Source organism: Streptomyces sp. NPDC001156, from assembly GCF_053598275.1.
Genome location: NZ_JBSFJX010000025.1, coordinates 1 through 56,013, shown reverse-complemented (window position 1 = coordinate 56,013; position 56,013 = coordinate 1). Strand labels below are relative to the sequence as shown.

The 56,013-nt window shown below is 70.0% G+C and carries 54 protein-coding genes (1 of these 54 only partly in view); 22 read left to right on the top strand and 32 right to left on the bottom strand.

Annotated elements, in window-relative coordinates; genetic code table 11:
* Together ACWDA7_RS15630 and ACWDA7_RS15625 are read right to left on the bottom strand one after the other, a co-directional pair.
* Positions 1-770, bottom strand: partial view of a low temperature requirement protein A gene (locus ACWDA7_RS15630; RefSeq protein ID WP_450604740.1) — the 5' portion only. It extends 460 nt beyond the left edge of the window; the window shows 770 of its 1,230 coding nt (coding positions 1-770); its start codon is at positions 768-770; its stop codon lies beyond the left edge, outside the window.
* Between the two features lie 210 nt (positions 771-980).
* Positions 981-1,838: an aldo/keto reductase gene (locus tag ACWDA7_RS15625; protein WP_450604741.1), complete on the bottom strand. Its 858-nt coding sequence runs from the start codon at positions 1,836-1,838 to the stop codon at positions 981-983.
* 464 nt (positions 1,839-2,302) lie between these two features.
* Here ACWDA7_RS15625 and tgmA (ACWDA7_RS15620) point away from each other — a divergent pair, with 464 nt between their 5' ends.
* Entirely contained in the window at positions 2,303-2,494 is a 192-nt protein-coding gene (tgmA, locus tag ACWDA7_RS15620) for a putative ATP-grasp-modified RiPP (protein ID WP_450604742.1), read from the top strand.
* Between the two features lie 16 nt (positions 2,495-2,510).
* Positions 2,511-3,488, top strand: coding sequence for an ATP-grasp ribosomal peptide maturase (gene tgmB, locus ACWDA7_RS15615; protein ID WP_450604743.1), 978 nt, complete (start codon positions 2,511-2,513; stop codon positions 3,486-3,488).
* A gap of 102 nt (positions 3,489-3,590) precedes the next feature.
* Here the strand turns inward: tgmB (ACWDA7_RS15615) and ACWDA7_RS15610 are convergent, their stop codons facing one another.
* Positions 3,591-3,740 carry an SAM-dependent methyltransferase gene (locus tag ACWDA7_RS15610; RefSeq protein ID WP_450604745.1) on the bottom strand — a complete coding sequence of 50 codons (150 nt, stop codon included), beginning with the start codon at positions 3,738-3,740 and terminating at the stop codon, positions 3,591-3,593.
* An 88-nt stretch (positions 3,741-3,828) separates the two neighbouring features.
* Between ACWDA7_RS15610 and ACWDA7_RS15605 the strand changes: the two genes are divergently transcribed.
* The gene (locus ACWDA7_RS15605; RefSeq protein WP_450604746.1) at positions 3,829-4,650 is read left to right on the top strand and encodes a Cof-type HAD-IIB family hydrolase; all 822 of its coding nucleotides are present in this window, start codon (positions 3,829-3,831) and stop codon (positions 4,648-4,650) included.
* A gap of 676 nt (positions 4,651-5,326) precedes the next feature.
* Here ACWDA7_RS15605 and ACWDA7_RS15600 read toward each other — a convergent pair.
* A complete protein-coding gene (locus ACWDA7_RS15600) occupies positions 5,327-6,316 on the bottom strand; it encodes an aldo/keto reductase (protein WP_450604747.1) in 990 nt (329 codons plus the stop codon).
* Positions 6,317-6,845: 529 nt separating this feature from the next.
* Here ACWDA7_RS15600 and ACWDA7_RS15595 point away from each other — a divergent pair.
* Positions 6,846-7,577 (top strand): hypothetical protein, encoded by a 732-nt coding sequence (locus ACWDA7_RS15595; RefSeq protein WP_450604748.1) that lies wholly within the window; start codon positions 6,846-6,848, stop codon positions 7,575-7,577.
* Between the two features lie 131 nt (positions 7,578-7,708).
* Here the strand turns inward: ACWDA7_RS15595 and ACWDA7_RS15590 are convergent, their stop codons facing one another.
* The 3 genes from ACWDA7_RS15590 to ACWDA7_RS15580 form a co-directional block, all read right to left on the bottom strand.
* Entirely contained in the window at positions 7,709-8,398 is a 690-nt protein-coding gene (locus tag ACWDA7_RS15590) for a GAF and ANTAR domain-containing protein (protein WP_450604749.1), read from the bottom strand.
* 224 nt (positions 8,399-8,622) lie between these two features.
* Positions 8,623-9,072, bottom strand: a complete 450-nt coding sequence (locus tag ACWDA7_RS15585) for a DUF3618 domain-containing protein (protein WP_450604750.1) — start codon at positions 9,070-9,072, stop codon at positions 8,623-8,625.
* Positions 9,069-9,440 (bottom strand): phage holin family protein, encoded by a 372-nt coding sequence (locus ACWDA7_RS15580; protein WP_450604753.1) that lies wholly within the window; start codon positions 9,438-9,440, stop codon positions 9,069-9,071. The genes ACWDA7_RS15585 and ACWDA7_RS15580 overlap by 4 nt, the downstream gene beginning before the upstream one ends.
* Positions 9,441-10,044: 604 nt before the next feature.
* On the opposite strand from ACWDA7_RS15580, the gene ACWDA7_RS15575 reads away from it, so the two are divergent.
* The 3 genes from ACWDA7_RS15575 (at position 10,045) to ACWDA7_RS15565 (ending at position 11,665) form a co-directional block, all read left to right on the top strand.
* Positions 10,045-10,512: a hypothetical protein gene (locus ACWDA7_RS15575; protein WP_450604751.1), complete on the top strand. Its 468-nt coding sequence runs from the start codon at positions 10,045-10,047 to the stop codon at positions 10,510-10,512.
* Positions 10,513-10,566: 54 nt separating this feature from the next.
* The gene (locus tag ACWDA7_RS15570; RefSeq protein WP_450604752.1) at positions 10,567-11,391 is read left to right on the top strand and encodes an LLM class F420-dependent oxidoreductase; all 825 of its coding nucleotides are present in this window, start codon (positions 10,567-10,569) and stop codon (positions 11,389-11,391) included.
* Between the two features lie 100 nt (positions 11,392-11,491).
* Positions 11,492-11,665, top strand: a complete 174-nt coding sequence (locus ACWDA7_RS15565) for a CsbD family protein (RefSeq protein ID WP_359401620.1) — start codon at positions 11,492-11,494, stop codon at positions 11,663-11,665.
* A gap of 68 nt (positions 11,666-11,733) precedes the next feature.
* Here the strand turns inward: ACWDA7_RS15565 and ACWDA7_RS15560 are convergent, their stop codons facing one another.
* The 3 genes from ACWDA7_RS15560 to ACWDA7_RS15550 all read right to left on the bottom strand — a co-directional run bounded on the left by ACWDA7_RS15560 (position 11,734) and on the right by ACWDA7_RS15550 (position 13,354).
* Complete coding sequence (locus ACWDA7_RS15560; RefSeq protein ID WP_359401620.1) at positions 11,734-11,907, bottom strand: CsbD family protein; 174 nt, start codon at positions 11,905-11,907, stop codon at positions 11,734-11,736.
* A 100-nt stretch (positions 11,908-12,007) separates the two neighbouring features.
* Positions 12,008-12,832, bottom strand: a complete 825-nt coding sequence (locus ACWDA7_RS15555; protein ID WP_450604752.1) for an LLM class F420-dependent oxidoreductase — start codon at positions 12,830-12,832, stop codon at positions 12,008-12,010.
* 54 nt (positions 12,833-12,886) lie between these two features.
* On the bottom strand, positions 12,887-13,354 hold the full coding sequence (locus ACWDA7_RS15550; RefSeq protein ID WP_450604751.1) for a hypothetical protein: 468 nt from the start codon (positions 13,352-13,354) through the stop codon (positions 12,887-12,889).
* A gap of 604 nt (positions 13,355-13,958) precedes the next feature.
* Here ACWDA7_RS15550 and ACWDA7_RS15545 point away from each other — a divergent pair.
* The 3 genes from ACWDA7_RS15545 to ACWDA7_RS15535 all read left to right on the top strand — a co-directional run bounded on the left by ACWDA7_RS15545 (position 13,959) and on the right by ACWDA7_RS15535 (position 15,690).
* Positions 13,959-14,330 (top strand): phage holin family protein, encoded by a 372-nt coding sequence (locus ACWDA7_RS15545; RefSeq protein ID WP_450604753.1) that lies wholly within the window; start codon positions 13,959-13,961, stop codon positions 14,328-14,330.
* Positions 14,327-14,776 carry a DUF3618 domain-containing protein gene (locus tag ACWDA7_RS15540; RefSeq protein ID WP_450604750.1) on the top strand — a complete coding sequence of 150 codons (450 nt, stop codon included), beginning with the start codon at positions 14,327-14,329 and terminating at the stop codon, positions 14,774-14,776. Before ACWDA7_RS15545 ends, ACWDA7_RS15540 begins: the two co-directional genes overlap by 4 nt.
* Before the next feature lie 224 nt (positions 14,777-15,000).
* Positions 15,001-15,690, top strand: a complete 690-nt coding sequence (locus ACWDA7_RS15535; protein ID WP_450604749.1) for a GAF and ANTAR domain-containing protein — start codon at positions 15,001-15,003, stop codon at positions 15,688-15,690.
* A 131-nt stretch (positions 15,691-15,821) separates the two neighbouring features.
* Here ACWDA7_RS15535 and ACWDA7_RS15530 read toward each other — a convergent pair whose 3' ends face one another.
* Positions 15,822-16,553, bottom strand: coding sequence for a hypothetical protein (locus tag ACWDA7_RS15530; RefSeq protein ID WP_450604748.1), 732 nt, complete (start codon positions 16,551-16,553; stop codon positions 15,822-15,824).
* 529 nt (positions 16,554-17,082) lie between these two features.
* Here ACWDA7_RS15530 and ACWDA7_RS15525 point away from each other — a divergent pair.
* Positions 17,083-18,072 carry an aldo/keto reductase gene (locus tag ACWDA7_RS15525; RefSeq protein WP_450604747.1) on the top strand — a complete coding sequence of 330 codons (990 nt, stop codon included), beginning with the start codon at positions 17,083-17,085 and terminating at the stop codon, positions 18,070-18,072.
* Between the two features lie 676 nt (positions 18,073-18,748).
* Here ACWDA7_RS15525 and ACWDA7_RS15520 read toward each other — a convergent pair.
* Complete coding sequence (locus ACWDA7_RS15520) at positions 18,749-19,570, bottom strand: Cof-type HAD-IIB family hydrolase (RefSeq protein ID WP_450604746.1); 822 nt, start codon at positions 19,568-19,570, stop codon at positions 18,749-18,751.
* A gap of 88 nt (positions 19,571-19,658) precedes the next feature.
* Between ACWDA7_RS15520 and ACWDA7_RS15515 the strand changes: the two genes are divergently transcribed.
* The gene (locus tag ACWDA7_RS15515) at positions 19,659-19,808 is read left to right on the top strand and encodes an SAM-dependent methyltransferase (RefSeq protein WP_450604745.1); all 150 of its coding nucleotides are present in this window, start codon (positions 19,659-19,661) and stop codon (positions 19,806-19,808) included.
* 102 nt (positions 19,809-19,910) lie between these two features.
* On the opposite strand, the gene tgmB (ACWDA7_RS15510) is transcribed toward ACWDA7_RS15515, so the two are convergent.
* Positions 19,911-20,888 (bottom strand): ATP-grasp ribosomal peptide maturase, encoded by a 978-nt coding sequence (gene tgmB, locus ACWDA7_RS15510; protein ID WP_450604743.1) that lies wholly within the window; start codon positions 20,886-20,888, stop codon positions 19,911-19,913.
* A gap of 16 nt (positions 20,889-20,904) precedes the next feature.
* Entirely contained in the window at positions 20,905-21,096 is a 192-nt protein-coding gene (tgmA, locus tag ACWDA7_RS15505) for a putative ATP-grasp-modified RiPP (RefSeq protein ID WP_450604742.1), read from the bottom strand.
* Between the two features lie 464 nt (positions 21,097-21,560).
* Between tgmA (ACWDA7_RS15505) and ACWDA7_RS15500 the strand changes: the two genes are divergently transcribed.
* Positions 21,561-22,418, top strand: coding sequence for an aldo/keto reductase (locus ACWDA7_RS15500; protein WP_450604741.1), 858 nt, complete (start codon positions 21,561-21,563; stop codon positions 22,416-22,418).
* A gap of 210 nt (positions 22,419-22,628) precedes the next feature.
* The gene (locus ACWDA7_RS15495; protein WP_450604740.1) at positions 22,629-23,858 is read left to right on the top strand and encodes a low temperature requirement protein A; all 1,230 of its coding nucleotides are present in this window, start codon (positions 22,629-22,631) and stop codon (positions 23,856-23,858) included.
* 232 nt (positions 23,859-24,090) lie between these two features.
* On the opposite strand, the gene ACWDA7_RS15490 is transcribed toward ACWDA7_RS15495, so the two are convergent.
* The 10 genes from ACWDA7_RS15490 to ACWDA7_RS15445 form a co-directional block, all read right to left on the bottom strand.
* Complete coding sequence (locus ACWDA7_RS15490; protein WP_450604738.1) at positions 24,091-24,924, bottom strand: ribonuclease BN; 834 nt, start codon at positions 24,922-24,924, stop codon at positions 24,091-24,093.
* A gap of 95 nt (positions 24,925-25,019) precedes the next feature.
* A complete protein-coding gene (locus ACWDA7_RS15485; RefSeq protein WP_450604736.1) occupies positions 25,020-25,622 on the bottom strand; it encodes a sarcosine oxidase subunit gamma in 603 nt (200 codons plus the stop codon).
* On the bottom strand, positions 25,615-28,881 hold the full coding sequence (locus ACWDA7_RS15480; RefSeq protein ID WP_450604734.1) for a sarcosine oxidase subunit delta family protein: 3,267 nt from the start codon (positions 28,879-28,881) through the stop codon (positions 25,615-25,617). Before ACWDA7_RS15480 ends, ACWDA7_RS15485 begins: the two co-directional genes overlap by 8 nt.
* An 11-nt stretch (positions 28,882-28,892) precedes the next feature.
* Positions 28,893-30,125 carry a sarcosine oxidase subunit beta family protein gene (locus ACWDA7_RS15475; RefSeq protein WP_450604732.1) on the bottom strand — a complete coding sequence of 411 codons (1,233 nt, stop codon included), beginning with the start codon at positions 30,123-30,125 and terminating at the stop codon, positions 28,893-28,895.
* Positions 30,122-31,405 (bottom strand): serine hydroxymethyltransferase, encoded by a 1,284-nt coding sequence (glyA, locus tag ACWDA7_RS15470; protein ID WP_450604731.1) that lies wholly within the window; start codon positions 31,403-31,405, stop codon positions 30,122-30,124. Before glyA ends, ACWDA7_RS15475 begins: the two co-directional genes overlap by 4 nt.
* 61 nt (positions 31,406-31,466) lie before the next feature.
* Positions 31,467-33,905, bottom strand: a complete 2,439-nt coding sequence (locus ACWDA7_RS15465) for a GcvT family protein (RefSeq protein WP_450604730.1) — start codon at positions 33,903-33,905, stop codon at positions 31,467-31,469.
* A gap of 305 nt (positions 33,906-34,210) precedes the next feature.
* Positions 34,211-35,173, bottom strand: a complete 963-nt coding sequence (locus ACWDA7_RS15460; protein ID WP_450604728.1) for an ABC transporter substrate-binding protein — start codon at positions 35,171-35,173, stop codon at positions 34,211-34,213.
* A gap of 14 nt (positions 35,174-35,187) precedes the next feature.
* Positions 35,188-37,164, bottom strand: a complete 1,977-nt coding sequence (locus ACWDA7_RS15455) for an ABC transporter permease (protein ID WP_450604727.1) — start codon at positions 37,162-37,164, stop codon at positions 35,188-35,190.
* Positions 37,164-38,252 (bottom strand): betaine/proline/choline family ABC transporter ATP-binding protein, encoded by a 1,089-nt coding sequence (locus ACWDA7_RS15450; protein WP_432936287.1) that lies wholly within the window; start codon positions 38,250-38,252, stop codon positions 37,164-37,166. The genes ACWDA7_RS15455 and ACWDA7_RS15450 overlap by 1 nt, the downstream gene beginning before the upstream one ends.
* Positions 38,253-38,272: 20 nt before the next feature.
* The gene (locus ACWDA7_RS15445; protein WP_450604725.1) at positions 38,273-39,742 is read right to left on the bottom strand and encodes an aldehyde dehydrogenase family protein; all 1,470 of its coding nucleotides are present in this window, start codon (positions 39,740-39,742) and stop codon (positions 38,273-38,275) included.
* Positions 39,743-39,964: 222 nt separating this feature from the next.
* Between ACWDA7_RS15445 and purU the strand changes: the two genes are divergently transcribed.
* Positions 39,965-40,837, top strand: a complete 873-nt coding sequence (gene purU, locus ACWDA7_RS15440; RefSeq protein ID WP_450604723.1) for a formyltetrahydrofolate deformylase — start codon at positions 39,965-39,967, stop codon at positions 40,835-40,837.
* 28 nt (positions 40,838-40,865) lie between these two features.
* Here the strand turns inward: purU and ACWDA7_RS15435 are convergent, their stop codons facing one another.
* Both ACWDA7_RS15435 and betA read right to left on the bottom strand, forming a co-directional pair.
* The gene (locus tag ACWDA7_RS15435) at positions 40,866-41,702 is read right to left on the bottom strand and encodes a 5,10-methylenetetrahydrofolate reductase (protein WP_450604722.1); all 837 of its coding nucleotides are present in this window, start codon (positions 41,700-41,702) and stop codon (positions 40,866-40,868) included.
* Between the two features lie 3 nt (positions 41,703-41,705).
* Entirely contained in the window at positions 41,706-43,376 is a 1,671-nt protein-coding gene (gene betA, locus ACWDA7_RS15430) for a choline dehydrogenase (protein WP_450604720.1), read from the bottom strand.
* 153 nt (positions 43,377-43,529) lie between these two features.
* Between betA and ACWDA7_RS15425 the strand changes: the two genes are divergently transcribed.
* Positions 43,530-44,327, top strand: coding sequence for an IclR family transcriptional regulator (locus tag ACWDA7_RS15425; protein ID WP_450604719.1), 798 nt, complete (start codon positions 43,530-43,532; stop codon positions 44,325-44,327).
* 60 nt (positions 44,328-44,387) lie between these two features.
* On the opposite strand, the gene ACWDA7_RS15420 is transcribed toward ACWDA7_RS15425, so the two are convergent.
* The 4 genes from ACWDA7_RS15420 to ACWDA7_RS15405 all read right to left on the bottom strand — a co-directional run bounded on the left by ACWDA7_RS15420 (position 44,388) and on the right by ACWDA7_RS15405 (position 49,144).
* Positions 44,388-45,521 carry an aromatic ring-hydroxylating oxygenase subunit alpha gene (locus ACWDA7_RS15420; protein ID WP_450604718.1) on the bottom strand — a complete coding sequence of 378 codons (1,134 nt, stop codon included), beginning with the start codon at positions 45,519-45,521 and terminating at the stop codon, positions 44,388-44,390.
* Between the two features lie 129 nt (positions 45,522-45,650).
* On the bottom strand, positions 45,651-46,811 hold the full coding sequence (locus ACWDA7_RS15415; RefSeq protein ID WP_450604717.1) for an NAD(P)/FAD-dependent oxidoreductase: 1,161 nt from the start codon (positions 46,809-46,811) through the stop codon (positions 45,651-45,653).
* Entirely contained in the window at positions 46,808-47,170 is a 363-nt protein-coding gene (locus ACWDA7_RS15410; RefSeq protein ID WP_450604716.1) for a bifunctional 3-phenylpropionate/cinnamic acid dioxygenase ferredoxin subunit, read from the bottom strand. Before ACWDA7_RS15410 ends, ACWDA7_RS15415 begins: the two co-directional genes overlap by 4 nt.
* 885 nt (positions 47,171-48,055) lie before the next feature.
* Positions 48,056-49,144 (bottom strand): S-(hydroxymethyl)mycothiol dehydrogenase, encoded by a 1,089-nt coding sequence (locus ACWDA7_RS15405; protein ID WP_450604715.1) that lies wholly within the window; start codon positions 49,142-49,144, stop codon positions 48,056-48,058.
* Positions 49,145-49,228: 84 nt separating this feature from the next.
* Between ACWDA7_RS15405 and ACWDA7_RS15400 the strand changes: the two genes are divergently transcribed.
* Both ACWDA7_RS15400 and ACWDA7_RS15395 read left to right on the top strand, forming a co-directional pair.
* Positions 49,229-49,435, top strand: a complete 207-nt coding sequence (locus ACWDA7_RS15400; protein WP_450604754.1) for a hypothetical protein — start codon at positions 49,229-49,231, stop codon at positions 49,433-49,435.
* 200 nt (positions 49,436-49,635) lie between these two features.
* Positions 49,636-50,010: an ArsR/SmtB family transcription factor gene (locus tag ACWDA7_RS15395; protein WP_450604714.1), complete on the top strand. Its 375-nt coding sequence runs from the start codon at positions 49,636-49,638 to the stop codon at positions 50,008-50,010.
* A gap of 265 nt (positions 50,011-50,275) precedes the next feature.
* On the opposite strand, the gene ACWDA7_RS15390 is transcribed toward ACWDA7_RS15395, so the two are convergent.
* Positions 50,276-51,085 (bottom strand): SGNH/GDSL hydrolase family protein, encoded by an 810-nt coding sequence (locus ACWDA7_RS15390; RefSeq protein ID WP_450604713.1) that lies wholly within the window; start codon positions 51,083-51,085, stop codon positions 50,276-50,278.
* A gap of 319 nt (positions 51,086-51,404) precedes the next feature.
* Here ACWDA7_RS15390 and ACWDA7_RS15385 point away from each other — a divergent pair, with 319 nt between their 5' ends.
* The 4 genes from ACWDA7_RS15385 (at position 51,405) to ACWDA7_RS15370 (ending at position 54,583) form a co-directional block, all read left to right on the top strand.
* A complete protein-coding gene (locus tag ACWDA7_RS15385; RefSeq protein ID WP_450604712.1) occupies positions 51,405-51,905 on the top strand; it encodes a winged helix-turn-helix transcriptional regulator in 501 nt (166 codons plus the stop codon).
* An 88-nt stretch (positions 51,906-51,993) separates the two neighbouring features.
* The gene (locus ACWDA7_RS15380; protein ID WP_450604711.1) at positions 51,994-52,500 is read left to right on the top strand and encodes an SRPBCC family protein; all 507 of its coding nucleotides are present in this window, start codon (positions 51,994-51,996) and stop codon (positions 52,498-52,500) included.
* Positions 52,500-53,558 carry an LLM class flavin-dependent oxidoreductase gene (locus ACWDA7_RS15375; RefSeq protein ID WP_450604710.1) on the top strand — a complete coding sequence of 353 codons (1,059 nt, stop codon included), beginning with the start codon at positions 52,500-52,502 and terminating at the stop codon, positions 53,556-53,558. Before ACWDA7_RS15380 ends, ACWDA7_RS15375 begins: the two co-directional genes overlap by 1 nt.
* Positions 53,559-53,860: 302 nt before the next feature.
* A complete protein-coding gene (locus ACWDA7_RS15370) occupies positions 53,861-54,583 on the top strand; it encodes a hypothetical protein (protein ID WP_450604709.1) in 723 nt (240 codons plus the stop codon).
* A gap of 102 nt (positions 54,584-54,685) precedes the next feature.
* On the opposite strand, the gene ACWDA7_RS15365 is transcribed toward ACWDA7_RS15370, so the two are convergent.
* Complete coding sequence (locus ACWDA7_RS15365; protein WP_450604708.1) at positions 54,686-55,438, bottom strand: SDR family NAD(P)-dependent oxidoreductase; 753 nt, start codon at positions 55,436-55,438, stop codon at positions 54,686-54,688.
* Between the last annotated feature and the right edge of the window lie 575 nt (positions 55,439-56,013).

Sequence of the window (56,013 nt, the reverse complement as noted above, 5' to 3'; positions counted from 1 at the left end):
GGCACCAGTTCCGTCGACCCGCCTCTGTCCAGAGCGCTCTGCACGGCGACGGTCGCGGCGGCGACCGTCTCGCCGAGGACGATCAGGGTGAACAGTCCGTAGCGTTCGGCGATGTGGTGGGGGTGCCAGGGGGTGGGGTAGGGGCGCTCGGCCAGCACGGGCACGGCGAGTTCCGCGGCCGCGAGCAGGACGAACACCCATGGCTTCGTCGCGCTGTACGGGAGGAAGCCGAACGCCACCCAGCCGATCTGTACGAGGACGACACCGACGGCGTACCGCAGGGCCGTGGCCTGCGCCGCGTCCTGCTCGCTGCGCGCCGCCCTGAGCCATTGGGTGGTCAGGCCCAGCCGCATCACCACGTAACCGACCATGACGATGGAGTAATCCGTGTGGTCGAAGGCGCGAGGCACCCCCGCCGCCAGGATGAGGACACCCGTGATCTGTACCAGCGTGGTGAGCCGGTACGGGACGTCGTCCGTGTCGTACGCGGAGGCGAACCAGGTGAAGTTCATCCAGGCCCACCAGATGGCGAAGAAGATCATGGCGTAGCCCGCGACGCCCTGACCGGTGTGCCCGGCCTCCACGGCATGCGCCAGCCTGCTGCCGGCCTGCGCGACGGCCACCACGAAACACAAGTCGAACAGCAGCTCGAGCGGTGTGGCGACGCGGTGCGCTTCCCCTGGATCGCGCCTGACCATGGTCCGCAGCAATGACCCCGCCGGGACCGTGCCGCCCGCCGGGCCTTCGGCGCGTCCGCTCACGGTCTCCACTCCTTCCCGGCACCCGCCGCTGGTCGAGTGATGTGCGATGTGCCTTGAGTCGATCACATCATCCATGACGAGCAGCCCGTTCGTCAGGCCGGGGCCAGCGGCTCCGGGACCGGTTCGGCGGCACGCTGCCGGTATCGGCCGCCGGGACAGCAGCCGGGGTGGGTGCGGGCGGTGGCCCGGACACAGGATCCGGGCCACCGCCCAAGGGGATCAGACGGCGTCCAGCTCGGCGAACTCCTCGGCCGTGAGCTCCAGTCCCGCGGCCGCCACCGAGTCGCGGATGGTCTCCGGGCGGCTGGATCCGGGGATGGGGACGACCACCGGCGACTTGGCCAGCATCCAGGCCAGGCACACCTGCTGGGGGCTCACCCCGTGGGCCTCGGCGACACGGGCGAACGGCGCGTAGGCCGATCCCAGTTCACTCGCCCGGGAGATGCCGCCCAGCGGGCTCCACGGCAGGAAGGCGATACCGAGTTCGTCGCACAGCCGGAGCTCCGCTTCGCTGGAGCGGAACGCGGGCGAGAACTGGTTCTGGACGGAGACCAGACGGCCGCCGAGGATCTCACCGGCCTGGCGGATCTGGTCCGGGTCGGCGTTGGAGACGCCCGCCATGCGGATCTTGCCCTCGTCGAGGAGGTCCCGCACGGCACCGACGGACTCCGCGTAGGGGACCTTGGGGTCGGGACGGTGGAACTGGTAGAGGCCGATGGCCTCCACGCCCAACCGGCGCAGCGAGGCTTCGCAGGCCTCCTTGATGTGCCGGGGCGACCCGTCCAGGGTCCAGCTGCCGTCGCCGGGACGCAGATGGCCTCCCTTGGTGGCGACGAGGACGTCCGCGCCACGGTCGTGGGAGGCGAGGGCCTTGGCGATCAGGGTCTCGTTGTGACCGACCTCGTTGGCGTCGAGGTGATACGCGTCCGCGGTGTCGATGAACGTGACGCCCGCGTCGAGCGCCGCGTGGATGGTGGCGAGGGAACGCGCCTCGTCCGGCCTCCCCTCGATCGACATGGGCATACCGCCCAGACCGATCGCACTGACCTCGACGTCACCGATGCGGCGGGTGTGCATGAGCTCGTGCCTCTCTCAACTCTCGCTCGGAACCGTGCTCGGCCGGCCTCCGTGGGGGAGACCCCGTCGGTGCCGGCACGTACACCAGCCTGGCCGCCCTGCGCTCAGAGGTCCAATAGAGGAATGCGAACGCATTCAGCAGTACTTCAGCTGAATACTCCCCGGTCGAGCGGGCTTGGCGGCCCCGCAGCCCCGCAGCCCCGACCGACGGACGTCCTGAGCGGTGACCGGATCCACAAGGCGTCGAAGCACGTCCCACGCAACGGCGGGCAGATGAACGGAGGTCACACCGGCGATGCTCTGGCGGCAAGGTAAGAAAGCCGACCCTCGGTTACGCACCGTGAGGCAACCATTCACTCGTTCGATTCGTATAACTCCGTGGAAGTACAGCGAGCCGGCAGGCGGAAGCAACGCCGGAGCGTGACCATCCGCTTGCCCGGGGAAGCACCGAACAAGGAGAGACGATGCGGCCGTTCGCACTCAACTACGCCCGCCACGCCGAGGATGCGGAGGTCAGCACTCCGTACAGGTATGACTCCAGACTGCAGTTGAACGTGCTTCCCGACGGACGTATCGCCGCCCACGAATACGCAGTGTTGCGAGAGTGGGGGGCGACGACTTCCACCGCGGGCTCGAAAACGCACTTCGACGACTGATCACGGGCCGTCGACGATGACCGTGCTGATCCTTACCTGTGAACAGGATGTGACGGCGGACATGGTGGTGGCCGAGTTGAACGGAGCCGGTGTTCCGGTGGTCCGGCTCGACCCCGCGGACCTCCCCGGTGATGTGGCGCTGTCCGGTGAGTACGCACACGGCTCCTTCCACGGACATCTGTCCGTCGGTGAGCGTGTGGTGAGCACGAGCGGACTGCGCTCCATATGGGTGCGCAGGCCCGGAGTTCCGGCCGCACACTCCCCCGAACGGTCCGCCTGGCTGACCGAGGAGTCCGCACAGGCTCTGTACGGGATGCTGCACGCCACCGGTGCGCGCTGGATGAACCGCCCCGACGCGGCCCGCCGGGCCCGCCAGAAGCCCTGGCAACTCCATCTCGCCCAGCGCGTGGGACTCCCGGTACCGGCCACGCTGATCACGACCTTTCCGCAGGCCGCCCGGGACTTCGCCGAGCGCTTCCCCGATCTGGTGGTCAAGCCCGTCTCCGGCACGCACCCGGAGGACCCGCCGCGGGCCGTCCCCACCAGCCGTATCGCTCCGGACGCCGACTTCACCGCCGTCGCCTTCGGCCCGACCCTGCTGCAACGCCGGGTCGCCAAGTACGCCGACATCCGCCTCACCGCCGTCGGCGACCGCCTCCTGGCCGCCCGTAAGACGGCCGATCCGGACGCCGACGACATCGATGTCCGCTTCGCCCCGTCCGACGACCCCTGGCAACCGGTGGACGTCCCGCCGCGCATCGCCACAGCCGTGCACGACTATCTGCGCCAGGCCGAACTGGCCTACGGCGCCTTCGACTTCGTGGAGGACGCCGACGGCATCTGGTGGTTCCTCGAGTGCAACCAGTCGGGCCAGTTCGGCTTCGTCGAGTTGGACACGGGCCAGCCGATCGCCCGCACGCTGGCCGAATGGCTGGCGCGTCATGAGCCGGAACCGAAGGCGAGCTTCAACAGTTCTGTCCCTGCGGACCCTTGAGCGGACGCGGGGCGCGGGCGCGCAATCAGAGGCCCGAAAGTCCTTGTACCGACCACCGCTGCGGACGCGGTACCACATCGTGGAAGTGCGCCCGCCGTACGGTCACTGGCCTTTGCGGCCGACGCCCGCGTACATCCAGTACTCCGACGGGTTGTCCGGGATCTCGTCGTCCGGGTCGGGGCGCCACAGCGGTACGTGGACCAGGCCGGGCCTCGCCAGGCCGAAGCCGTCGAAGAAGGTCGCCCCGCACACCTGGGAGGCAACTCGCCGAACTCACGCCCGGGAAGTGCTGATTCACGCGGTCGGGCAGACCGGGCACCGACGCCGCTACGATGCGGCGGTGGTTGCCCGCCTGCCCAAACTGATCGCGACCGACCTGGACGGCACCCTGCTGCGCCGTGACGGCACCGTCTCCGCACGCACCCTGCGCGCCTTGCGCACCGTCGTCGAGGCGGGTGCCGACATCGTCGTGGTGACGGCCCGCCCACCCCGGTACGTGGACGCCCTGGCCACGGCGACGGGGCTGGGCGGCACGGCGATCTGCAGCAACGGCGCCCTCGTCTACGACCTGGCCTCCCGTACCGTGATCCACTCCCGTCCGCTCGCGGTCTCCGCCGCCCGCACGGTCGCCACCGTGCTGGGCCAGGCCGTCCCGGGCATCGGCTTCGCCGTGGAGGCGGGTCTGAGGGTCCACTACGAACCCGCCTACACGATGCGGCACTCGAGCGACCGCGAGGCCGAGTTCGCTGTGCCTTCCGTTGCCCACCTGTGGACGGTGGAGTCCCCCATCGTGAAGCTCCTCGCCCACTCCGCCGAGTACGAGGCCGACTTCCTCCTGGCCGTCGCCGAGCGCCATGCCGCCGGCCACGCCCACTTCACCCACTCCGGCGGCCGGGGTCTGCTCGAGATCAGCGCCCCCGGCGTCACGAAGGCGGACACACTCTCCGCCCTGTGCGCGACCCGCGGCATCGGCGCCGACGACGTGGTCGCCTTCGGTGACATGCCGAACGACCTGGCCATCCTGAAGTGGGCAGGTTCCGGCTACGCCATGGCGAACGCCCATCCGTCAGTCCGCGCAGCGGTGCCACAGCACACCGTCTCGAACGACGAGGACGGGGTGGCGCTGGTGCTGGAGGGCCTCTTCAACGCTCCAGGAGCGTGAGGTGCCGACCGGCCGGTATGCGATCACCGTGCCGAGCGGCACCGCGATACGCCTGCGAAGGCTCAGTAGCGGGCAGTCAGCGCCCCGTCGACGGCGACAGCCGCGCCGTTGATGAACGGACTCTCGGCACCGGGCGCGCCGCGTGAGCCGGAAGCTGCCGCTCGGTGAGGGCGAAACCTCCCGCACCGCCTGCGCTCGCGCCCTGCTCCGCGGCGGGCTGGAAGAGAAGAGCGGTGAACTCCTGTCCTCTGGGGTGCTTGCGGAGCGTGTGGGCTGGTGCGTCGACCTGGTGTCCGCCATGGTGACGGATCTGCTGTGCGGGCGCTTCAACAGCCGTGATGTGAATGTGCTTGCCTCCGGCGTGGACGCTGGGGGGGCGGAAGCTGCCGTCGAACGCCTGGATGGCGCTACGCCGTCTGGGCTGGAATGCCGCCCCGCCCCAGGGCGCGCGGGTCAACGACCGGATCGTGCGCATGGCCCAAGAGCAGGCCGGACGCACCCTGCGCTCGGCGAAGTGGCGCGCCGACCTGACCGCGGGGGTGCTGGCGACGTGTCCGGTCGATCCACGTAAGCGCACAGCCGCCGAGTGGGAGCAGGTGCGTGCGGCCGTGCCAGGCCAAACGGTGCGACACCCGAACAGGAACGGGTCGACCGGCATCCCATCACGGGATGACTCTTAGCGGTTCACGGACGACATGCCGGCCTCGTCGTAGCGCTGTCCGGCAGCCTGCGGGAGTTCGGCGTCGATACGCGCGAGATCGTCCTTCGTCAGCTCCACATCCACCGCGCCGACGTTCTGCTCGAGGTAGGAGCGGCGCTTGGTGCCCGGGATCGGGACCAGGCCCTCGCCCTGCGCCAGCACCCAGGCGATCGCGAGCTGCGCCGGCGTGACGTCCTTCTCGGCGGCGATCTCCCTCACCTTCTCGGCGAGCCTGAGGTTCGCGTTGAGGTTGTCGCCGGTGAAACGGGGCCCGCTGCGCCGGAAGTCGCCCTCGTCCAGTTCCTCCGGGGAGGAGAACCGGCCCGCGAGGAAGCCGCGTCCCAGCGGCGAGTAGGGCACGAACCCGATCCCAAGCTCACGGCATGCGGGCAGCACCTCGGCCTCCGGGTCGCGGCTCCACAGCGAGTATTCGGTCTGCACCGCGGTGATCGGATGGACGGCGTGGGCACGGCGGATCGTCTCCGCCCCCGCCTCGCTCAGGCCGATATGGCGTACCTTGCCCTCCGCGACCAGTTCCGCCAGCGCCCCGACGGTCTCCTCGATCGGCACATCGGGGTCGACACGGTGCTGGTAGTAGAGGTCCACGTAGTCGGTCCCGAGCCGTTTGAGCGAGCCGTGGATCGAACTGCGTACGTGTTCCGCCGAACCGTCCTGCTTCCCGATGGTGCTCATGTCACCCGGGACGGCGTTGTCCATCCGGTAGTTGAACTTCGTAGCGATCACATACTCGTCACGGTGGCCTTTGATCGCGCGTCCGACCAGCGACTCGTTCGTGAGCGGTCCGTACAGCTGGGCGGTGTCGAGGAAATTGACACCCAGTTCGAGGGCGCGCTGGATGGTCTTGATGCCCTCTTCCTCGTCGGTCGTGCCGTAGAAGGCGGACATCCCCATGCAGCCGAGGCCGATGGCCGAGACCTCCAGGTCCCCAAGCATGCGCTGCTTCATGTTCTCCGCAGCCTTTCGTCGCGATTGTCGTTGTGCTGTTCGGCGGGCTCGGACCTCGCCCGGCCCCTTCCGCCCCGGCGAGCCGGGCCCGTCGCCTCCCGGCCGCCGCACCGGGGCTCGCGAGGCGCATCACCTCCATGGAGCAACCGGTCTCGTGAATCGGCATCTCGGCGGCTCGATGCCGACGCTGTGAAGGCTAGGACTTCGCGTGCACTCGAAGTCAAGGGCCACTTGGCCAAGGGGCCCCTTCGGGCGACGACCATCTGCTGGTCCGGGCTTCCCCTGTCCTGCCGGGCGGAGGCCGCAACCCGGACGGGCTATCGCAGGACCGTGGGTCGCGTACCCGTCCGCCGCACGGATATCGCTGCCCAGGGCGTCCGTGGGCCCGGCCCGGGGCCACAACCCGCCGGGCGATCTTCAGGCCGTTCCTACACCCTGGTCGCGAGGCCCGCCCGAGCCGGGCAGCCGCTCCGCGGGACATCACCCCCTCCCGCCGCGCCCCCCAGACGCCACACAAGGAAGTACGGCAATGAAATTGACGACGTACGCGCTCATCCCGGCGTTGCAAGACGCCCGCGACGCCCACGCCGCGGTCATCGACAGATTCCGGACGGACATGCCGGTCACCCCCGTCGGTCCGCACCGCCAGGCCATGGAACACCACCTCGCCGACGCTCAGGTGTACTTGGGCCGTATCGACGACCACGTACGTGCCATCCGCCCCCGGCACCTGCTGTTCGACACCACCGCGGTGGTCCGCACCCTCATTGCGGGCGCCGTCCGCGCGGCGCGTGTGCCCCTGGAGGTCGGCGCTGTGATCGCCGACGGGGTGCTGTACGCGGGACGTCCGGCGACCGGGCACCGGCTGGTGAGGACCGTCGAGGGCGAATACGCGGTCGCCGCCCGGGCGCTCGCGGCCTGCCGGGTCGGCGAGAGCATCGCCGCCCTCACCGACGACGAGCGGGCCATGGACCTGCTCGGCGGGCTGCGCCACCTGGACGAGCGGATCCTGGAGACGCTGGAGAACAGCCTCGAGCAGCTGGCTCAGACCTTGGTCATGGCGGCCGCCGACGACAGCCTGTCGCTCCGGGCCGGCGGTATGAGCACCAAGGGGGCGCAGCTGTCCGGAGTACGCAGCGGTCAGCTGTGGCAGGACAACCGGACGGGCAGCAGGGCCGGCACCGGTCCGCAAGCGGTGGCCCCGGCCCCCTGGGCGGGATCGATGGACGACGTCAAGCACCGCATGGGGACGACCGGCTGACCGGAGGCCGCGTCCACGCGTGCGGCTCCGGCACGAGCGGGCATCCGCCGTCCTCCGGGACCGGCGGACGACCGGGCACCTCCGGTGCGGAGGGGCCGGCGGCGTCTGCCGGCCCTCCCGGCCACGTCGCATCAGGTGAGGCTGCCCCGTTCGCAGATCCGGCGGGCGACCTCGCGGAGTTTGACGTTGTGCTCCTGTGAGTACCGTCGGAGGACGTCAAAGGCATCTTCCTCCGTGAGGTGGTGGCTGCCCATGAGGATGCCCATCGCCTCACCGATGGTGTGGCGGGTGGCGAGGGCGGACTGGAGCTGTGCGTGCGTGCGGGCGCTGGAGAAGGCGACCGCCGCATGCGAGGCCAGCAACCAGCCCGCGGTCTCGCTGGCCTTGGTGAAGGCACCGGGCCGGCGGGAGTAGAGATTCAGCGCGCCCAGGTCCTCGTCCTCGGTGAACAGCAGGAAGCCCATCATGCTGCCCAGCCCCAACTCGCGGGCTCGTGGCCCGTATTGGGACCAGCGTGGCTGCTCGTCGGTGAAGTCGGCGATCCTGAACACCCGCTCCCCCGCAGCGGTCCGGGCGGCATCGAAACAAGGGCCTTCCCGCAGGCGCTCCTGCAGCCGGTCGCTCTCGCTGACGAGTCGGTGGGTCGGAGCCAGCGACTCCACCACGTCTCCGTGCAGGATGAGGATGCCCGCCGCATCACAGCCCTCCACCAGCTCGGTCGCCGAGCCGGTGATCCTCGCCAGCGTGGCGTCGACCGTTTCCTGCGCCAGCAGCTCGCGCGCCATGGATGCCAGCTGCTCCGCGAAATCTCGCCAGTCCATACCTTCCTCCGTCTGGCCCCGGACCGGCAGGGCTCCCCTATCACCCTGACACGGGCAGGCCCGCCGTGTGACGCAAGACGGCACGACGGGCAGACGGGGACGCTCCGGGGCCTGGCGGACGGGCGGGTGGGACGACCACGAGGGCGGAGTGTGGCCCGAGCGGGCCCTGCGCCTGGTCGACGAGGGCCGCGCCGCGCCCGGCCGGGGGACAGGAGAGCCGCCGCTCAGCTCTTCCTGCGGCGGTACGCCCACCACACGACCGCGGCACCCGCGGCGGCCGACAGCACCACGGTACGGTTGCCGCGCACCGCCTCCGCGCCTTCCGCCGCTTTCCGGCGTACCGGTTCGGGCGTCCGCTGCTCCAGGATGTGCCCGGCCTGACCGGCCTTGGCCCGGGCCTGGCCGGCGGCCTCGGACGCCTTGTCCTTCACCGTCGCGGGCACCTTCTCCTGCACCCGGTGGGCCGCCTCGGCGGCCTTGGTCCTCACTTCCTCGGCCTTGAGGCCCGCCTGCTCCCTGACCTCGGCCGCCTTCGCCCGGGCGCGTGCCTTCACGTCGGTCTTGCCGACCAGCGCCGCGACCGTCCGGCCGAGTTCCTCCCGGGTACGCTCGACCTGTTTCGCCAACTCGTCGGGGCTGGTGGCGGATTGCTCCTCGCGGGACGTCTTGCTCATCGGTGTGCACTCTCCTTGATCTCAGCCACGTCGGCCTTGACGCTGTCGATGGTCTGTTCAGGGGCAGGGGGTGCGGCCCCGGTGAACTGCTTCCTGCCGGTCAGCGCCATGACCGTGGTGATCGCGCCCAACAACGCCGTCATGACCAGAGCGGCGGCCCACACGGGCAGCACCAGCGCCAACGCCGCGATCGCGGTGGCGACGAGGGCCTGCAGCGTGAGCATGCCGACCACGCCCGCGCCCCCGAAGAGCCCACCACCCCTGGCGTAGCGTCCGCCCTTCTCCTTCATCTCCGCCTGCGCCAGCTTCAGTTCGCCGCGCACAAGAGCCGTCAGCTGCTGCGAAGCCTGCTGCACCAGCTCGCTCACCGGCTCCGCGTCCGAGCCTCGAGCACCGTGGCCCGGCGGGGCGGAGTACGACTTCGCGTCCGACACGAACGATCACCTCTCGTCTCGGTCTTGGCACAGGTGCCTCGCACCCGGCCGTCCGGTGAGGGCGCGGGTACCCCGATCGGGCCCGTTCAGCATCAGGCGTCGCTGACCGCGTTCCCTTGCGAACTCGTCCGCCGATCACCGCACTTGACGGCTGGGTCTCAGCGGATCCGGACCATGGACCGCGGCTGTGGGAGCCGGGCCGGTTCAGCAGGCCGCGCAGGCATCTCGCACATGCCCGCCCGCTTCCGCACCGGCGGCCACACGAGCGACCGGGCGGTCGTCGACACCGCCATCGAACCGGACGGTCCCGGCAGCGGGCACCACGATGCACATACGGCCGGCCGGGGCGGAGCGCCGCCTGTGCTCCGGGTCCGATGTCCACACCGGCCGCCCAGAGACACCCGGGTCAGCGGTTTTGCGACGGGAAGAGGGTGTTGCACCGTACAAGTGGTGTATCCCCTGACACAGTCGTAGCGTCGGGACAGAAAACAGCCCGGCGACGGCATATGGGTCCGAAGACAGGCGGCCTGGAGCGGACATGCGCAGACACTCAGTCAGTACGACGGTCACCCTGTGTGCCGTCGCATCGCTCGCGGCGGCCATGGGACCAGCGTCCGCCGCCCCCGTGGCGGCACCACCGAGCGTGCACACCGAGGCCCGGCAGCCGGGACAACCCGTACTGGTCGACTGTCTGTGGCAGCCGCAGGTACACCCCGGCGACTTCATGATCGCCTGCGGCGACGGCAACAGCCGCCTCTCCTCGCTCCGCTGGTCGCAGTGGGGCCCGGACGCGGCTCTGGCCACGGGCATCAATCTGGTGAACGACTGCAAGCCGTACTGCGCGGCGGGCAAGTTCCACTCGTACCCGGTGGTCGTGCGGCTCGACCGCCCGGAGCCCTGGAAGAAGCACCCGCAGACGCAGCAGTTCACCCGGATGAGTCTCGTCTACACCGACGACAGGCCGGAGGGATTCGAACAAGCAGTGACGTATCCCCTGTGGAGCTGACCTGGCACTGGCCTTCCGGGCGACCGCCCCATTCCGACCCCCGACGGAGTTGCCGTGAAATTCGGAATCGCGACCTTCATCACCGATCAGGGCATCCGCCCCGCCCCGCTCGGCAGGGCGCTGGAGGAGCGGCTGTTCGACTCACTGTTCATCGCCGAGCACTCCCACATCCCGGTGGACCGCCAGTCGCCCTACCCGGGCGGCGGTGAGCTGCCGCAGATCTACTACCGCACCCTCGACCCCTTCGTCGCCCTGAGCACGATCGCCGCGGTGACCGAGCGGCTGCTGCTGGCGACCGGTATCGCACTGATCCCGCAGCGCGACCCGATCATGACGGCCAAGGAGGTGGCCTCGCTCGATCTGGTCTCGGACGGCCGTGCCGTGTTCGGCGTGGGCGTCGGGTGGAACCGTGAGGAGATGAGGAACCACGGTGCCGACCCCACGACCCGCGGCCGGCTCACCGACGAGCGACTGCGGGCCATCCGGGAGCTGTGGACTACGGACAAGGCGGAGTTCCACGGCGAGTTCGTGAACTTCGACCCCGTCTTCTCCTGGCCCAAACCCGTGCAGCAACCGCACCCTCCGATCTACGTCGGTGGCGGCGAGGGCGCCTTCCCACGGGTGGTGCAGCTGGGTGACGCATGGCTGGCCAACAGTGTCCCGCCGGACAAGCTCGGCCCCCAGATCGAGCGGCTGCGTTCGCTTGCCGGCCGCGACGTGCCGGTGACGGTGTACGCGATTCCCGACGACCCCGAGCTGATCGAGGGCTACATCGCTCTGGGGGTCGAGCGGCTGCTGTTCTATCTGCCGACGACGCCCGAGCGCGAGACGCTGGAGAAGCTCGATCAGCTCGCCGAGGTCGCGGCCCGCTACTCCTGAGGCCCTGTTTCTCTTCTGGCCGAAACCCACGTTTATCCACCGCGCCAGGGATCACTCGGAGCGGTGACACCGAAGTCAGACACGACTGGAGTGAGCAACGGTGGCTGGAGACCAGAAGGCCAAGGGCAAGATGGAGCAGGCCAAGGGCAAGACCAAGCAGACGGTCGGCCGTACCGTCGGCAACGAGAAGATGGCGGCCGAAGGCCGGGCCGAGAAGGCGAAGGGCGCCGCGCGTCAGGCGAAGGAGAAGACCAAGGACGTCTTCAAGGACTGACGAGCGCGACACCCGCGGCGGGGCCACCGTTCGGCCGAACGGTGGCCCCGCCGCGGGTGTCGCGCTCGTCAGTCCTTGAAGACGTCCTTGGTCTTCTCCTTCGCCTGACGCGCGGCGCCCTTCGCCTTCTCGGCCCGGCCTTCGGCCGCCATCTTCTCGTTGCCGACGGTACGGCCGACCGTCTGCTTGGTCTTGCCCTTGGCCTGCTCCATCTTGCCCTTGGCCTTCTGGTCTCCAGCCACCGTTGCTCACTCCAGTCGTGTCTGACTTCGGTGTCACCGCTCCGAGTGATCCCTGGCGCGGTGGATAAACGTGGGTTTCGGCCAGAAGAGAAACAGGGCCTCAGGAGTAGCGGGCCGCGACCTCGGCGAGCTGATCGAGCTTCTCCAGCGTCTCGCGCTCGGGCGTCGTCGGCAGATAGAACAGCAGCCGCTCGACCCCCAGAGCGATGTAGCCCTCGATCAGCTCGGGGTCGTCGGGAATCGCGTACACCGTCACCGGCACGTCGCGGCCGGCAAGCGAACGCAGCCGCTCGATCTGGGGGCCGAGCTTGTCCGGCGGGACACTGTTGGCCAGCCATGCGTCACCCAGCTGCACCACCCGTGGGAAGGCGCCCTCGCCGCCACCGACGTAGATCGGAGGGTGCGGTTGCTGCACGGGTTTGGGCCAGGAGAAGACGGGGTCGAAGTTCACGAACTCGCCGTGGAACTCCGCCTTGTCCGTAGTCCACAGCTCCCGGATGGCCCGCAGTCGCTCGTCGGTGAGCCGGCCGCGGGTCGTGGGGTCGGCACCGTGGTTCCTCATCTCCTCACGGTTCCACCCGACGCCCACGCCGAACACGGCACGGCCGTCCGAGACCAGATCGAGCGAGGCCACCTCCTTGGCCGTCATGATCGGGTCGCGCTGCGGGATCAGTGCGATACCGGTCGCCAGCAGCAGCCGCTCGGTCACCGCGGCGATCGTGCTCAGGGCGACGAAGGGGTCGAGGGTGCGGTAGTAGATCTGCGGCAGCTCACCGCCGCCCGGGTAGGGCGACTGGCGGTCCACCGGGATGTGGGAGTGCTCGGCGATGAACAGTGAGTCGAACAGCCGCTCCTCCAGCGCCCTGCCGAGCGGGGCGGGGCGGATGCCCTGATCGGTGATGAAGGTCGCGATTCCGAATTTCACGGCAACTCCGTCGGGGGTCGGAATGGGGCGGTCGCCCGGAAGGCCAGTGCCAGGTCAGCTCCACAGGGGATACGTCACTGCTTGTTCGAATCCCTCCGGCCTGTCGTCGGTGTAGACGAGACTCATCCGGGTGAACTGCTGCGTCTGCGGGTGCTTCTTCCAGGGCTCCGGGCGGTCGAGCCGCACGACCACCGGGTACGAGTGGAACTTGCCCGCCGCGCAGTACGGCTTGCAGTCGTTCACCAGATTGATGCCCGTGGCCAGAGCCGCGTCCGGGCCCCACTGCGACCAGCGGAGCGAGGAGAGGCGGCTGTTGCCGTCGCCGCAGGCGATCATGAAGTCGCCGGGGTGTACCTGCGGCTGCCACAGACAGTCGACCAGTACGGGTTGTCCCGGCTGCCGGGCCTCGGTGTGCACGCTCGGTGGTGCCGCCACGGGGGCGGCGGACGCTGGTCCCATGGCCGCCGCGAGCGATGCGACGGCACACAGGGTGACCGTCGTACTGACTGAGTGTCTGCGCATGTCCGCTCCAGGCCGCCTGTCTTCGGACCCATATGCCGTCGCCGGGCTGTTTTCTGTCCCGACGCTACGACTGTGTCAGGGGATACACCACTTGTACGGTGCAACACCCTCTTCCCGTCGCAAAACCGCTGACCCGGGTGTCTCTGGGCGGCCGGTGTGGACATCGGACCCGGAGCACAGGCGGCGCTCCGCCCCGGCCGGCCGTATGTGCATCGTGGTGCCCGCTGCCGGGACCGTCCGGTTCGATGGCGGTGTCGACGACCGCCCGGTCGCTCGTGTGGCCGCCGGTGCGGAAGCGGGCGGGCATGTGCGAGATGCCTGCGCGGCCTGCTGAACCGGCCCGGCTCCCACAGCCGCGGTCCATGGTCCGGATCCGCTGAGACCCAGCCGTCAAGTGCGGTGATCGGCGGACGAGTTCGCAAGGGAACGCGGTCAGCGACGCCTGATGCTGAACGGGCCCGATCGGGGTACCCGCGCCCTCACCGGACGGCCGGGTGCGAGGCACCTGTGCCAAGACCGAGACGAGAGGTGATCGTTCGTGTCGGACGCGAAGTCGTACTCCGCCCCGCCGGGCCACGGTGCTCGAGGCTCGGACGCGGAGCCGGTGAGCGAGCTGGTGCAGCAGGCTTCGCAGCAGCTGACGGCTCTTGTGCGCGGCGAACTGAAGCTGGCGCAGGCGGAGATGAAGGAGAAGGGCGGACGCTACGCCAGGGGTGGTGGGCTCTTCGGGGGCGCGGGCGTGGTCGGCATGCTCACGCTGCAGGCCCTCGTCGCCACCGCGATCGCGGCGTTGGCGCTGGTGCTGCCCGTGTGGGCCGCCGCTCTGGTCATGACGGCGTTGTTGGGCGCGATCACCACGGTCATGGCGCTGACCGGCAGGAAGCAGTTCACCGGGGCCGCACCCCCTGCCCCTGAACAGACCATCGACAGCGTCAAGGCCGACGTGGCTGAGATCAAGGAGAGTGCACACCGATGAGCAAGACGTCCCGCGAGGAGCAATCCGCCACCAGCCCCGACGAGTTGGCGAAACAGGTCGAGCGTACCCGGGAGGAACTCGGCCGGACGGTCGCGGCGCTGGTCGGCAAGACCGACGTGAAGGCACGCGCCCGGGCGAAGGCGGCCGAGGTCAGGGAGCAGGCGGGCCTCAAGGCCGAGGAAGTGAGGACCAAGGCCGCCGAGGCGGCCCACCGGGTGCAGGAGAAGGTGCCCGCGACGGTGAAGGACAAGGCGTCCGAGGCCGCCGGCCAGGCCCGGGCCAAGGCCGGTCAGGCCGGGCACATCCTGGAGCAGCGGACGCCCGAACCGGTACGCCGGAAAGCGGCGGAAGGCGCGGAGGCGGTGCGCGGCAACCGTACCGTGGTGCTGTCGGCCGCCGCGGGTGCCGCGGTCGTGTGGTGGGCGTACCGCCGCAGGAAGAGCTGAGCGGCGGCTCTCCTGTCCCCCGGCCGGGCGCGGCGCGGCCCTCGTCGACCAGGCGCAGGGCCCGCTCGGGCCACACTCCGCCCTCGTGGTCGTCCCACCCGCCCGTCCGCCAGGCCCCGGAGCGTCCCCGTCTGCCCGTCGTGCCGTCTTGCGTCACACGGCGGGCCTGCCCGTGTCAGGGTGATAGGGGAGCCCTGCCGGTCCGGGGCCAGACGGAGGAAGGTATGGACTGGCGAGATTTCGCGGAGCAGCTGGCATCCATGGCGCGCGAGCTGCTGGCGCAGGAAACGGTCGACGCCACGCTGGCGAGGATCACCGGCTCGGCGACCGAGCTGGTGGAGGGCTGTGATGCGGCGGGCATCCTCATCCTGCACGGAGACGTGGTGGAGTCGCTGGCTCCGACCCACCGACTCGTCAGCGAGAGCGACCGGCTGCAGGAGCGCCTGCGGGAAGGCCCTTGTTTCGATGCCGCCCGGACCGCTGCGGGGGAGCGGGTGTTCAGGATCGCCGACTTCACCGACGAGCAGCCACGCTGGTCCCAATACGGGCCACGAGCCCGCGAGTTGGGGCTGGGCAGCATGATGGGCTTCCTGCTGTTCACCGAGGACGAGGACCTGGGCGCGCTGAATCTCTACTCCCGCCGGCCCGGTGCCTTCACCAAGGCCAGCGAGACCGCGGGCTGGTTGCTGGCCTCGCATGCGGCGGTCGCCTTCTCCAGCGCCCGCACGCACGCACAGCTCCAGTCCGCCCTCGCCACCCGCCACACCATCGGTGAGGCGATGGGCATCCTCATGGGCAGCCACCACCTCACGGAGGAAGATGCCTTTGACGTCCTCCGACGGTACTCACAGGAGCACAACGTCAAACTCCGCGAGGTCGCCCGCCGGATCTGCGAACGGGGCAGCCTCACCTGATGCGACGTGGCCGGGAGGGCCGGCAGACGCCGCCGGCCCCTCCGCACCGGAGGTGCCCGGTCGTCCGCCGGTCCCGGAGGACGGCGGATGCCCGCTCGTGCCGGAGCCGCACGCGTGGACGCGGCCTCCGGTCAGCCGGTCGTCCCCATGCGGTGCTTGACGTCGTCCATCGATCCCGCCCAGGGGGCCGGGGCCACCGCTTGCGGACCGGTGCCGGCCCTGCTGCCCGTCCGGTTGTCCTGCCACAGCTGACCGCTGCGTACTCCGGACAGCTGCGCCCCCTTGGTGCTCATACCGCCGGCCCGGAGCGACAGGCTGTCGTCGGCGGCCGCCATGACCAAGGTCTGAGCCAGCTGCTCGAGGCTGTTCTCCAGCGTCTCCAGGATCCGCTCGTCCAGGTGGCGCAGCCCGCCGAGCAGGTCCATGGCCCGCTCGTCGTCGGTGAGGGCGGCGATGCTCTCGCCGACCCGGCAGGCCGCGAGCGCCCGGGCGGCGACCGCGTATTCGCCCTCGACGGTCCTCACCAGCCGGTGCCCGGTCGCCGGACGTCCCGCGTACAGCACCCCGTCGGCGATCACAGCGCCGACCTCCAGGGGCACACGCGCCGCGCGGACGGCGCCCGCAATGAGGGTGCGGACCACCGCGGTGGTGTCGAACAGCAGGTGCCGGGGGCGGATGGCACGTACGTGGTCGTCGATACGGCCCAAGTACACCTGAGCGTCGGCGAGGTGGTGTTCCATGGCCTGGCGGTGCGGACCGACGGGGGTGACCGGCATGTCCGTCCGGAATCTGTCGATGACCGCGGCGTGGGCGTCGCGGGCGTCTTGCAACGCCGGGATGAGCGCGTACGTCGTCAATTTCATTGCCGTACTTCCTTGTGTGGCGTCTGGGGGGCGCGGCGGGAGGGGGTGATGTCCCGCGGAGCGGCTGCCCGGCTCGGGCGGGCCTCGCGACCAGGGTGTAGGAACGGCCTGAAGATCGCCCGGCGGGTTGTGGCCCCGGGCCGGGCCCACGGACGCCCTGGGCAGCGATATCCGTGCGGCGGACGGGTACGCGACCCACGGTCCTGCGATAGCCCGTCCGGGTTGCGGCCTCCGCCCGGCAGGACAGGGGAAGCCCGGACCAGCAGATGGTCGTCGCCCGAAGGGGCCCCTTGGCCAAGTGGCCCTTGACTTCGAGTGCACGCGAAGTCCTAGCCTTCACAGCGTCGGCATCGAGCCGCCGAGATGCCGATTCACGAGACCGGTTGCTCCATGGAGGTGATGCGCCTCGCGAGCCCCGGTGCGGCGGCCGGGAGGCGACGGGCCCGGCTCGCCGGGGCGGAAGGGGCCGGGCGAGGTCCGAGCCCGCCGAACAGCACAACGACAATCGCGACGAAAGGCTGCGGAGAACATGAAGCAGCGCATGCTTGGGGACCTGGAGGTCTCGGCCATCGGCCTCGGCTGCATGGGGATGTCCGCCTTCTACGGCACGACCGACGAGGAAGAGGGCATCAAGACCATCCAGCGCGCCCTCGAACTGGGTGTCAATTTCCTCGACACCGCCCAGCTGTACGGACCGCTCACGAACGAGTCGCTGGTCGGACGCGCGATCAAAGGCCACCGTGACGAGTATGTGATCGCTACGAAGTTCAACTACCGGATGGACAACGCCGTCCCGGGTGACATGAGCACCATCGGGAAGCAGGACGGTTCGGCGGAACACGTACGCAGTTCGATCCACGGCTCGCTCAAACGGCTCGGGACCGACTACGTGGACCTCTACTACCAGCACCGTGTCGACCCCGATGTGCCGATCGAGGAGACCGTCGGGGCGCTGGCGGAACTGGTCGCGGAGGGCAAGGTACGCCATATCGGCCTGAGCGAGGCGGGGGCGGAGACGATCCGCCGTGCCCACGCCGTCCATCCGATCACCGCGGTGCAGACCGAATACTCGCTGTGGAGCCGCGACCCGGAGGCCGAGGTGCTGCCCGCATGCCGTGAGCTTGGGATCGGGTTCGTGCCCTACTCGCCGCTGGGACGCGGCTTCCTCGCGGGCCGGTTCTCCTCCCCGGAGGAACTGGACGAGGGCGACTTCCGGCGCAGCGGGCCCCGTTTCACCGGCGACAACCTCAACGCGAACCTCAGGCTCGCCGAGAAGGTGAGGGAGATCGCCGCCGAGAAGGACGTCACGCCGGCGCAGCTCGCGATCGCCTGGGTGCTGGCGCAGGGCGAGGGCCTGGTCCCGATCCCGGGCACCAAGCGCCGCTCCTACCTCGAGCAGAACGTCGGCGCGGTGGATGTGGAGCTGACGAAGGACGATCTCGCGCGTATCGACGCCGAACTCCCGCAGGCTGCCGGACAGCGCTACGACGAGGCCGGCATGTCGTCCGTGAACCGCTAAGAGTCATCCCGTGATGGGATGCCGGTCGACCCGTTCCTGTTCGGGTGTCGCACCGTTTGGCCTGGCACGGCCGCACGCACCTGCTCCCACTCGGCGGCTGTGCGCTTACGTGGATCGACCGGACACGTCGCCAGCACCCCCGCGGTCAGGTCGGCGCGCCACTTCGCCGAGCGCAGGGTGCGTCCGGCCTGCTCTTGGGCCATGCGCACGATCCGGTCGTTGACCCGCGCGCCCTGGGGCGGGGCGGCATTCCAGCCCAGACGGCGTAGCGCCATCCAGGCGTTCGACGGCAGCTTCCGCCCCCCCAGCGTCCACGCCGGAGGCAAGCACATTCACATCACGGCTGTTGAAGCGCCCGCACAGCAGATCCGTCACCATGGCGGACACCAGGTCGACGCACCAGCCCACACGCTCCGCAAGCACCCCAGAGGACAGGAGTTCACCGCTCTTCTCTTCCAGCCCGCCGCGGAGCAGGGCGCGAGCGCAGGCGGTGCGGGAGGTTTCGCCCTCACCGAGCGGCAGCTTCCGGCTCACGCGGCGCGCCCGGTGCCGAGAGTCCGTTCATCAACGGCGCGGCTGTCGCCGTCGACGGGGCGCTGACTGCCCGCTACTGAGCCTTCGCAGGCGTATCGCGGTGCCGCTCGGCACGGTGATCGCATACCGGCCGGTCGGCACCTCACGCTCCTGGAGCGTTGAAGAGGCCCTCCAGCACCAGCGCCACCCCGTCCTCGTCGTTCGAGACGGTGTGCTGTGGCACCGCTGCGCGGACTGACGGATGGGCGTTCGCCATGGCGTAGCCGGAACCTGCCCACTTCAGGATGGCCAGGTCGTTCGGCATGTCACCGAAGGCGACCACGTCGTCGGCGCCGATGCCGCGGGTCGCGCACAGGGCGGAGAGTGTGTCCGCCTTCGTGACGCCGGGGGCGCTGATCTCGAGCAGACCCCGGCCGCCGGAGTGGGTGAAGTGGGCGTGGCCGGCGGCATGGCGCTCGGCGACGGCCAGGAGGAAGTCGGCCTCGTACTCGGCGGAGTGGGCGAGGAGCTTCACGATGGGGGACTCCACCGTCCACAGGTGGGCAACGGAAGGCACAGCGAACTCGGCCTCGCGGTCGCTCGAGTGCCGCATCGTGTAGGCGGGTTCGTAGTGGACCCTCAGACCCGCCTCCACGGCGAAGCCGATGCCCGGGACGGCCTGGCCCAGCACGGTGGCGACCGTGCGGGCGGCGGAGACCGCGAGCGGACGGGAGTGGATCACGGTACGGGAGGCCAGGTCGTAGACGAGGGCGCCGTTGCTGCAGATCGCCGTGCCGCCCAGCCCCGTCGCCGTGGCCAGGGCGTCCACGTACCGGGGTGGGCGGGCCGTCACCACGACGATGTCGGCACCCGCCTCGACGACGGTGCGCAAGGCGCGCAGGGTGCGTGCGGAGACGGTGCCGTCACGGCGCAGCAGGGTGCCGTCCAGGTCGGTCGCGATCAGTTTGGGCAGGCGGGCAACCACCGCCGCATCGTAGCGGCGTCGGTGCCCGGTCTGCCCGACCGCGTGAATCAGCACTTCCCGGGCGTGAGTTCGGCGAGTTGCCTCCCAGGTGTGCGGGGCGACCTTCTTCGACGGCTTCGGCCTGGCGAGGCCCGGCCTGGTCCACGTACCGCTGTGGCGCCCCGACCCGGACGACGAGATCCCGGACAACCCGTCGGAGTACTGGATGTACGCGGGCGTCGGCCGCAAAGGCCAGTGACCGTACGGCGGGCGCACTTCCACGATGTGGTACCGCGTCCGCAGCGGTGGTCGGTACAAGGACTTTCGGGCCTCTGATTGCGCGCCCGCGCCCCGCGTCCGCTCAAGGGTCCGCAGGGACAGAACTGTTGAAGCTCGCCTTCGGTTCCGGCTCATGACGCGCCAGCCATTCGGCCAGCGTGCGGGCGATCGGCTGGCCCGTGTCCAACTCGACGAAGCCGAACTGGCCCGACTGGTTGCACTCGAGGAACCACCAGATGCCGTCGGCGTCCTCCACGAAGTCGAAGGCGCCGTAGGCCAGTTCGGCCTGGCGCAGATAGTCGTGCACGGCTGTGGCGATGCGCGGCGGGACGTCCACCGGTTGCCAGGGGTCGTCGGACGGGGCGAAGCGGACATCGATGTCGTCGGCGTCCGGATCGGCCGTCTTACGGGCGGCCAGGAGGCGGTCGCCGACGGCGGTGAGGCGGATGTCGGCGTACTTGGCGACCCGGCGTTGCAGCAGGGTCGGGCCGAAGGCGACGGCGGTGAAGTCGGCGTCCGGAGCGATACGGCTGGTGGGGACGGCCCGCGGCGGGTCCTCCGGGTGCGTGCCGGAGACGGGCTTGACCACCAGATCGGGGAAGCGCTCGGCGAAGTCCCGGGCGGCCTGCGGAAAGGTCGTGATCAGCGTGGCCGGTACCGGGAGTCCCACGCGCTGGGCGAGATGGAGTTGCCAGGGCTTCTGGCGGGCCCGGCGGGCCGCGTCGGGGCGGTTCATCCAGCGCGCACCGGTGGCGTGCAGCATCCCGTACAGAGCCTGTGCGGACTCCTCGGTCAGCCAGGCGGACCGTTCGGGGGAGTGTGCGGCCGGAACTCCGGGCCTGCGCACCCATATGGAGCGCAGTCCGCTCGTGCTCACCACACGCTCACCGACGGACAGATGTCCGTGGAAGGAGCCGTGTGCGTACTCACCGGACAGCGCCACATCACCGGGGAGGTCCGCGGGGTCGAGCCGGACCACCGGAACACCGGCTCCGTTCAACTCGGCCACCACCATGTCCGCCGTCACATCCTGTTCACAGGTAAGGATCAGCACGGTCATCGTCGACGGCCCGTGATCAGTCGTCGAAGTGCGTTTTCGAGCCCGCGGTGGAAGTCGTCGCCCCCCACTCTCGCAACACTGCGTATTCGTGGGCGGCGATACGTCCGTCGGGAAGCACGTTCAACTGCAGTCTGGAGTCATACCTGTACGGAGTGCTGACCTCCGCATCCTCGGCGTGGCGGGCGTAGTTGAGTGCGAACGGCCGCATCGTCTCTCCTTGTTCGGTGCTTCCCCGGGCAAGCGGATGGTCACGCTCCGGCGTTGCTTCCGCCTGCCGGCTCGCTGTACTTCCACGGAGTTATACGAATCGAACGAGTGAATGGTTGCCTCACGGTGCGTAACCGAGGGTCGGCTTTCTTACCTTGCCGCCAGAGCATCGCCGGTGTGACCTCCGTTCATCTGCCCGCCGTTGCGTGGGACGTGCTTCGACGCCTTGTGGATCCGGTCACCGCTCAGGACGTCCGTCGGTCGGGGCTGCGGGGCTGCGGGGCCGCCAAGCCCGCTCGACCGGGGAGTATTCAGCTGAAGTACTGCTGAATGCGTTCGCATTCCTCTATTGGACCTCTGAGCGCAGGGCGGCCAGGCTGGTGTACGTGCCGGCACCGACGGGGTCTCCCCCACGGAGGCCGGCCGAGCACGGTTCCGAGCGAGAGTTGAGAGAGGCACGAGCTCATGCACACCCGCCGCATCGGTGACGTCGAGGTCAGTGCGATCGGTCTGGGCGGTATGCCCATGTCGATCGAGGGGAGGCCGGACGAGGCGCGTTCCCTCGCCACCATCCACGCGGCGCTCGACGCGGGCGTCACGTTCATCGACACCGCGGACGCGTATCACCTCGACGCCAACGAGGTCGGTCACAACGAGACCCTGATCGCCAAGGCCCTCGCCTCCCACGACCGTGGCGCGGACGTCCTCGTCGCCACCAAGGGAGGCCATCTGCGTCCCGGCGACGGCAGCTGGACCCTGGACGGGTCGCCCCGGCACATCAAGGAGGCCTGCGAAGCCTCGCTGCGCCGGTTGGGCGTGGAGGCCATCGGCCTCTACCAGTTCCACCGTCCCGACCCCAAGGTCCCCTACGCGGAGTCCGTCGGTGCCGTGCGGGACCTCCTCGACGAGGGCAAGATCCGCATGGCGGGCGTCTCCAACGCCGACCCGGACCAGATCCGCCAGGCCGGTGAGATCCTCGGCGGCCGTCTGGTCTCCGTCCAGAACCAGTTCTCGCCCGCGTTCCGCTCCAGCGAAGCGGAGCTCCGGCTGTGCGACGAACTCGGTATCGCCTTCCTGCCGTGGAGCCCGCTGGGCGGCATCTCCCGGGCGAGTGAACTGGGATCGGCCTACGCGCCGTTCGCCCGTGTCGCCGAGGCCCACGGGGTGAGCCCCCAGCAGGTGTGCCTGGCCTGGATGCTGGCCAAGTCGCCGGTGGTCGTCCCCATCCCCGGATCCAGCCGCCCGGAGACCATCCGCGACTCGGTGGCGGCCGCGGGACTGGAGCTCACGGCCGAGGAGTTCGCCGAGCTGGACGCCGTCTGATCCCCTTGGGCGGTGGCCCGGATCCTGTGTCCGGGCCACCGCCCGCACCCACCCCGGCTGCTGTCCCGGCGGCCGATACCGGCAGCGTGCCGCCGAACCGGTCCCGGAGCCGCTGGCCCCGGCCTGACGAACGGGCTGCTCGTCATGGATGATGTGATCGACTCAAGGCACATCGCACATCACTCGACCAGCGGCGGGTGCCGGGAAGGAGTGGAGACCGTGAGCGGACGCGCCGAAGGCCCGGCGGGCGGCACGGTCCCGGCGGGGTCATTGCTGCGGACCATGGTCAGGCGCGATCCAGGGGAAGCGCACCGCGTCGCCACACCGCTCGAGCTGCTGTTCGACTTGTGTTTCGTGGTGGCCGTCGCGCAGGCCGGCAGCAGGCTGGCGCATGCCGTGGAGGCCGGGCACACCGGTCAGGGCGTCGCGGGCTACGCCATGATCTTCTTCGCCATCTGGTGGGCCTGGATGAACTTCACCTGGTTCGCCTCCGCGTACGACACGGACGACGTCCCGTACCGGCTCACCACGCTGGTACAGATCACGGGTGTCCTCATCCTGGCGGCGGGGGTGCCTCGCGCCTTCGACCACACGGATTACTCCATCGTCATGGTCGGTTACGTGGTGATGCGGCTGGGCCTGACCACCCAATGGCTCAGGGCGGCGCGCAGCGAGCAGGACGCGGCGCAGGCCACGGCCCTGCGGTACGCCGTCGGTGTCGTCCTCGTACAGATCGGCTGGGTGGCGTTCGGCTTCCTCCCGTACAGCGCGACGAAGCCATGGGTGTTCGTCCTGCTCGCGGCCGCGGAACTCGCCGTGCCCGTGCTGGCCGAGCGCCCCTACCCCACCCCCTGGCACCCCCACCACATCGCCGAACGCTACGGACTGTTCACCCTGATCGTCCTCGGCGAGACGGTCGCCGCCGCGACCGTCGCCGTGCAGAGCGCTCTGGACAGAGGCGGGTCGACGGAACTGGTGCCGATCGCGGCAGGGGGCCTGCTGCTCGTGTTCGCCGCCTACTGGATCTACTTCGCCGTCCCCATCCACGAGCATCTGCGGACCGGCCGCAGCGCTTTCCTGTGGGGGTACGGGCACTATCTCGTTTTCTCCATGGCGGCCGGGATCGGTGCGGGACTCGAGGTGACGATCGGGCAGGCGGTCGGAGACGCGCACATCGGCATATCGAGCGCCGCCGCCGCGGTCACCGTCCCCGCTGCCGGATTCGTCTTCTTCACCTGGCTCCTGCACGCGCGCCACTACAAACGGTCACTCGCGCAGCAGTGCGTCCTGCCGGTGACCGCGGCCGCGATCCTCGCCTGCACGTTCGCGAGGTCGTGGGCGGTGCTGTGCGCCGGGATCGTCGCGGCGCTCAGTGTGGCGGTGTCCCTGTCCTTGCGCCACCGCGGGGCCCCCTCAGTTGCCGTCCGGCGTACGCTATGATGAGTACACGGCAGAGCGCCACAACTTCCGGCGTTCGGCCCTGCGTTGGTGGTCCAAGGAAAGACGTCCCGCTTCCTGCGGGGAGATGCAGGTGCAAGGCCTGCCCGGCGCTCTCACGTGAGCCCCGCCCTTTTTCAGGGGTGGGGCTCACTCGTTGTACGCATACCGGTCCTCCGTACCGCCACGTTCAGGCAGCCGCGCACCCCCGGCGAACCGCGGTGCGCCGCCTGGCTCACCCCGCCCGCCACCCGACGTAGGCGTCGTGGAAGTGGCGGCCCAGCAGGGCGCCTCCGAACACGACGAAGCCGACCCCGATGAGCCAGGACTGCACGACGAGGGTGGTGCCCAGGGCGCCGTAGGTGACCGCGTTGTTGACGATGAGCGGGGAGAACACCTGGTAGGAGAACCACCGCAGACCGACCAGACCGAGCATGGTCGACACCGCGCCGGGCAGCAGGGCCTGCCAGGACACACGGCTGCCCAGCAGGAAGTGCTGGCCCCACCAGAAGAAGAGCACGCCGAACAGGACGGTGAGCGTGATGCGCATGGTGGACTGGAACAACCCGCTCGGGAGCACCGCGCCGCTCTGCACCTCGGCATACAGATACGCCGTCAGAGCCGCGAGCCACACGGCGCGGCGCCACACCGTGTGCCACCGGCCCGCGGGCAGGTCCCAGACCCTCTCGTAGCCCGTCTGCACGCTGGAGGCGAAGGTGAGCCCGAAGAGCGCGAGGGCGAGGACGCTGAAGGCGCTGGTGGCACTGAGCACATTGCGGGGAGCGGAGAACAGGCGCTCCACGGCGTCCGCGGGGCGCCCCGAAAGGCTCATGCCGTCGATCACCCAGAAGGCGAAGCCGCGGTGCTGGAAGGGCGACGCCGCTGCCACGACGATCAGCAGCGGCGCCAGCGTGACCAGCGCCAGCGCGGCGAACCCCATGGACCGGTGCATCAGTTCCATTTCGCTGCCGTGCCGCCAGAGCCGACCGGCGGCCGAGCCGTGCCAGCGCGAACGCAGTCCGCGGTGCGGGGGTCGTTCGTCCCGCGGCGGGCCTGAGGAACCCGTCATGGGTCCCCCGGTTCCCGGGGCGCCGACGGGCGAAACCTGCCTGTCCCTGCGCTCACCCCGTCCGCGGCGCGATCGGCCCAGCGGCAGACCGTGTGTCAGATGTACTCCGCCGCCGCGTCCAGCAGCCAGTCGGCGAGATAGCCGGCGAAGGAGGAACGGACCAGCACCCAGAAACCGGCCCTCACCCCGTCCCGGGCCACCAGGATCACCTGGGTACGGGCCAGCGTCGTCTGGGCGCAGCGGCCGGGGCCGAACGCACGCGGGTGCAGGTCCAGGGAGCAGCCGTGGGACAGCAGATCGCGGGCGCGGGGGCCCGCGACGAGGACGGTGGTGCGCTGGGCGGACACGTCCGTGACACAGACGGGTTCCTCTCCGGCCGCGGAACGGATGCGGCCCTCCAGGTCCCGCTGGGTGCCCGGCCGGCCCACCACCAGCCACTCGTCGGGACCGAGCCACAGCGCGGTCTGCCCCTTGGTGCGGACGGCGGTGCCGGGCTCCAGGGGCAGTTGCGATCCGAGGGCCACTCCGACGGCGTCGGCCGCCGCTCCCTTGGCGTCGAGGCGGACATCGACCTGTGCCAGGAAGGGCACCTCGGCGAGCCGGACCGCGCCCCCCGAGGAGCGCGTCGCGGCCGCCAGCCGGCCGGCCGCGTGTGCCAGGGGGCTGCGGGGCTGTGCGGTCAGGACGGTCTCAGCCATCGCGGCGGGCTCCCTCGGGGTCGTAGAGGACGGGACGTGCGACGGTCACCGGGAGCAGCCGGTCGCCGACGGGTGCGTAGAGACGTTCGCCGATGCGGTCCCGGCCGCCCTTGACCAGGGCGAGGGCGAAGGTCCGGCCCAGCGTCGCGCTGCGGTAGCTGGAGGTGACGTGGCCGAGCATCGGCACCGGCGGTTCGGGCAGCACGCTGTCGGCGACCAGATGGGTGCCTTCGGGGAGGAAGACGGCCGGGTCCTCGGGGAGCAGGCCGACCAGGTGCTTGCGGTCGGGGCGGGCCGTGTCGGCGCGGGAGTGGGAGCGCTTGCCGATGAAGTCGGGCTTCTTCTTCGACACCGCCCAGCTCATGCCCAGGTCGTGCGGGGTGACCGTGCCGTCGGTGTCCTGGCCGATGATCGGATAGCCCTTCTCGGCCCGCAGGACGTGCATGGTCTCGGTGCCGTACGGCGTGATGCCGAACGGAGCGCCGGCCTCTTGCACCGCCTCCCACAGCGCGAGGGCGTGCCACGGCGACACGTTGATCTCGTAGGCGAGTTCGCCCGAGAAACTGATCCGGCACACCCGGGCGTCGATGCCCGCGACGGCCGTCTCCCGCCATGCCATGAACGGAAAGCTGTCGTTGTCCACCGCCAGGCCGGGCGCCAGCGAGCCGAGGACGTCACGGGAGTGCGGGCCCACCAGGGCCACGGTGGCCCACTGCTCGGTGACGGAGGTGCAGCGGACCCGTAGCTCGGGCCATTCCGTCTGCAGCCACTCCTCCATCCAGTCGAGGACGGCCGCCGCGTTGCCCGTGGTGGTGGTGACCAGGAAGCGGTCCTGGGCCAGGCGGATGACGGTGCCGTCGTCGAAGACCATGCCGTCCAGGTGGCACATCACGCCGTAACGGATCATGCCGACCCTGAGGGTGCTGATCATGTTGGTGTAGAGCCGGTCCAGGAACACGGCGGCGTCCGGGCCCTGGACATCGATCTTGCCGAGGGTGGAGGCGTCCATGAAGGCCACCCCCTCACGGGCGGCACGGCACTCGCGCAGCACGGCGGCCGCCATGTCCTCGCCGTCGCGCGGGTAGTACCAGGGCCGCTTCCACTGGCCGACGTTCTCGAAGACCGCACCGTGCGCGGTGTGCCATGCGTGCAGGGCGGTCACCCGGACCGGGTCGTGCAGCGCGCCCCGGTCGCGGCCCGCCAGTGCGGCGAAGGAGACGGGCGCGTACGGCGGCCGGAACGTGGTCGTACCGAGCGCCGAGACGTCCACCCCGAGCAATTCCGCGACGATCCCGCTCGCCAGGACCCCGGAGGTCTTGCCCTGGTCGTTGGCCGTGCCGGCCGTCGTGTAGCGCTTGGTGTGCTCGACCGAGCGCAGACCGGCCCCCGTCGCGCGGGCCAGGTCGTCCACGGTGACGTCGCGTTGCAGGTCCACGAAGCGGGGTGCGCCGGAGTGGCCGGGAAGGGCGAAGACCTGCATCGGGCGCGACTGCGGCGGTGCGGTCACCACGGGCAGGGCTGGCGCCGCGGGGGAGTAGCCCTCGGCCGCGATCGCGCGGGCACCGGCGGCCGCTCCCTGCGCGAGCACAGTGGCGAGCCCGAAGGCCCCGTTCGCGCTGCCCGCGACGTCCACCGCCTGACGTGAGCTGCCGGGGACGAAGGTGCCGAGCGACTCGTCGTAGCGGAGTGTGCCGCCCGCCTGACTGAACAGGTGCGCCGCCGGATTCCAGCCGCCGGAGACCAGAAGGAGGTCCGCGGCGAACTCCCTTGGCCCCACTGACTCGCCGTACGGCGCCACCCGCACACCGGTGAGGCGCGGGCCGCCTTCCGTGCCGGTCACGGCGTGGCCGGTCAGCACCTCGATCCCGGCCGCGCGGGCACGGCGCGCCCACTGACCGGCCTCCGGCCTGGTGTCGACGACCGCGGCCACCTCGACGCCCGCCGCGGCGAGGTCGAGCGCGGCGGCGTAAGCGCTGTCGTTCGTGGTGAGCACGACGGCACGGCGGCCCGGCAGGACCCCGTACCGGTTGACATAGGCCCGCGCCGAGGCGGCGAGCATCACTCCGGGGCGGTCGTTGTCCGCGAAGGCCACCGAGCGTTCGTGCGCGCCGGTGGCCAGCACCACGCGGCGGGCACGGATGCGCCAGACGCGCTCCCGGGAGACGAGCTCGGGGGCCTCGGCGCCCAGATGGGCGGTGCGGCGTTCCACGGCGAGGAGGTGGTTGTCGTCGTAGTGGCCGAAGACGGTGGTACGGCGCAGGACGCGCACCTCGGGCGCGGACTCGAGCAGTTCGCTGGTCCGGGCCACCCAGCCGAGATGTTCGCCCGTTCCGAGGAGGCTGCCGCCGGGTTCCGGCTGGTCGTCCGCGAGGATGACGCGTGCCCCGCTCTGCGCGGCGGCGGCCGCGGCGGCGAGCCCGGCCGGGCCGGCCCCGACGACGAGCAGATCGCAGTGGGCGTGCACGGCGTCGTAGCGGGCCGGGTCCGGCTCGGCGGCGAGGCGTCCCCGGCCGGGCAGGCTGCTCGCCATCAGTCCGTCGTACAGCTCGACCGTCGTCGCCGGAAGCATCGGTTCGGGGAAAGGCGCCTCGATCTGGACCACCGCGTTGGGTTCCTCGGCACCCGCCGAGAAGACGCCCCGCGGGCGGCCGAACCTGATGCTGGTGGCGGCCTGGATGACACCGTTGGCGAGGAGGGCCGAGGCCAGAGTGTCGCCGCGGAAGCCCGCGTACTCGGTGCCGTCGAAGACGAACGTCAGGCGGCGGTCGCGTTCGATCCGGCCACCGCTGGGGAGGCGGAAGGGCTGGTCGGCGTCCCCCGCACCGGCGCGTCCCGAGACCAAGTGGCTTACCGGATGGGCCCTGTTCGCGGGCTCGTCCGTCGAACTTCCCTCGGCCTGGGCGGACTTGTCCTCAAGCTCCCTTGGACTTCCGGCATCGTTCGGGAGAACCCCATGACGGGCTGGTGCGGCCGGCCTCGGCTCAGCAGTGGACGGGCGCGGTTCTCCCACCCGGTAGACGGCGAGGATCCTGTTCGTCGCCGTGTCCCGTACCGCGTTGAACCACCTGCGACAGCCCGCGGCGTGGCTCCATCTCTCGGCGAAGGGGCCCTTGGGGTTGTCGCGGAAGAAGAGATAGCGCGCCCACTCCTCGTCGGTGAGGGACGCCGGGTCCTCGGGACAGGGTACGTGCGCCTGACCGCCGTAGTGGAACTCGACCTCGTCGCGGGGCCCGCACCACGGGCAGGGGATCAGCAGCATGGTTCGGCTCCCTAGTGGGCCACAGCGGCGGCGCCGTGCTCGTCGACGAGCGCGCCGGTGGTGAAACGGTCGAGCGAGAAGGGGGCGTTGAGGGGGTGTGGGCTGTCGTGCGCGATGGTGTGGGCCATGACCCAGCCGACGCCCGGTGTCGCCTTGAAACCGCCCGTCCCCCAACCGCAGTTGAGGTAGAGGCCGTCGACGGGGGTGAGGCCGACGATGGGCGACGCGTCGGGGCTGACGTCGACGATGCCGCCCCAGGTGCGCAGCACGTGGGCACGGGCGAACACGGGGAACAGTTCCAGGGCGGCGGACATCTGCTGTTCGATGATGTGGAACGCGCCGCGCTGGGTGTACGCGTTGTACGCGTCGATGCCCGCACCCATCACCAGTTCGCCCTTGTGGGCCTGACTGACATACACATGGACGGCGTTGGACATCACGACCGTCGGGTGCACGGGTTCGAGGAGTTCGGAGACGAGTGCCTGCAACGGGTGGCTCTGCAGGGGCAGTTCGATGCCCGCCATTGCGGCCAGCACCGAGGTGTGGCCGGCCGAGCACAGTGCCACCTTGCCCGCCGTGATCGGGCCGAGCGTCGTCCGTACGCCGGTGATCCGGCCGCCGGCGATGTCGAGCCCGGTGACCTCGCAGTTCTGGATGATGTCGATCCCGGCGGCGTCGGCGGAGCGGGCCAGGCCCCACGCCACATAGTCGTGCTTGGCGATGCCGGCCCGCGGCTGATAGGTGCCGCCCAGCACCGGGTAGCGCACGTCGGGGGAGGTGTTGACGATCGGGCAGAGCTCTTGGACCTGCTCGGTGTCGAGCCATTGCGCGTCCACCCCGTTGAGCCGGTTGGCCTCGACGCGGCGCACGCTGTCGCGGACGTCCTGCAGACTGTGGGCGAGGTTGAGTACGCCGCGCTGGGAGAAGAGGATCGGGTAGTCGAGTTCCTCCTCCAGTCCCTCCCACAGCTTGAGGGCGTGCTCGTAGATGCCGGCGCTCTCGTCCCACAGATAGTTGGAGCGGATGATGGTGGTGTTGCGGGCCATGTTGCCGCCCGCGAGCCACCCTTTCTCGAGTACGGCGACGCTGGTGACGCCGTGGTTCTTCGCCAGGTAGTGGGCGGTGGCGAGGCCGTGTCCGCCGCCGCCCACGATCACCACGTCGTACGACCGCCGGGGTTCGGGCGTGCGCCAGAGGAAGTCGGGGTGCTCGGGCAGTTCGGCGCCGGGGGTGCTGGAACTCAACGGACGTCTCCGCCTTCCGAAAGGTGCGGGTAGAGCGGGTGCCTGGCCGCCAGCGCCTGGGTACGCGCGCGCAGCGCGGCCACGTCCGGCTCGGCCTGGAGGGCGAGCGCGATCACATCGGAGACCTCGGCGAAGTCCTCCACGGTGAAGCCCCGGGTGGCCAGGGCGGGGGTGCCGATGCGCAAGCCCGAAGTGACCATGGGCGGGCGCGGGTCGAAGGGGACGGCGTTGCGGTTGACGGTGATGCCGATCCGGTGGAGGAGGTCCTCGGCCTGCCTGCCGTCGAGCGCGGAGTCCCGCAGGTCCACCAGGACCAGGTGGACGTCCGTGCCGCCGGTGAGAACCCTCACCCCTGCGTCCGCCGCGTCCGGGCGGGTGAGACGCTCGGCGAGGACACTGGCGCCGGCGAGGGTGCGGGCCTGCCGCTCGGCGAACTCGGCTGACGCCGCCACCTTGAAGGAGACCGCCTTCGCGGCGATGACGTGCTCCAGCGGGCCGCCCTGCATACCGGGGAACACCGCCGAGTTGATCTTCTTGGCGAGGTCGCGGTCGTTGGTGAGGACGACTCCGCCCCGGGGTCCGCCGAGCGTCTTGTGCGTCGTGGTCGTGACGACGTGCGCGTGCGGAACGGGGCTGGGGTGCAGCCCGGCCGCGACCAGACCCGCGAAATGGGACATGTCGACCATGAGGTACGCGCCGACCTCGTCGGCTATGCGGCGGAAGGCCGCGAAGTCCAGCTGCCGCGGGTACGCCGACCAGCCCGCGATGATCATCTTGGGGCGGTGTTCCTTGGCGAGGCGCTCCACCTCGTGCATGTCGACGAGGTTGTCGGCCTCGGTCACGTGGTACGGCACGACGTTGAACATTCTGCCGCTGTAGTTGATGCGCATGCCGTGGGTGAGGTGCCCGCCGTGCGCGAGATCGAGGCCGAGGATCGTGTCGCCGGGGCGCAACAGCGCGAAGAAGACAGCGGTGTTGGCCTGGGCGCCGGAGTGCGGCTGCACATTGGCGTGGCCGGCGCCGAAGAGGGACTTGATCCGCTCGATGGCCAACCGTTCGGTGACGTCGACGTGTTCGCAGCCGCCGTAGTAGCGCCGGCCGGGGTAGCCCTCGGCGTACTTGTTGGTCAGGACGGAGCCCTGGGCCTCGAGCACGGCGGTGGGCGCGAAGTTCTCGGAGGCGATCATTTCGAGAGTGGACTGCTGGCGGTGCAGCTCTGCCCGGAGGGCGGCGTGGACTTCGGGATCCAGTTCGGCCAGCGGTGTGTTCAGCGGGTTCATACGGGGTTCGCGTTCCTCTCGACGGTCACCATCGGTGCTCCCTCGAAACCGGAGCGGAGTACTAGCCACGGAGACGGGACATGGCCGGGTCGAACAGCGGCTCTTCGGCCACGACCGCCTCGATGCGCCGGCCGAAGTAGCCGATCTGCACGGCGGTGCCCGTGGTGGCGAGCCGCGCCGGAAGCCAGGCGTAGGCGATGCCCTTGCCGATCGTGTAGCCGTAGGCGGCGCTGGTGACGTATCCGACGGCGTGGTCACCGTCGTACACCGGCTCCTTGCCCATGACGACGGCCTGGGGGTCGTCGATGGTGAGACAGGCGAGCCTGCGCCGCACGTCGGCCTTGCGCCGCTCGAGCACCGCCTTGCCGACGAAGTCGCCCTTGTCGGCCTTCACGGCGAAGCCCAGACCGGCCTCGTAGGGGTCGTGCTCGTAGGTCATGTCTGTGGCGAAGGAGCGGTAACCCTTCTCCAGGCGCAGGCTGTTGAAGGCGCCGCGGCCCGCGATGACGCCGCCCAGCGGCCGGGCCGCCCGCCACAGCGTGTCCCACAGCTTCAGGCCCTGGTCGGCGGTGGTGTACAACTCCCAGCCCAGCTCGCCGACGTAGGACAGGCGCATCGCGGTGACGGGGACGCTGCCGATGTAGGCGCGCTTGGCGCGGAAGTACTTCAGGCCGTCGTTGGAGAAGTCGGAGTCCGTCAAGGGCTGCAGCACCATCCGGGCGAGCGGCCCCCACAGGCCGATGCAGCAGGTGCCCGGGGTGATGTCGCGTACGGCGACGGATCCGTCGGCCGGGAGGTGGCGGCGGAACCAGTCGAGATCGCTGTTGCCGTTGGCGCCGACCTGGAAGAGGTCACGGGCCAGCCGGGCGACGGTGATGTCGCTGCGGATGCCGCCGTCGTGGTCCAGCAGCAGGGTGTAGGTCACGGAGCCGACCGACTTGTCGACCTTGCCGGTGCACAGCCGCTCCAGGAACGCAGCCGCGCCGGGGCCGCCGACCTCCAGACGCTTGAGCGCCGTCATGTCGTACAGGGCGACGGTCTCGCGGGTGGCCTGGGCCTCGGCGCCGACGATGGGCGACCAGTAGCGCGCCGCCCAGTCGTTCGGGACCGGGATGCTGCGCCCCTCGGTCAGCGGGGCGTTGGCCTCGTACCACTGGGGGCGCTCCCAGCCGTTCGCCTCCAGGAAGAAGGCGCCCAGTTCCTGCTGACGGGCGTAGAAGGGGCTCGTACGGATCGGGCGCGGGTCCCCGGAGGGCTGGAGGGGATGGATGATGTCGTAGACCTCGACGAAGTTCCGGCAGTCGCGGGCCAGTACGTACTCCGGCGAGAGCTGGTGCGGCTCGAAGCGGTTGACGTCGCACTCGTGCAGGTCGAAGGACGAGCAGTGGCCGTCCACCAGCCACTCGGCGACGGCCCGGCCGACTCCGGCCGAGTGGGTGACCCAGACCGCCTCGGCCACCCAGAAGCCCTGGACGTCCGGGGACTCACCGAGGAGCGGGAACCCGTCGGGGGTGAAGGAGAACAGGCCGTTGATGCCCTCCTCGACCTTGGCCTCCCTCGTCGCCGGCAGCAGGGACTGCGTCTCGGTCCATGCGTCCTCGAAGTCCTCCTCGGTGAACTCCAGTACCGACGGCATGACGGCGGCCTCCTCGATGGAGACGATGTCGTCGGCGGAGACCGGCATGGGGCGGTGGCCGTAGTAACCGATCCCGAGACCGTCGAAGCGGTCGCGGTAGTAGAGGTCGGCGTCCTGGTGCCGGAGTATCGGCCGCATCGCCTCCTCGGTCTGGCCTGCCAGCGCCGGTACCGGGCCGGTCCAGGCCAGTTGGTGGGCGAGCGGGGTGAGCGGGAGGTCCATGCCGACCATGCGAGCGATCCTCGGGCCCCAGATGCCGGCGCAGCACACCACGATGTCAGCGGGGATCTCGCCCTGGTCGGTGTGGACGCCGGTGACCCGGCCGTCGCTCTGCCGTACGTCGAGGACTTCGTGGTGGGCGAGGAAGCGTGCGCCGCGCGCGGTGGCCCGGCGGATCTGCGCCTCGACGGCGAGGACCGCCTTGGCCAGGCCGTCCGTCGGGACCAGGAGGCCGCCGAGGACCCGGTCGCGGTTCACGAGCGGGTGCTGCTCGACGCACTCCTCGGCGCTCAGCAGCCGGGCTTCGACGCCCCAGGCGGTGATCCAGCCGTGGCGGCGCCGGAGTTCGGCGAGCCGCTCGGGAGAGGTGGCCACTTCGAGGCCGCCGACCTGCAGGAAGCAGGGCTTGCCGTCGACGTCGAGGGAGCACAACTTCTCGACGGTGTAGCGGGCCAGCTCCGTCATGGTCTTGGAGGGGTTCGTCTGGAAGACCAGGCCGGGCGCGTGGGAGCTGGAGCCGCCGGTGGCGGGGAGGGGCCCCTGGTCGACCACGGTCACATCGGTCCAGCCTCGCGCCGAGATCTCGTCCGCGAGCGCCGCTCCCACGACGCCCGCTCCGATGATGACCACTCGGGGTCCCGCCATCGCCGCACCTCCGGACTCGAAACCGGGTCAGTTGCTTTCTGCGCAACGTGGTTCAGGTTGCGCAACTCAATGTGCCCGCCGCCCAGGAGGGGTGTCAAGGGGGCGCATGACGTCGGTGAACGCGTGAAACGCCAAGGGGCCCGGCAGGCCGCACTGGCAGCCTGCCGGGCCCCGTGAGGGGTTCTTCGCGGGTCCGGTCACCCCGTGGCCCGTCACCTTGCTCGCGTTTCAACTCCCCTGCAGAACAGCGTGCTTCCTGGGTGCGTCAGGACCGTCTCCGGACGGTTCCGGGTGGAGGCGGGCGGTTACTTCAGCCAGGCGTCGACCTTGTCGCGGTTCGCCTCGACCCACTTCTTCGCCGCCGCATCGTCGGACATCTTGTCCTGCGCGATGTACTTGGCCACGGTGTTCTGGTCGTCGTTCGTCCAGTTGAAGTTCTTCACCAGATTGTAGGCGGGGCTGCCGGACTTGGCGAACCGGGTGCTGACGATCTTGTCCAGGTCGTACACCGGATAGTCGCAGGCGATCTTGTCGGCGACGGCGTCGCATCCCGTCGTGTACTTCGGCAGAGCGACCTTCACCAGCGGCACCTCGGACAGGAACCACTGCGGCTCGTAGAAGTAGCCGATCACCCACTGCTTGTTCTTCTCGGCGGTCCGGAAGGCCTGGATGAGGGCGGTCTCGCTCCCCGCGTACACCACCTTGAAGTTCAGCTTCAGGTTCTTCACCAGCGCCGCGTCGTTCGTGACATAGGACGGGTCGCCGTCGAGCAACTGGCCCTTGCCGCCCGACTCGGAGGTCTTGAAGTTGTCGGCGTACTTGTTGAGGTTCTCGAACTTGGTGATGTCGGGGTGCGCCTTGGCCAGCCATGGCGGCACGTACCAGCCGATGATGCCCTTGTTGCCGGTCTGCCCGGCCTCGGTGGCGGTCTTCTGCTGGGTGATGTACTTCTTCTTCAGGTCGTCGTGGCCCCAGTTCTCCAGGATGGCGTCGACCTCGCCGGTCCCGAAGCCCTGCCAGGCGATCTCCTCCTTGAGATCCTTCTTGTCGACCGTGCACCCGAGGTCGTGCTGCGCGACGTACGCGACGACCGCCGCGTCCGCCTCGTAGCCCACCCACGGGTTGACGGCGAGGTTGAACGTGCCGCACTTGCCCGAACTCTTCGAGCCGGCGGAGGAGCTGTCGCCGACCTTCGCCCCCGAACAGGCCGTCAGGGTGAGGCCGAGAGCGGCCAGGCCGGCCGCGCCGGCTCGCCAGAGTCTTGCCATGGTTGTCGTGCTCCTTACGCACTGGTGCGGCGCGCCGCAGCCTGAGTGATCCGGTCGAACATGACTCCGAGCAGTACGATGGCGAGTCCCGCCGCCAACCCCTTTCCGTACAGCTCTCCCTGCGAGAATCCGGCCACGACGTCGTAGCCGAGGGCGCCGGCACCGACCAGGCCGCCGACGACAACCATCGAGAGCACGTAGATGAGGCCCTGGTTGGTGGCAAGGGTCAGCGCACTGCGTGCCATCGGCAGTTGGACCTTGGTGATGATCTGCCAGGTGTTGCAGCCGGTGGAGGCGGCCGCCTCCACGGTCGTCTCGGGAACGTTGCGCACCCCGTCCGCGATGATCTTGATGGCGACGGGGGCCGCGTAGACGACGGCCGCCACGATCGCGGTGAAACGTGTGGCGCCGAAGAGCGCAAGGAACGGCACGAGATAGACGAACGGGGGCATGACCTGCGCCGCGTCCAGCGTGGGCCGCACGATCCGGTCCACCAGCGCGCTGCGTCCCATCCACACGCCGAAGGTGGCGCCGAGCAGCATCACCAGGACCGTGGCGACGACGGTCGAGGCCAGCGTCGTCATGCTGTCCGACCACAGACCGGTACCGACGAGCAGCCCCACGCACACGACGGCGGTCACCGCGGCCCGCCAGCCGCCGAGCACCGCGGCGAGCCCGCACAGAGCGGCGCCCACCAGCCACCACGGGGAGTCCGTGAGCAGCGTCTGGAAGGGGTTGAGCAGGCCGTTGGTGAGCGCGTCGCGGAAGGCGTTGGTGACGCCCGACACATGGTCCTGCATCCAGGTGGTCGCCGTGTCCGCCGCGCTCGCGATGGCGCTGCCGGTGCCGCCGTCGCCCGGGAAGGATGCCGCCCATACGTAGGTGTGGGACAGATACACCAGCACCGCCGTGACGACCGCACCGGCGATCAGCAGCGGCCTGCGCCATCGCAGGAAACGGCCGCCCGAGCGGCGCGCCGCCTCCGCACGCCCGGCCGCCGCCGTGGTGACCCGGTCCAGGACGATGGCCATGACGACGATGGCGAGCCCCGCGTTGAAGGCGGTTCCCACGTCGAGCGACTGCAGGGCCTGTACGACGGTCTTGCCGAGGCCGGGCGCGTCGATCAGTGCGGCGATGGTCACCATGGCCAGGGCCGCCATGATGGTCTGGTTGACGCCCATGACCACGGTGCGCTTCGACATCGGCAGCAACACCTTCAGCAGCTGCTGCCGTCGTGTCGAGCCCATCGACTCCGCCGCCTCGACCGTGGCCGGCGGCACGGAGCGGATGGCGTGTGCGGTGATGCGGATGGCGGGCGGAGCCGCGTAGATCACGGTGGTGATCGTGGCGGAGGCCCCTCCGATGAGGAAGAACAGGGTCAGCGGGGCGAGGTAGACGAAGGTCGGCATCGTCTGCATGAAGTCCAGGACGGGCGTCATGATCCGGTTGAACCGGTCGGAGAGACCGGACCACACACCGAGGGGGATGCCGATGAGCAGCGCCACGAACACCGCCGACAGGGTCAGCGCCAGAGTGTCCATGCTCTCCTGCCACAGGCCCTGCAGCCCGAAGAACGTGAAGCCGGCGACGGCCAGGAGAGCGACCCGCCAGTTCCCTACGGCCCAGGAGACATAGCCGGCTAGTCCCACGACACCGAGCCAGCCGATCTGCGGGACCGGGCGGGTGCCTGTGGGCTGTGAGATCAGGGACTGGACGAACGTCACCAGGTTGTCGATGACCAGGCGGATCTCATTGAAGAAGTAGAGGAAGAGCGGATTGGAGTTGCGGTTGGCGCCGATGGTGTCGTTGACGTCGTTCAGCCAGCGGTGCAGACCGGTGAGGTCGGCCGCGGCGAGGGACAGCGTCTGCCGGCCGCGCAGCACGGCGAACAGCACCAGCCAGGCGATCAGGATCGCCGCCACCACGACGGGGCGGCCGACCTTCTTGCGCAGGGGCGCGACCGGCGCGGTCGCGTCGGCGGCGACGGCCATCACGCACCGCCTTCCTGCCCGGCGACCACGGCGAGGATCTCCTCGTCGCCGACGATGCCGAGCAGCTTGCCGTTCTCGACGACCTTGACCGGTTTCTCGGCGGCCAGCACTGCCCGGGTGGCCTCGCGCACGACGACGTCCGGGCCGAGTTCGGGACCGTCGAGGGCGTCGTCGGGCTCCGCGGGGCGCATGATCCAGCGCAGGGTCAGCACATCCCCGCGCGGCACGTCGCGGACGAAGTCCCGTACGTAGTCGTCCGCCGGGGCGCCCACGAGCTCGTCGCCCGTGCCGCACTGGACCATCCTGCCGTCGCGCATGATGAGGATGCGGTCGCCGAGCTTGAGTGCCTCGGAGAGGTCATGGGTGATGAACACCATGGTCTTGCCGACCTCGTGGTGCAGCCGGATGACCTCGTTCTGCATGTCACGGCGGATCAGCGGGTCGAGGGCGGAGAACGGCTCGTCGAAGAAGAGGACGTCGGGGTCGCCGGCGAGGGCACGGGCGAGGCCCACGCGCTGTTGCATACCGCCGGAGAGCTGGTCGGGATAGGAGTTCTCGTATCCGGCGAGGCCCACCAGTTCGACGACCTCCAGAGCCCGCTTGGTGCGCTCGGCCTTGCCCATGCCCCGGATCTCCAGGCCGAACGCCACGTTCTCGACGACCCGTCGGTGGGGCAGCAGGCCGAAGTGCTGGAAGACCATGGAGAACTTGCTGCGCCGCAGCTCGCGCAGCCGCTTGGCGTCGGCGCCGCGGATGTCCTCGCCCTCGAACACGATCTCGCCGGCGGTGGGTTCGATCAGCCGGGTCAGACAGCGCACCAGAGTGGACTTCCCGGAGCCGGACAGACCCATGACGACGAAGACCTCGCCGGGCGACACCTCGAAGTCGACGTCGCGCACGGCGGCGGTGCATCCGGTGCGGTCCATGAGTTCACGGCGGGTCAGCCCGCACAACTCCTCGGAGCCCGGCACCTGGTCGGCCTTCGGCCCGAACACCTTCCACAGTCGGCGCACGGAGATGACCGGGGTGCGGTCCGAATCCTGGGGCGTGCCGCGCCGCTGCGACACCTCGGTCTCTGTGGGGGTCACGGTCGACCTCTTTTCGGCGTTCAGCCGCGGAACCAGTGCTGCGGCCGGGGTTGGATGTTCTGCCAGACGTGCTTGGGCTCGCGGTACTCGTTGAGGCCGGTCGGTCCCAGCTCCCGGCCTACGCCCGAGTGCCCGAAGCCACCCCATTCCGCTTGCGGCACATAGGGGTGGTAGTCGTTGATCCACACCGTGCCGTGGCGCAGCCGCCGGGCGACCCGCTGGGCCTTGCCCGCATCCTGCGTCCAGACGGCTCCGGCCAGTCCGAACTCCGTGTCGTTGGCGATGCGGACGGCGTCGTCCTCGTCGTGGAAGCGCTCGACGGTGAGCACGGGGCCGAAGGACTCCTCGTGCACCACGCGCATGTCCTGCCGGCACTCGTCGAGGACGGTGGGCGGGTAGTAGAAGCCGTTCGCCAGCCCGGGATCGTCCGGGCGTCTGCCGCCGCAGCGCAGTACGGCGCCCTCGGCGAGGCCGGCCGCGACATACACCTCGACCTTCTCGCGGTGTTGCGCGGAGATCAGCGGTCCGCTCTCCGCCTCGGGGTCGAAGGGGCCGCCGAGGCGGATGAGCCGGGCCCGGCGTACGACCTCGTCGACGAGGGCGTCGTGGAGGGAGTCCTCGACGATCAGCCGGGCCCCGGCCGAGCAGACCTGGCCCGAGTGCAGGAAGACGGCCGTGAGCGCGAAGTCGACGGCGGTCTCGAAGTCGGCGTCTTCGAAGACCACGTTCGGGTTCTTGCCGCCGAGTTCCAGCGCGACCTTCTTCACCGTCGCTGCGGCAGCGGCCATGATGCGCCGTCCGGTCTCGAAGCCTCCGGTGAACGACACCATGTCCACGGCCGGGTCCTCGGCGAGCGGCGCGCCCACCTCGGCTCCCGCGCCCAGCACGAGGTTGGCGGTACCGGCCGGGAGCCCTGCCTCGTGCAGGGCGCGCATCAGCAGGATAGAGGTGGAGGGCGTGAGTTCGCTGGGCTTGAGGACGAAGGTGTTGCCGGCCAGGAGGGCCGGGGCGACCTTCCAAGAGGCCTGCAGCAGCGGGTAGTTCCAGGGGGTGATCAGTCCGCAGACGCCGACGGGCTCATAGGTGACGCGGCTGAGGGCGTCGTCGCGGCCGGTGTCCACCACGCGGCCGGCGTCGGTGCCGGCGATGCCGCCGTAGTAGCGGAAGCAGGAGACGACGTCGGCGATGTCGTACTCGCTCTCGACCAGCCGCTTGCCCGTGTCCAGCGACTCCGCGCGGGCGAACTCCTTGGCGTCGCGTTCGAGGATGTCGGCGGTGCGCAGCAGGAGTTCGCCCCGTTCGCGCTCGGGGGTGTGCGGCCAGGACCCGGTGTCGAAGGCGTGCCGGGCCGCGGCGATCGCCGCCTCGGTGTCGGATCGCGTGCCCTCGGAGACCGTCGCCACGAGCGTCCCGTCGGCCGGACAGCGGATCTCCCGGTGGCCGCCGGCCGCCGGATCACGCCACTCTCCATCCACATACAGATCTGCCACGCGCCGAGCCCTTCGACCGGAATGCGTTGCGCATCGTGCACTGAATTGCTGGTGGTGGAACACCTTGGCCGAATGAACGGACATACGTCAAGGGGTTGGTGGATTGCGATTTCGCCATCCGGGCAGTTGCCCCGACGTACTTGACCGAGTGCCTCGCAGGGCCCAACCATGTTGCGCATCGCTCACCAGGTTGTGCAATACGCACCAAGGGAGGCACCTCGAATGACCCCTGGACCGCAGCCCGGCCGTGAGTACGTCCTCACCCTCTCGTGTCCCGACACCGCCGGACTGGTGCATGCCGTGAGCGGCTTCCTCGTCAGGAACTCCGGCAACATCCTGGAGAGCCGGCAGTTCGACGACCGTTTGCAGGGCCGGTTCTTCATGAGGGTCCACTTCGACGTTTCCGACCCGGACGTCGACCTGGAAAATCTACGTTACCGATTCGGCCCCGTCGCCGAGGCCTACGGGATCTCCTGGGCCCTGCGCCACGCCTCCACCCCGACCCGGACGCTCATCATGGTGTCCAGGTTCGGGCACTGTCTGAACGATCTGCTCTTCCGGTGGCGCACCGGCGCGCTCAACATCGAGATCCCGGCCGTCGTCTCCAACCACCGGGACTTCGAGGGCCTCGCGCACACCTATGGCATCCCCTTCCACCACATCCCCGTGACAGCGGACACCAAGGCCCACGCCGAAGCTCGCCTGCTGGGTCTGGCAAGGGAGTTGAACATCGACCTCGTGGTCCTCGCCCGTTACATGCAGATCCTCTCCGACGATCTGTGCAAGGAACTGGAAGGCCGGGCCATCAACATCCACCACTCCTTCCTGCCCGGCTTCAAGGGCGCGCGCCCCTACCGGCAGGCGTACGAGCGCGGCGTGAAGCTGGTCGGCGCCACGGCGCACTATGTGACGCCGGACCTGGACGAGGGTCAGATCATCGAGCAGGACGTGGTGCGGGTGGACCACTCCCTCGACCCCGACGATCTCGTCACGGTGGGCCGCGACGTGGAGGCGCAGGTACTGGCCCACGCGGTGAAGTGGCACACCGAGAGCCGGGTCATGGTGCACGGCAACCGCACGGTGGTCTTCCGCTGAGCGCCGCGCGGACCCCGTTCAGCCCACCTCAGCCGCCCAACCGGTCGAGCAGGGCGCGGCGCCAGCGTTCGGTCTCCGCGACCTGGTTGAACGTGAAGAGGTGAAGCCCGGCCACTCCCGCCGAGGGCGCGGTGAGCGCGTCCGCGCCGCGCGCGAGGAGCCTTCCGGGGTCGTACCCTCCGGGCGCGGCGAACCGCAGAAACCACGAGGGGTGCCTGGTCAGGAAACGTGTGGACTCGCCAACCCCGATCTTCGTCGCCATGGACAGCAGCTTCGCGCGCTGCACGGGCCCCGTGACGCCCACGTGGACGGGCAGGGTGACCCCGCGGCGGCGGATCCGGGTGATCCAGTCGCCGAGCACGCGCGGATCGAAGCACAGGTTGCTGACGATGTACGTGGCGTGCGCCTGTTTGGCCCACATCGCCTGGACGGTGATGTCGTCATGGATGAGGGGGTGGCTCTCCGGATAGCCCGTGATCCCCATCTCCGGGAAGGGCCTGCCCAGTTGGCTCAGCGTGCGCAGCACCGGCAGCGCCCCCTCGTACACCCCGGCTGGCGGATCGGCGTCGCCCGCCGGGACGAACACGTCGTCGACGCCCACCGCACGCAACCGGTCGACGACATCCTTGAGATGCGCGTCGTCCCGCAGCAGCCGCGCGGGAACGTGCGGGACGACACGGTATCCGTGCGCGGCGAACCGCTCGGTAAGGGCGAGCGTCGGCTCCAGGCCCTTGACCGGCGACGCGGTGACGGTGACCACGACGTCGCGCGGTAGATGGGCGAGGACCTTCTCCTCGGTCGTCGCGGCCGGCAGCACCTCGTAGCGGACACGGCCGAGCAACGTCCGCAGTACCTCGGCGCCCAAGGCCTACCGGGCCTGTTTCTGCGCGTCGCGGTGGCGGTAGTACACGGCCTTGGACGGGGCCGGCTGTTCGTTGCCCAGGATGAGGTCCGCCGCCTTCTCGGCGACCATCATCACCGGTGCGTAGATATTGCCGTTCGTGACGTACGGCATCACCGAGGCGTCGACGACGCGCAGCCCGTCCAGTCCGTGCACCCTCATGCTCAGCGGGTCGACGACGGACATCTCGTCGGTGCCCATCTTGCAGGTGCAGGAGGGGTGGAGGGCCGTCTCGCCCTCCTTGGCGACCCAGGCGAGGATCTCCTCGTCGGTCTCCACGGAGGGTCCGGGTGAGATCTCACCGTCGTTGTACGGCGCGAGCGCCGGCTGGCCGAGGATCCGGCGCGCGACGCGGACGGCCTCGACCCACTCGCGGCGGTCCTGTGCGGTGGACAGGTAGTTGAAGCGGAGTGCCGGGTGCTTGAGCGGATCCCTGCTCTTGATCTTCACGGAGCCCCGGGCGTCGGAGTACATCGGCCCCACGTGCACCTGGTAACCGTGCCCGCCCGCCGGCGAGGAGCCGTCGTAGCGGACCGCGACGGGCAGGAAGTGGAACATCAGGTTGGGGTAGTCCACGTCCTCGTTGCTGCGGGCGAAGCCGCCGGCCTCGAAGTGGTTGGTCGCGGCCGGGCCCGTGCGGAAGAGCCACTGCAGTCCGATGACGGGGGCACGCCACTTGGCCATGTACGGCTGCACGGACACGGGCTGCCTGCAGGCGTACTGGACGTAGACCTCGAGGTGGTCCTGGAGGTTCTCCCCGACGCCCGGCAGGTCGTGGACCACGTCGATGCCGAGGGCGGCCAGTTCAGCGGCGTTGCCGACCCCGGACAGCTGCAGCAGTTGCGGGGAGTTGATGGCGCCGCCGCACAGGACGACCTCGCGGGCGCGGACCTGCTGCGGTGTGCCGCGCCCTTGCCGGTACTCGACGCCGACGGCGCGCTTGCCCTCGAAGAGGATCCGGCTGACGAACGCCCGGGTCTTCACGGTGAGGTTGGGCCGTTTCATCGCGGGCTTGAGGTACGCCTTCGATGCCGACAGACGGCGCCCGCGGTGCACGTTGCGGTCGAAGGGAGCGAAGCCCTCCTGGCGGTACCCGTTGACGTCGTCGGTGCGGGCGTAGCCCGCCTGCTCAGTGGCCTCGAGGAAGGCGGTGAACAGCGGATTGACGGCGGGGCCGCGCTCGAGCACGAGCGGGCCGTCGTGGCCGCGGAACTCGTCGTCGTTACCGGCCGCGAGACAGTTCTCCATCCGCCGGAAGTACGGCAGGCAGTGCGCGTAGTCCCAGGTCTCCATCCCGGCATCGGCGGCCCACCGCTCGTAGTCCATGGGGTTGCCGCGCTGGAAGATCATGCCGTTGATGCTGCTGGAGCCGCCCAGTACTTTGCCGCGGGCGTGGTAGATGCGCCGACCGCCCATATGGGGCTCGGGCTCGGACTCGTACTTCCAGTCGTAGAAGCGACTGCCGATCGGGTAGGTCAGCGCCGCGGGCATGTGGATGAACACGTCCCACGGGTAGTCGGGCCGGCCCGCCTCCAGCACCAGCACCCGGTTTCGGGGCCCCGCCGAGAGCCGGTTGGCAAGGGCGCTGCCGGCCGATCCACCGCCGACGATGACGAAGTCGTACTGCTGAGGAGCCATGGTGCCTCGTCTCGCTCGCGCCGTCGATACGCGAGGCATGCTAATACGGGTAGCGCTATGCGCACTAGGTTGCGTTCAGCGCAACTTGACGGGCCCTTGAGCATGTCGGCGATCACTTGCGTCGGCGTTGTTTACTGCGCGTATAGTTTCGCCATGAGCAACTACAGTCCGGATACCGAAACGACAGGTCCGCAGGCCGGCGGAGTGCAGTCCGTCGATCGCGCCATCAGCGTCCTCGAGATCCTGGCCCAGCGCGGCGAGGCGGGCGTCAGCGAAGTGGCCGCCGAGATCGATGTTCACAAGTCGACCGCGTTCCGGCTGCTCGGCGCCCTGGAGGCGCGCGGTCTGGTGGAGCAGGCGGGCGAGCGCGGCAAGTACCGGCTCGGATTCGGCATCGTACGCCTGGCCGGTGCCGTCACGGGGCGGATCGACATCACCCAGCAGGGACGCCCGGTCTGCGAGCGTCTCGCCGAGGAGATCGGCGAGACCGTGAACATCGCCGTGATGCAGGAGCAGTACGCGATCAACCTCTACCAGGTGCGCGGGCCGGCGGCCGTCACCGCGCACAACTGGGTCGGCCAGCTGACCCCGTTGCACGCCACCTCGAGCGGCAAGATCCTGCTGGCCCATCTTCCCGCCAAGGAGCGTGCCGCCCTGCTGTCGGACGCCGGCCTGAAGAAGGTCACCCCGCACACGCTGACGGCGAAGACGAAGCTGGAGAAGAATCTCGCCGAAGCCCGGGAACGGGGCTATGCCTGGACGCTGGAGGAGCTGGAGATCGGGCTGCACGCGATGGCCGCGCCGATCCGCGACCGGGAGGGGCAGGTCGTCGCGGCGATCAGTGCCTCGGGACCCTCTTACCGGTTCACCGAGGAACGGATGCACGAGCTCGCTCCGGTGCTGCTCAAGGGCGCCGAGGAGATCAGCCACCGGATGGGCTACCTGGGCTGAGCGGCCCGCGCGCCCCGGCTGCGGGGAGCTCAGGAGCGAGGCCGTGACCGCACGGCCCGGTCAGCGCGGCTGCCCGGTGCCCAGACGCTCCTGCACCCAGTCGTGGAAGGCGCCGATGTGGTGCTCACTGGGCACCAGTACACCGCCCTTGGCGTAGAGCCGGGAGCTCATTCCGGGCTGGGTGCGTTCGCACGCATCGAAGTCCTGGCGGTTGACCCGGTCGAAGAGTTCCACGGACCGGCCGAGGTCCTTTCCGCTCTCCACGACGCCGGGCAGGTAGAGCCAGTCGCACTCCACGACCGTGCGGTCCACGGCCACCGGGTACATTCGATGGAAGATCACGTGGTCGGGTACGAGGTTGATGAATACCTGCGGCTTGACGGTGATCGCGTAGTAGCGGCGGTCCTGCTCCTCGGACACCCCGGGAATCCGCTGAAGTCCCTCGGAGCCGTCGACGGTGAAGCCCTGGACCTCCTCGCCGAACTCGGCGCCGTGGCCCACGTAGTACTGCGCGGCGTAGCCGTCCGCGAACTCCGGTAGCACCTCGGTGAGTTCCGGGTGGATCGTGGCGCAGTGGTAGCACTCCATGAAGTTCTCGATGATGAGCTTCCAGTTCGCCTTGACGTCGTAGACGATCCGCTTGCCCACCGCGAGGTTCGCGATGTCGTAGTGCTCGATCGACTCCACGTCGCCCAGCCGGGCGATGACCTCGCCGACGACCTCCTCCTCGAAGGACGGCGGATTCTCCGCCAGGCACACCCAGACATAGCCGAGCCACTCGCGCACGGCCACGCTCACCAACCCGTACTCGGTGCGGCCGACATCGGGCATCTTGCTGAGATTGGGCGCCGCGACGAGCCTGCCGTCGAGGTCGTAGGTCCAGGCGTGGTACGGGCACTGGAAGGCGCGCTTCACCTCGCCGGCCCCCTCGGTGCGGAGCTTGGCTCCGCGGTGCCGGCAGACGTTGAAGTAGGCGCGCACGGAGTCGTCCCGGGCGCGGGTGACGAGGATGCTCTCGCGCCCGACGTCGACGGTCCGGAAGGCGCCTGGCTTCGGCAGGTCGGACGAGCGCGCGACGCAGAACCACATCGTCTCGAAGATGCGCTCCTGCTCCTGGGCGAAGATTCCCGGGTCCGTGTAGCAGGAGCCGGGGAGGGTGGCGATCAGGCTGTCCGGCAGGTCTGTCGAGGTCACGGTGCACTCCTCGGGAAACGTCGTGGATCGGTCAGTCACGCGCAGAGAAGAGCGACTTCGCGCGGCGTTGTGTATGGGGCAACGCTGCGTGCCATGTGCAACGCAGCATGAGTTGCCGCCCCGTCGGTGTCAAGAGGCGGCCGTGAGCCGCTTGCGCCAACGGGTGAACAGCCGCGGCTGGTTCACCCCGAGCACGGCGACCGGCCGACCGGCACGCCGGTAGACGGCCAGGAAGCGACGGTCGCCGATGGTTCCTTCCTCCACCGTCACACTGTCGGCACCGGCGGCGTGACCCACGAACTGGATCTTCACGCCGTACTGGTCGGACCAGAAGTACGGCGGCCGGGGCGCGACCGTCTCGGCGGCACCCGAGGTCAGCAGCGTCGCCACGGCGATGTCCGGCCGCTCCAGCGCGCCGGTCCAGTGCTCGACGCGGCGATGGCGGCCGGCGTGTGGGTCGTACCAGGCGGCGCAGTCTCCGACGGCCACCACCCCGGGCAGGCTGGTGCGGCCGTCGGCGCCGCACGTGACGCCGTCGTCGAGCGCGACACCGGAGCCTGACAGCCAGTCCACGCACGGACGTGCGCCGACGCCGACGACGACGGTGTCGGCCGGAATCCCGCGGCCGTCCTCGAGCAGCACGCCCTCCACCCGGCGCTCCCCGCTGAGTCCCTTGACGCCGACACCGCACAACAGCCGTACGCCGTGGTCGGCATGGAGGGCGGAGACGACGCGGCCCATGGTCTCGCCGAGCGGTCCGGCCAGCGGTGCCGGTGCCGCTTCGACCACCGTCACCTCGAGTCCGAGGCCGTGCGCGGTGGACGCGACCTCGGCGCCCACGAACCCGCCGCCGATCACCACCAGCCTTCCGCCCGCGGCCAGTTCGCCCCGCAGGGTGCGGGCGTCGTCCAGGGTGCGCAGGACGTGCACTCCGGCCAGTCCCGAGGTGCCGGGCAGCCGGCGCGCGGCCGCGCCGGTCGCGATGACCACGCCGTCGGCGCGTATCTCCCGGCCGTCGGCGAGACCGATGGAGCGCCGATTGCCGTCGAGTCCGATGGCGCGGGCACCCAGCACCCACTGGGCGTCCAGGTCCTCGTCCTCGCTCTCCAGCGCCAGATCCGCTTCGCCGATGGCACCGGCCAGGAACTCCTTGGACAACGGCGGTCTGTCGTACGGGCGGTGAAGCTCCTCACCGATGACGACCAGCCGGCCGTCGTATCCCCGCTTCCGCAGCGAGCGCGCCGCCGAGAGACCGGCCAGCGAGGCGCCCACCACGGCCACGGTCCTCACGCGGGGCCTCCGGCGAGACGGGAAGCCACGCAGGGCGGCAGGTTGGGCGCATCCGTCGACAGCTGGACGTAGATCGTGCCGTCCTCGACGACGACCTCGTGGGTGCGAACCGGGAGCTTGGCCGGCGGGGCGCCGACGGCACCGGTCCTCAGGTCGAACGTGGAGGCGTGCAGCGGGCATTCCACCTCGCAGCCCTCCAGCCAGCCGTCGGCGAGCGAGGCGTCCTGGTGGGTGCAGGTGTCGTCGATGGCGAAGACCTCTCCGTCCTCGGTGTGGAACACCGAGACCGGCGGGTCGATGTCGAGCCGGTAGGCCTCGCCTCGCGGCAGATCCGCGAGACGGCACGCGGGAATCATCATGACACCTCGGTGCGTATAGCGAAACGGATTGCGATTGACGCAACGCCAGTCTGTGGGCGGCGCTAAACCCTTGTCAAGACGTCCAAGAGCCCGGTTGAACCGGCTCCGGCGACCGTTCCCGGCGCATGCCAAAGGGTCCCAACCAGCCGCGCGAGCAGGCCGAAACGGGATCCGGCGATCCGGTGAGGAGGCGAGAACACGGGGTCCGTGCGGAACCATCGCGCCGGGAGGTAGGTGCGGAAAGCGTGGCCGTCCGCCGCACGGCGCGGCGGTGGCGCGGCGGCCGGGACTCGTTCGCTGAGCTGAGGGCGCTTGACCCGCACCAGCGGGGGTGTTGGGCGCGCACAGGCTCCTAGCGCCCGCACCGGCGCGCAGGTTGGGCCTGGACCGGCTCCCCATCGGCGTGAAGGCCGAGACCGCACCGGCGTGAAGCCGGACGGCGACGGGACACCCCGTGAGGCGGCACCCTCTCCCCGGCCGGCGCCGTGAAGCGCCGAGAGGTGCCGCCGTCCGGGCGTTCAGAAGCCGCGGTCGATCCGCTCCTGAATGGGTGGAGCGTCTCTAACTGGCCTAGCGAGCCTGAGCGTTGCTCAGCCTTGGGAGCCAATCGCCTTCGTGCCCTGGTACTGAACGACAGGAGCCGCCAGCCCGCGTGGCACGTCCCTCCGGACGCTGGTCGACCGGGCCGCAAGACCCGACCGAGGAGGGTGCCCGACGTCGCCTGGGCGCCCGACGTGCGCGTGGCACTCCGCCACAGGCTCACTACGCTTCGCTAATCCAACTGGTGAGCCTCGGCGCCGATGACGGTGGGGAAGTCGCTGTACGGCCTGCCGCCGTCCAGCGTGAACGTCCCCGAGCTGACGAGCCGTTCCTTACGGGCCCCCGTCATGGGAAGACCACCACCGAGCGCAGTACGTCGCCCTGGTGCATACGCGCGAAGGCCTTCTCGACCTCGTCCAGCGCGACGGTCTCCGTGACGAAGGCGTCCAGGTCCAGGCGGCCCTGCAGATAGAGGTCGATGAGCATGGGGAAGTCACGCGAGGGCAGGCAGTCGCCGTACCAGGAGGACTTCAGCGATCCGCCCCGGCCGAAAACGTCCAGCAACGGCAGTTCCAGCTTCATGTCCGGAGTCGGAACGCCGACCAGCACCACCGTCCCGGCCAGGTCGCGGGCGTAGAAGGCCTGCCGGTAGGTCTCCGGACGGCCCACCGCCTCGATGACGACATCCGCCCCGAATCCGCCGGTCAGTCCGCGGACCGCCTCGACCGGATCGGTCTCCTTGGAGTTGACCGTGTGGGTCGCGCCCAGTTTCCTTGCGGTCGCCAGCTTGCGGTCGTCGATGTCCACCGCGATGATCTTCGATGCGCCCGCCAGGTGCGAACCGGCGATCGCCGCGCCCCCCACGCCGCCGCAGCCGATCACTGCCACGCTGTCGCCGCGTCCGACGTTGCCCGTGTTGATCGCCGCGCCGAGCCCCGCCATCACCCCGCACCCAAGAAGTCCGGCGGCGGCCGCCGACGCCGCCCGGTCCACCTTGGTGCACTGCCCGGCCGCCACGAGTGTCTTCTCGGCGAAGGCGCCGATGCCCAGGGCCGGCGACAACTCGGTGCCGTCCAGCAGGGTCATCTTCTGCCGCGCGTTGTGCGTGTCGAAGCAGTACCACGGCCGACCGCGCAGACAGGCACGGCAGCGGCCGCACACCGCACGCCAGTTCAGGATCACGAAGTCGCCGGGTACGACGTCCGTGACGCCCTCGCCCACCGACTCCACCACACCCGCCGCCTCGTGCCCGAGGAGGAAGGGGAAGTCCTCGCTGATGCCGCCCTCACGGTAGTGGAGGTCGGTGTGGCAGACCCCGCAGGCCTCGATCTTCACCAGCGCTTCGCCCGGGCCGGGATCGGGCACGGCGATCGTCTCCAGGCTCACGGGGGAACCCTTGCCCCGCGCGACGACAGCACGGACGTGGTGAGTCATGGCCACTCCTCGGCTGGTACGAGACCCTGTTGGGCGTTGCTTATCGCGGCACGCATCTCGTGTCGTGCAACACAGGATCGTGGAGTGCCGAGCGACGGTCAAGGATCCGTCCGATGGCTTCGCGAGCGGCACATCACGGTGCCGCGTGGGTGCGCCGCCCGTCACCCGGCGAACGGCAAGAGCCGCAGCGGGAACGGACTGTTCCTCTACCTCGTCCTCGACCGGGCGAAATCCAACCTGGCCATGGCCCGCCACCAGCTCAAACGCATCGAGGCCGAGCTCGAGGTGTAGGCAGGCGGTGCGTCCGTACCTCCGCACACCGACGACTTGCAGATTTCTTCATCTGGGCACATCCAGATCGGGCCAATCTCCTGGGTGTGCGGGGCAGGAACGGCGAGGATCGGTCCGCAACACCACACGCGGCGGCGCGTATTGGGCCGCCGCACCCGGTACACCGCCCACCGAACGCGGCAGGGAGCGAGCGATTCAACATGCAGGTCCCCCTCTACCAGGCCAAGGCCGAGTTCTTCCGCATGCTCGGGCACCCCGTCCGGATCCGGGTCCTGGAACTCTTGCAGAACGGCCCCGTCCCCGTACGCGACCTGCTCTGCGAGATCGAGATCGAACCGTCCAGCCTCTCGCAGCAACTGGCGGTACTGCGCCGTTCGGGGATCGTGGTGTCCATACGGGAGGGCTCCACCGTGAGTTACGCGCTCGCGGGCGGCGATGTCGCGGAGCTCCTGCGCGCGGCTCGCCGGATCCTGACGGAACTGCTGGCCGGCCAGACCGAGTTGCTGGCCGAACTTCGCCAGGCCGACGACCGTCGTCCGGCCCTGGCCCCGGGCAGCGCACGTCGAAGCACCTGACAGCGCGGCCGGCACGCGACCTGCGCGGTCGACGGCCATGGGGCGACGGACGGCCGGCGAGCCGCGTCTCCACGAGGGGATCGTGGCGGCCTGGAGGAGGGGGACACACCTTAGGACGACTGTGACTCCGCCCGGCCTCCGCGGTGTTGCGGGGGCCGGGCGGGCGTGGAGGGGATCGGACGGTCACCAGGTATGACCGGCAGCGGCGAAGTCACCGTCGCGTCAGGTCGCCGGCGGAGGCCTCCGCCGTGCCCGGCGACGGGCCTCAGACGGAGCCGGCGAACACGGGAAGGTAACCGCGGGACTGCCCGACGTCGGTGGGGTGGTAGGACTCCGTGACGGCGAGCAGGTTCACGCTGCGCAGCCAGGGGTTGGCCGAGCAGATCTCGTGTCCGGTGAAGGAGCGGCGGACGTCGGCGAAGGTGAACCCGTGATCGGCGGCGCGCTTGGCGGTGACTGTGTCGAGGTGGTCGACGGCGTTGTTGAGGGCGGACCGCGCGGTGTCGGAGAGGCCGATCGCACACATCCCGCTGAGCCGGTACAGATGCGGATAGCCGAGCACCACGACGTGGGCGGCGGGGGCCTTGCTCCTGATGGCCTGGTAGAGACGGTCCAGGTCGCCCGGGAGATTGGCGTCCATGTATCTGCGTGCCTCGGCGGCGGCGGTCACGCATGCGGTCGTGCCGCGCAGCACGCAGGTCGTCATGACCTTGGCGAAGCCCGAGTCGCTGCCGCCGACCGTGATGCTGACCAGGCCGGTGCGGCGGCTGAGGGTACCGAGCTGGCGGGCCAGCACATCGCTCGTCCGGGCGCCGTTGCACGCGGCGAAGCTGAACGACGACACCGAATGGGCCGCGGCCCACTGGGCGGGATAGGCCCGGCTGCTGCGCAGGCAGTCGCCGCTCGAGGCGAGGTAGCCGCCTGCTCCGACCCCGGCGGAGTAGGAGTCGCCGAGGGCCACGTAGCCCCTGGACACCGACAGCGGGACCGCTTGTGCTGTGGTGGCCCCGGTGAAGGTCCAGGCGGCGGCGAGGAGGAGCGAGGACACACGGACGGCGATTCGGGACTGTCTCATGCTCCTGCCTTAACACGGCTCGTTCGACCCGGGCTGTCATGACCGCTCGCCCCCGCGCGGCCGTGTTGAGAAGCGTCCCTGGCCGTGCCGCTCGCGAAGCGTCCTGTCCTTGACCGGACTTCTGCGGGAACCGGCGGTGTACGGGCCTGCCGTACTCCGTGCGGACGTCACCCGGACGGCCGTCACTCCGCCGGCGGCGTTTGTGCCGCCCCCGGACTGGAGTGCCTCGCCCCGCGGAACCCCGGGAGACGCGGGCAATCGCCGATCACCGCCCTGATCATCAGCTGGGTTTCTTGGTGAGACTCGCTAGGGTGAGTGCATGAAACGGACGTCTTTCGAGAACTGGCCGTGCTCCATCGCGCGGACCATGGACCTCCTGGGTGACTGCTGGACGCCGCTGGTGCTGCGTGAGGCGTTCTACGAGGTCAGCCGCTTCGACGAGTTCCAGCAGGGGCTGGGCATCGCGCGCAACACCTTGACCGACCGGTTGCGTCACCTCGTGGACGAGGGTGTCCTGGAGAAGCGGCTCTACCAGAGCGAGCCGCGGCGTCACGAGTACGTACTGACGCAGAAGGGGCGGGACTTGTTCGGCGTCCTCGCCGCCATGTCCCGCTGGGGCGATCGATGGCTGGCAGGGGAGGAAGGCGTCCCCGTGGTGTTCCACCACGACACGTGCGGCCACGACACCGGGGCCGAGGTGGTCTGCGCGGTGTGCCGGAAGCCGCTGGAGGCCGAGGACACCTCGATGCGCATGGGGCCCGGGTATCCGGAACGGCTCAAGCGACGGGCGGATGTGCGCCGCCGGTTCGGTGCCGACTGACGGACCCGCCGCCCACGGTCCTTGACAGGGTAAGTCTTGTGAAGCAACCCTTGGGGCCAACTGCTCGATGGCGAGGAGGCTGGCCGATTTGGAGTGGACGGGCGCACGTTACGCGGACACACCCACGCTCGAGGTGCGGACCTGGATCGACGCCCCGCCGACGCGGGTCTGGTCGCTGGTGAGCGATATCGAGCTGATGCCGACCATGAGTGCGGAGCTCCAGTCGGTCGAGTGGCTCGACGGGGCGGCAGGGCCGGCCGTGGGCGCCAGATTCGTCGGGCGTAGCAAGCATGAGGCGCTGGGGGAGTGGCAGACGACCTCGCACGTCATCGAGTGCGAACCCGGGCTGTCGCTCGCCTGGGCCGTGGAGGACCCGGCCAACCCCTCAGCGGTCTGGCGCTTTCGGCTCCGGCCCAAGGACGGCGGCACCGAGCTGTCCGAATGGATGCAGCTGGGCCCGGGCCGTTCCGGTCTCTCCCTGGCCATCGACCGGATGCCGGAGAAGGAGCAGAAGATCGTGTTCGTGCGGCTGCGCGAGTTCGAGCGGAACATCACCGCCACCCTGGAGCAGATCAAGAAGCGGGCGGAGAAGTGATGCGCACCGCCACCACCATCGAGGCGTCCGGCGGTGAACGCTGGTCGGAGCAGACCGACTTCGTCGTGGAGGCCGAGAAGCTCGGCCTGGACGTGTGCTGGGTCGCCGAGGCATGGGGCTCCGACGGTCCCTCGGCGCTCGGCTACTACGCGGCGCGCACCGACCGGATGCTGCTGGGATCCGGCATCATGCAGGTGGGGACGCGGACTCCGACGGTCGTGGCACAGACCGCCATCACGTTGTCGAATCTGTCCGGCGGACGGTTCCTGCTCGGTCTCGGCGCCTCCGGCCCCCAGGTGATCGAGGGCCTGCACGGGGTTCCGTTCGCCCGGCCCCTGAGGCGTATGCGCGAGACCGTGGAGATCGTGCGCCGGGTCCTCGACGGTGGGAAACTCTCCTACTCCGGAGCCGAGTTCCGTATTCCGCTGCCGGGCGGCGAGGCGGTCCCGATGCGCCTGTCGATGCGCGCCGAGCACCGGATCCCCGTCTATCTGGCCGCGCTGTCACCGGCGATGCTGGAGCTGACCGGGGAGGTCGCCGACGGCTGGTTGGGAACGAGCTTCGTGCCCGAGGGTGCGGCCGGTGCCTACTTCGCCCATCTCGACAACGGCCTTGCCCGAAGCGGCCGTAGGCGTGCGGAGCTGGACATCTGCCAGGGGGCGGAGGTCGCGTTCGCGCCCGACGAGGAGGCGCTCGGGGCGATGACCGCGACGCGCAAGAAGGAACTGGCCTTCAGCCTGGGAGGCATGGGCTCCGCGTCCACCAACTTCTACAACAACGCCTACAGCCGCCAGGGTTGGGCCGAGATCGCCGCCGAGGTGCGGGAGCGGTGGCAGTCCGGCGACCGGGACGGTGCCGCCGGCCTGGTGACGGACGAGATGGTCCTGGGCACGACGCTGATCGGCACCGAAGCCATGGTGCGGCAACGGTTGAGGGTGTGGCGTGAGGCAGGCGTGGACACCGTCCGCCTCTACCCGGCGGGGGAGTCGCTGCAGGCCCGGCTCGACACCCTGGCCAGGGCCATCGAGCTGGTGCGGGAGACGGACGACGGTTCGTGAGCCGGAGCCGTGTCCGGGCCGCCGGTGACGCCCTCGCACTGCGGTCAGGCGCCCGGCCGCGCGCGGGACGGGCAGCCCCACGGACCTCGAGGTGTCCGGCTGACCGGAGCAGCCGGTGACCGGCGCGGACCCGCCGTGCACCCGGTCGGCGCAATGGGCCGAGCAACCCCGAGTGGCGCGGGAATCCTGACCGCGGGGGTGCGCCAGACTTCCGTGGAGACGACTTCGGACCGGACCCGGTGCCACGACACGGTTCCGGCCGGTCCCCGGATCGCCCCGGTCCGTGGACCGAGGAGGAGAGAATGAGCGACCTGCTGTCTGCAGTCCTGGAAGCCCACGGCGGCGTCGACCGGTGGCGGCGACTGTCGACCTGCACCGCGACGATCGTCAGTGAAGGGGAACTCTTCAGGGCCAAGGGGATGCCCCAGGACCCGCAGCCCCGGCAGATGACCGTGAGCCTGCACGAGGAGCACGCGTCGGTGCGTCCCTTCGGCGGCCCCGATCAGCGCAGCGACTTCACCCCCGACCGCACCGCGATCGAGCGCGCCGACGGATCTGTCGTGGCCGAACGCTTCGAGCACCGGAAGGGGTTCGCGGGGCATACGTTCGAGACTCCGTGGGATCCGCTGGACCGGGCCTACTTCAACGGGTATGCCCTGTGGACGTATCTGACGACTCCGTTCTTCATGCTCATGCCCGGGATGGCAGTTCACGAGAAGGAGCCGTGGGCCGAGTCCCCGACGGAGACATGGCGTGGTCTGCGGGTCTCCTTCCCGGACGGGATCGAGAGTCACAGCAGGGAACAGGACTTCTACTTCGGTGACGACTTCCTGGTCAGGCGTCACGACTACCATGTCGACATCGCGGGTGGTTTCGCGGCCGCCCATTACATGTACGACATCGCGGAAGCGGACGGGATCAGATTGCCCACCAAGCGCCGCGCGTACCGCCGGGGACCCGACGGGCGTCCGCTCCGCGATCACCTGATGGTCGGCATCGACCTCAGCGACGTCCACTACTTCTGACGGGGTCTCGCCCGTGGTCCCGTCCGGCTCCGCGGCGGGCCGGGCGGCGGCCGTGGTGCCCTTCCCTGGCCCCATGGCCGCCGCCCGGCATCACCGGGCTCGTCAGACGGCCGTACGACCGCCGTCCACGGGCAGTACCGCCCCGTGCACGAAGCTCGCCGCGTCGCCGGCCAGATAGGCGATCGCCTCGGCGACCTCCTCGGGCGCGGCCGGGCGGCCCGCCGGGGCCTGTGCGGCGAGTGCGTCGAGGTCCTCATCCATACCGGCGGTGCCCTCGGTACGCGTCGGGCCGGGCTCCACGGCATTGATCCGCACCCCGCGCGGACCGTACTCGGCGGCCCACGCCTTGGTGAGCAGGTTCACCGCCGCCTTGCTGGACGAGTAGAGCGCCATGCCGGCCACGCCGTACTCGGCGACCATGGTGCTCACGTTCACGACCGCCCCCTCCCCGCGTTCGGCCATCGGCGGGGCCAGGGCCGCCACCAGGTGGAAGGGAGCCTTCACGTTCAGGTCGTAGACGGCGTCCACATCGCCCTCCGGCGTCTGGTCCGTCGGGCCGAACGGGAAGATACCCGCATTGTTGACCAGGACGTCCACCCGGCCGCCGCCCAGTGCGACGGCCTCCCGGGCCAAGTCCCGCGCCCCCTGAGCGGTGCGCAGATCGGCGGCGACGAAGTCCGCCCGCCCACCCCGGTCCCGGATGGTGCCGACCACGGACTCGCCGCGGGCGCGGTCCCGGCCCGCGACCAGCACGTGTGCGCCGCGCTCGGCGAGCAGGGTCGCGGTGGCGGCACCGATCCCGCTGGTCGCCCCGGTCACCAGCGCCACGCGTCCGGTCAGAGCAAGAGAACCCATGAGGTCCATCCTTCGTATCGAATCTCCAGGGTCAGCGAGCACGACCGTGCCGCGTCCGCTGTCCCGTCACCTCGTTCGCGAGCTGACACGGGTCGAAAGCGCGCGCTGACGTACGGGATTCCGTCTTCGCCATAGGTGATTCCGAGAGCCGCCATAGGCGCCGGGGTGTCGTCCCGCGATCGAGCCCTTCCGGGTGCGCCGCAGCACCGGAGTGCTGGTCAGGCGCCATGCGTGGCCAAAAGCGGGACCTATGCCCGCTCTTGGTGAGGGCAATGGCTCGATGCGATGCGGGGCACCGAAACATCGCGCGGTCGCTCCGGCGATCCGCGCCACGTCCGGCCGCGCCCACGCCTGTGGCCGCCCCCGGTCAGACGAACCAGTGGCTTGTCGGCCATGAACGCGCCTGGAGGTCTCGAACCAGTCAGGACGCCCGGCCGACGGCGCGAGCGGTTGCCGCCGGCAGGTAAGGCCAGCGTAGGACGACCGTTCCTAGTCAGTGAGCAGGAGTGAGTCTTGTACCCAGTCCTGGTCAACTGGCGCATCCCGAACGGTGGTGGATGCACTGGTCTCCCGCG

Excerpts from the sequence above, each read along its gene's own strand:
- ACWDA7_RS15425 (WP_450604719.1), top strand. The coding sequence starts at position 43,530 with ATGAGCAACTACAGTCCGGATACCGAAACGACAGGTCCGCAGGCCGGC.
- tgmA (WP_450604742.1), bottom strand. The coding sequence starts at position 21,096 with ATGCGGCCGTTCGCACTCAACTACGCCCGCCACGCCGAGGATGCGGAG.
- ACWDA7_RS15600 (WP_450604747.1), bottom strand. The coding sequence starts at position 6,316 with ATGAAGCAGCGCATGCTTGGGGACCTGGAGGTCTCGGCCATCGGCCTC.
- ACWDA7_RS15525 (WP_450604747.1), top strand. The coding sequence starts at position 17,083 with ATGAAGCAGCGCATGCTTGGGGACCTGGAGGTCTCGGCCATCGGCCTC.
- ACWDA7_RS15455 (WP_450604727.1), bottom strand. The coding sequence starts at position 37,164 with ATGGCCGTCGCCGCCGACGCGACCGCGCCGGTCGCGCCCCTGCGCAAG.
- ACWDA7_RS15535 (WP_450604749.1), top strand. The coding sequence starts at position 15,001 with ATGGACTGGCGAGATTTCGCGGAGCAGCTGGCATCCATGGCGCGCGAG.
- tgmA (WP_450604742.1), top strand. The coding sequence starts at position 2,303 with ATGCGGCCGTTCGCACTCAACTACGCCCGCCACGCCGAGGATGCGGAG.
- tgmB (WP_450604743.1), bottom strand. The coding sequence starts at position 20,888 with ATGACCGTGCTGATCCTTACCTGTGAACAGGATGTGACGGCGGACATG.
- ACWDA7_RS15550 (WP_450604751.1), bottom strand. The coding sequence starts at position 13,354 with ATGCGCAGACACTCAGTCAGTACGACGGTCACCCTGTGTGCCGTCGCA.
- ACWDA7_RS15625 (WP_450604741.1), bottom strand. The coding sequence starts at position 1,838 with ATGCACACCCGCCGCATCGGTGACGTCGAGGTCAGTGCGATCGGTCTG.
- ACWDA7_RS15385 (WP_450604712.1), top strand. The coding sequence starts at position 51,405 with ATGAAACGGACGTCTTTCGAGAACTGGCCGTGCTCCATCGCGCGGACC.
- ACWDA7_RS15395 (WP_450604714.1), top strand. The coding sequence starts at position 49,636 with ATGCAGGTCCCCCTCTACCAGGCCAAGGCCGAGTTCTTCCGCATGCTC.
- ACWDA7_RS15365 (WP_450604708.1), bottom strand. The coding sequence starts at position 55,438 with ATGGGTTCTCTTGCTCTGACCGGACGCGTGGCGCTGGTGACCGGGGCG.
- ACWDA7_RS15585 (WP_450604750.1), bottom strand. The coding sequence starts at position 9,072 with ATGAGCAAGACGTCCCGCGAGGAGCAATCCGCCACCAGCCCCGACGAG.
- ACWDA7_RS15595 (WP_450604748.1), top strand. The coding sequence starts at position 6,846 with ATGAAATTGACGACGTACGCGCTCATCCCGGCGTTGCAAGACGCCCGC.
- ACWDA7_RS15465 (WP_450604730.1), bottom strand. The coding sequence starts at position 33,905 with ATGGCGGGACCCCGAGTGGTCATCATCGGAGCGGGCGTCGTGGGAGCG.
- ACWDA7_RS15410 (WP_450604716.1), bottom strand. The coding sequence starts at position 47,170 with ATGATGATTCCCGCGTGCCGTCTCGCGGATCTGCCGCGAGGCGAGGCC.
- ACWDA7_RS15500 (WP_450604741.1), top strand. The coding sequence starts at position 21,561 with ATGCACACCCGCCGCATCGGTGACGTCGAGGTCAGTGCGATCGGTCTG.
- ACWDA7_RS15490 (WP_450604738.1), bottom strand. The coding sequence starts at position 24,924 with ATGACGGGTTCCTCAGGCCCGCCGCGGGACGAACGACCCCCGCACCGC.
- ACWDA7_RS15390 (WP_450604713.1), bottom strand. The coding sequence starts at position 51,085 with ATGAGACAGTCCCGAATCGCCGTCCGTGTGTCCTCGCTCCTCCTCGCC.
- purU (WP_450604723.1), top strand. The coding sequence starts at position 39,965 with ATGACCCCTGGACCGCAGCCCGGCCGTGAGTACGTCCTCACCCTCTCG.
- ACWDA7_RS15370 (WP_450604709.1), top strand. The coding sequence starts at position 53,861 with ATGAGCGACCTGCTGTCTGCAGTCCTGGAAGCCCACGGCGGCGTCGAC.
- ACWDA7_RS15575 (WP_450604751.1), top strand. The coding sequence starts at position 10,045 with ATGCGCAGACACTCAGTCAGTACGACGGTCACCCTGTGTGCCGTCGCA.
- ACWDA7_RS15485 (WP_450604736.1), bottom strand. The coding sequence starts at position 25,622 with ATGGCTGAGACCGTCCTGACCGCACAGCCCCGCAGCCCCCTGGCACAC.
- glyA (WP_450604731.1), bottom strand. The coding sequence starts at position 31,405 with ATGAACCCGCTGAACACACCGCTGGCCGAACTGGATCCCGAAGTCCAC.
- ACWDA7_RS15530 (WP_450604748.1), bottom strand. The coding sequence starts at position 16,553 with ATGAAATTGACGACGTACGCGCTCATCCCGGCGTTGCAAGACGCCCGC.
- tgmB (WP_450604743.1), top strand. The coding sequence starts at position 2,511 with ATGACCGTGCTGATCCTTACCTGTGAACAGGATGTGACGGCGGACATG.
- ACWDA7_RS15590 (WP_450604749.1), bottom strand. The coding sequence starts at position 8,398 with ATGGACTGGCGAGATTTCGCGGAGCAGCTGGCATCCATGGCGCGCGAG.
- ACWDA7_RS15540 (WP_450604750.1), top strand. The coding sequence starts at position 14,327 with ATGAGCAAGACGTCCCGCGAGGAGCAATCCGCCACCAGCCCCGACGAG.
- ACWDA7_RS15480 (WP_450604734.1), bottom strand. The coding sequence starts at position 28,881 with ATGCTGCTGATCCCCTGCCCGTGGTGCGGGCCCCGCGACGAGGTCGAG.
- ACWDA7_RS15460 (WP_450604728.1), bottom strand. The coding sequence starts at position 35,173 with ATGGCAAGACTCTGGCGAGCCGGCGCGGCCGGCCTGGCCGCTCTCGGC.
- ACWDA7_RS15405 (WP_450604715.1), bottom strand. The coding sequence starts at position 49,144 with ATGACTCACCACGTCCGTGCTGTCGTCGCGCGGGGCAAGGGTTCCCCC.
- betA (WP_450604720.1), bottom strand. The coding sequence starts at position 43,376 with ATGGCTCCTCAGCAGTACGACTTCGTCATCGTCGGCGGTGGATCGGCC.
- ACWDA7_RS15375 (WP_450604710.1), top strand. The coding sequence starts at position 52,500 with ATGCGCACCGCCACCACCATCGAGGCGTCCGGCGGTGAACGCTGGTCG.